The following is a 57671-nucleotide window of genomic DNA, read 5'->3' on the forward strand; positions in this document are numbered from 1 at the left end:
AATTATGGATTATGATTTTTGAGATGGGAGAGTTTTTATAATGAAAGGAAAAAAACCATTACAGGAGATCGCGGCAGAGTTGGGAATCTCACCGGCTGCAATTTCTTTTGTTCTGAATAATAAAAAAGGAGTCAGCGATGCAACCCGCGCAGAGGCTGCCGCGCTTCTGGAGCATTACGGCTACACTATAAAAAGGGGAACTGCGGAAGCCAATGAGGGAAAAGTCCTTCGTCAGGAACGGAGCATCCGTTTCCTGAAATATAAAAATTCTGCGATTCTTGTGGAGGAAAACGGGAATTTTGTTTCTTCGATCATTGATTCCCTGGAAGCAGAATGCCGCCGTCTGGGCTATAAGCTGGTGATTACTTCCTTTGGACCGGAAAACCGGGATGAAATTTATCCTATGGTCTTTACCGATCCCATGGACGGGATCATCGTTCTTGGCACGGAGCTGGAAAGCTGCGATCTGCCGTTTTTTGAAAATCTACCGGTCCCGGTGATCCTGGTGGACACCCCCGCCCACGGTCACTCTTTAAACTGTGTGACAATGAATAATGAAGAAATCGCCGAAAAGGCCGTCGATTATTTTTACCGCCTCGGTCATCGAAAAATCGGCTATCTCCACAGCTCCATGAATACCGGGAACTTCCGTGCCCGTATGCAGGGCTACTTAAATGCCTTAAACCGTCTGGGGCTGGAACAGCCGGAAAACGGAATCTACGAACTCACTCCCTCCATGGCCGGCTCCTATAAAGAAATGTCCAAGCTTCTGGAAGACGGAACGGAACTCCCCCCTGCCCTGTTGGCTGACAACGATATGATCGCGCTGGGCTGTAGCCGTGCCTTGAAGGACCAGGGATGCCAGCTTCCTGATGACTGCTCGATTGTCGGAATTGATGATATTTCATTCAGTTCCATCTGTTCCCCGCCATTAACTTCGGTTCGGATTCCATGTAAGGATCTCGGTGCTCAGGCCATCCAGCTTCTTCATTATAAGCTGGAACATCCGGACACCGCCCCTACCAAGATCCTTCTGGACGGTGAACTGATTGTCCGCGGAAGTGCCGCTGTTCCGGCCGCTTCCAATAACTAAATGCTGATGTCTTTCATGTAACAGGAATTCTTCGGAATCTCCTGTTGCATGAACAGATTCGTTGCAGTGTTTTTTCTAATATATTCTCAATACAGTTCTTACCGTCACAGTACCTCTGTTTTTCCCATTTCTGATCTCCTGCACACGCGCGAAATGCTTTTTTTCTGGTGTGAACCGTTCTTCCCGGTCATTGCAAAGAATTATGATCTATACTAAAATAAAAAGGATAACGATACTTTAATTCAAAAATCATGAAACAACGAGGAGGATTTTATGCTTCGGATTGCAATCTGTGATGACAGCCAGGACTTTTTACCGCAGACTGCCGGAATGGTCCGTCAATGGTCGGAACAGTGCCGGATTCCAATTCAGCTTTTTCTTTATAAAAATGGAGATGAATTGCTCTCTGCCGCTTTTTCATCCCCTATGGATATCGTATTTCTTGACATTATCATGCCACTTCTAAATGGCATGGACACAGCCAGAGAACTTCGCCAGCATGATACCTCTGTGAGGATCATCTTCCTGACCTCTTCCCCGGAATTTGCGCTGGAATCCTATGAGGTTCATGCTCAGGGCTATTTATTGAAGCCGGTTACTTATGAAAAGCTTCAGAAAGAGCTGGACGAGTGTGCCCACAGCTTTCAGCTTGAGCCTAAAAATATGGTCGTAAAAACACCGTTTGGCTATCAGAAACTGTACTTCCATGAAATTGAATATGCGGAAGCTCAGAATAAACGCGTATTTTTTTATCTTCGGAACGGAAGCTCCGTGGAGACTATGGATCCTCTGTATTCTTTTAAAGAAAGTCTTAACAATCAGAACGGTTTCTTCAAATGCCATAGAAGCTATCTGGTTTATCTCCCCAATGTGGATCACTTTAATACTACAGAAATCACCATGAAATCCGGGCGTCAGATTCCTATTGCAAGAGGTTTCTCAAAATCTCTCAAAGATGCCTATTTTTCGGTTATGTTTCAGGAATAAATTCGAGATCCACCATAAACCAGCCGCATAGAGAGGTATTTTGCCATGGCTGTTACCATTTTAAGTTATCTTCATAATGCAACTACACTGTTGTTCGGAATCTATATTTCTGCTGCCTTTTTAGGAATCCTGATGAACCGGAGAAACATTCTCACTCTCCTTGGATTTTCTGTTTCGATTGGAATCATCTATCTTGTTTCCTATTATTTTCTCGGTACATCTGGGACAAAAAAATATATCCGCTGATCATTCATCTTCCGCTGATACTTTTTCTTACTTTTTTTTATCATTACCGTCTGTCTCTTTCCAGCCTCTCGGTAGTTACCACGTATCTCTGCTGCCAGATCAGCAACTGGATCGGGATTGCGGTACTCGATCTTACCGGCCTGGAATGGACCTACTACAGTGCCCGGATATTCATAACGGTTCTGGTTTTTCTGATCCTGATCCATTTTGTTTCCAGTGCCACTGCCCAGCTTCTGTTAAAGCCTACCCGTGAAATCGTAATCCTGGGCTTTTTGCCTTTTATTTATTATTTGTTTGATTATCTCACTACGGTTTATACCACTCTCATGTATTCCGGCATGGATGTGGTCGTGGAATTTCTGGGCTTTATGATCTGTATTTTTTATCTGCTGTTTCTGCTTCTCTATTTTAAACAGTACGAGGAAAAACGGGAGGCTGAGCAGCGCAGCCAGCTTATGAATATGCAGCAGACACAATCCCAAAAAGAGATTGAGGCGATCCGCCGTTCCGAGTATACTATATCGCTGCTCCGTCATGATATGCGTCATTTTCTCTCCAATCTTTCAGTATTTATCGAGCAGGGAGAACTAGACCGGGCACAGGACTATATTCGTGAGATCATCCGAACTTCTGACCAGACTGCCAGACATCGTTACTGCAAAAATGAGCTGGTCAATATGATCCTTTCCGCCCATGAGCCACAGATCAAAAATTCCGGAATTGATTTTCAATATTCGATCCAGATACCAGAACAGCTTTCTGTTTCCGATGTGGATATGACCGCGATTCTCTCCAATGCATTGGAAAATGCGATTCATGCCACGGTTTCTCTGGCACCGGAAAATCGCCGGATCATACTGAATTTCTATCGGAACAACGATAAACTTCTTCTGTCCATAAAGAATACATTCGCGAAAGCTCCTGTATTTGTGGACGGCATGCCTCAGACAACCGCGACCGGACATGGACTGGGAGCAAAAAGTATTCATTACATAACAAAAAAGCTCCACGGAAACTGCCAGTTCTTCGTTTCCGGAGAATACTTTGTTTTGCAGATCATTTTATAATACCAGGGCAAAGGACTTTCTTAATCATCAAAAGCAGCCCCGCCGGGTCATCAGATCCGGACAGGGCTGTTTTCTCTCACTTCTTTTTTCAATTATAGTTCAATGTCAAAGCTCCGAAGTCCCTCTTCAATCGATTCATATCCGCGAACTTGAACGGTGTTGATTCCAAAGGTTTTTGCCGTCTCCAGATTTTTCGGAAGATCATCAAAAAACACCGCTTCCTCCGGACAGATCTGATACCTGGACAACAGAATCTGATAAATCTCCGGCTCCGGCTTGATATACTGCTCCTGATAGGAAATCACCTGGCCATCGCTGTAACGCAGAAACTCAAAATTAGATAACCGTTCTTCATAAAAGGTTTTCCCGTAATTGGAAAGGATATAGATCTGATATCCCAGCTCCTTCAGCCGCTTTAACAATCCAGGTGCATAGGTATTCTGGCTGACAGCCATTCCCGCCCCGGAATAAACCCGCCGAATCAGCATTTCCTGCTCCGGCGCGCTCTTACAGATCTGCGCAAGCAGCTCCTCATCCGAAAGTCTCCCCCGGTCGATTTCTGCCCAGAGCGGACTTAAAAATAACGTCCGCTCCACAATCCGGTCTTCCTGTTCCGGCAGCGCAAAACTGTCCAGGTAAGCGCGCCAGTTAAAGTCCGCCAGTACATTTCCGATATCAAAAATAATGGTACGAATCATAACCCTTTCTCCATCGGCAGCCTTTCAGCCGTTCTTCTTTCGCAGGTTTTCTGAGATTTCTTAAATTAAAGGCTTTCTCTCAATGATCTCATGTCTTTCGGGACCGTTGGATACCAGAGTGATCGGCACACCAATCTCCTTTTCGATCTCGTTGATATAATTCTTGCAGTTTTCAGGCAGCTCATCATAGTTCTGGATTCCACGAATATTGCACTTCCAGCCGGGCAGCTTCTTGAATACAGGCTTTGCCTTCTCCAGTTCGCTGGTTACAGGGAAATCTTTCTCGACTCTTCCGTCCTCATACTGATAGCCAACGCAAATCGGAATCTCATCCAGATAACCCAGAACATCGAGGACAGTCAGAGCAACCTCGGTTGCTCCCTGAACGCGGCAGCCATAACGGGTTGCCACTGCATCAAACCAGCCGACTCTTCTGGGCCGTCCGGTAGTTGCTCCATACTCGCCGCCGTCACCGCCACGGTCACGAAGCTCCTGCGCCTCATCACCAAAGATCTCGCTCACAAACGCGCCTGCACCGACTGCACTGGAATATGCCTTTACAACTGTGGTGATGTCCTTGATCTCATAGGGCGGAATTCCCGCACCGATGGCACCGTATGCAGCCAGAGTTGAAGAGGAGGTTACCATAGGATAAATACCATGATCCGGATCCTTTAAAGAACCAAGCTGTCCCTCCAGAAGGATCTTCTTTCCGTCTTTCAATGCCTGATGCAGATAAGCAGACACATCGCATACATAAGGTGCGATCATCTCCTTGTATTCCATCAGGGTCGCAAATACTTCTTCCGGAACAAGCGCAGGCTGATCATATAAATGAACCAACATCACATTTTTCAGTGTGCAGACATTCTTTACCTTATCCATAAGCTCATCGGGATCGCCGAACAGCTCGCTTACCTGGAAACCGATCTTTGCATATTTATCGGAATAGAACGGTGCAATTCCGGACTTTGTAGAACCAAAAGATTTTCCTGCAAGTCTTGCTTCCTCGCAGGCGTCCAGAAGCATGTGATACGGCATCATGATCTGTGCCCGGTTGGATACCAGGATCTTCGGTGCCGGAACACCCTTGGACTCCAGATCGTTCAGCTCCTTGATCAGATAGGGAATATTTAAAGCCACACCATTTCCGATGATGCTGGTTGTATGATCATAGAACACACCGGAGGGAAGCAGATGAAGCGCAAATTTTCCATAGTTGTTGATAATGGTATGACCTGCATTGCTTCCGCCCTGGAAACGGATAATAATATCCGATTTTTCTGCCAGCATATCTGTGATCTTACCTTTTCCTTCATCGCCCCAATTGGCGCCAACGATTGCTCTAACCATGATTTTTTCCTCCTGTTTATACATTGATCTCAGCTTTTACACCGAGGATTCCCTTATTTTCTTCCAGAATGGGGGCAATCACTTCTGCAAGGAATTCCTCCACCTGCTCTTTGGATCTTCCCACATAGCGGGACGGCTCCATGGTCTTCTGAAGCTCCTCCAGCGTCATATTGAATGCCGGATCTGCTGCAATCAGCTCCAGCAGGTTGTTATCCTGCCCGTTGACCTTGACATTTTTTCCAGCTTCCATGGAAAGCTCACGGATCCGCTCATGAAGCTCCTGGCGGTCTCCACCTGCTTTCACGGCATCCATCATAATGTTTTCCGTTGCCATGAACGGAAGCTCCGCCATCATGTGCTTTTCGATAACCTTGGGATATACCACCAGTCCGTCCACCACATTAAGATACAGATCCAGGATTCCATCGATTGCCAGGAATCCCTCCGGAATGCTGAGACGCTTGTTTGCCGAGTCATCCAGCGTTCGCTCAAACCACTGGGTCGAAGCCACCAGCATCGGATTCATGGCATCAGAAATCACATAATCTGCCAAAGATGCCATACGCTCGCTCCGCATGGGATTTCTCTTATATGCCATCGCAGAAGAACCGATCTGACTCTTTTCAAATGGCTCCTCCACCTCTTTCAGATGCTGAAGCAGGCGGATATCATTGGAGAACTTATGTGCACTCTGAGCGATTCCAGCCAGTACGTTCAATACCCGGCTGTCCACTTTTCTGGAATAAGTCTGTCCGGATACTGCATAACAGCCGGAGAATCCCATCTTTTCCGCGATCTTCTTATCTACCAGCTTTACCTTTTCCTGGTCGCCGTCAAACAGCTCCAGGAAGCTTGCCTGTGTTCCGGTCGTTCCCTTGGAGCCAAGAAGCTTCATGGTACTCAGCACATAGTCCACATCCTGAAGATCCAGAGTCAGATCCTGAAGCCAGAGCGTGGCACGCTTGCCAACGGTCGTCGGCTGTGCAGGCTGAAAATGAGTAAACGCCAGTGTCGGCTGCGCCTTATATTTATCAGCAAACCTTGCCAGTTCGTCAATAACATTGATCAGCTTCTTTCTTACCAGCTTCAAGGCCTCAGTCATGATAATAATATCGGTATTATCTCCCACATAACAGGAGGTTGCACCAAGATGGATGATTCCCTTTGCTCCAGGACACTGTACACCATAGGCATACACATGGGACATAACATCGTGGCGGACTTCTTTTTCCCGCTTCTTTGCCACCTCATAATTGATATCGTCCTGATGGGCCTTTAACTCATCAATCTGTTCCTGTGTGATCGGCAGGCCCAGCTCATGCTCTGTCTCTGCCAGCGCGATCCACAATCTTCTCCAGGTCCGGAACTTCTTATCCGGCGAGAAAATATACTGCATTTCCTTGCTGGCATAACGTTCCGACAACGGGCTCTGGTATCTATCGTACATAAATTTTTCCTTTCTGATGGTTCTCCGCCGCCTCGGCTTTGGAGTCTCAGGCTATTATGCCCATCATCATCTGTTATATTCTCCCCGGATGTCCTCCGTCGGAGGCTCGATGGGGTAGTTTCCACTGAAGCATGCTGTGCAGATGGGAAGCCCCTCTGCCATCTCAGAAAGCCGATCCAGTTCCAGATAGCCGAGACTGTCTGCACCGATCTCCTTCCGGATCTCATCTATGGTCCGCCCGTGGGCGATCAGCTGATCCTCGGACGGAATATCCGTTCCGAAGTAACAGGGATGTAAAAACGGCGGTGCTGAGATCCGTACATGAACCTCTTTTGCCCCGGCCTCCCGAAGCATCCGGACGATCCGTCCGCAGGTGGTTCCCCGGACAATTGAATCATCGACCATGATGATCCGCTTTCCGTCAACGGATTCCTTTAATACATTTAACTTGACCTGTACACTGGATTCCCGGCTCTTCTGCTTGGGCTTGATAAAGGTACGGCCCACATAACCGTTCTTCACAAATGCGGTTCCATAAGGAATCCCGGATTCCAGGGCATATCCCTGAGCCGCGGCATTTCCGGATTCGGGAACTCCCACGACCAGATCTGCCTCGACCGGATGATCCTTTGCCAGAAACCGGCCTGCGGCAAGCCTTGCATGATACACGCTGACTCCGTCAATCTTCGTATCCGGTCTTGCAAAATAAATATATTCAAAAATACATCTTGCTTCTTTTTCAGGCGGCAGACAGAGACTGGTATCCGAGTAAATCTCGCCCTTTGTGATTGTAACGATCTCTCCCGGTTTTACATCCCGCACAAACTCCGCTCCTACGGTATCAAGAGCACAGGTTTCGGAAGCCAGAATATAAGCATTATCCCGTTTTCCGATGCACAGTGGCTTGAAGCCAAAGGGATCTCTGGCTCCGATCAGCTTTCTCGGACTCATAAGCACCAGAGAATAGGCTCCGATGATCTTCTTCATGGCCTTTCCGACTGCTTCCTCGACGGTCTTTGACTTCACCCTAGCCCGGGCAATATGATAGGCAATCACCTCGGAGTCGATCGTCGTCTGAAAAATCGCACCATCATGGGCCAGCTCCCGCCGAAGCTCCGGTGCATTAACCAGATTGCCGTTATGAGCCAGTGCAAGGGTTCCTTTGATATAATTCAGAACCAGCGGCTGTGCGTTTTCTCTTGTGCTGGATCCGGCAGTCGAATATCTGACATGGCCTACGCCGATATCTCCAAACTGCAATTCCTCCAGGACCTCCGGTGTAAAGACCTCATTGGTCAATCCCATTCCTTTACGAAGCCGGACCACGCCTTTCGGTCCCTCTGTGTCGCTGACAGCGATTCCACAGCTTTCCTGCCCACGATGCTGTAATGCAAGAAGTCCATAGTAGATTGTTGGTGCCACATTATTTCTGTCAAAATCATAGATTCCGAACACACCGCATTCTTCATGCAGCCGATCGGAATCCCTGTATGTCTCATAAGGCTGCTCTGTCATGAAACCACCCTTTCTTTAAAGGCTGTGCATAAAACAACGCCTGTCCACATGCCAACTACCAAAGCAAATTATAATATAACGATATTGATAACGCAACCGCAAAATTGAACAAAACACTAGAAATCACGATTTCCCGGACATTTTTCGATAGGAAACCAAGCCTTTTCCAGAAATAAAGGAGCTTTCCCGCATCGTCATTCCTTCCGGTGACCTGCTGAAAAGCTCCTGCCATGACATTATTATATTTACTATTTTATTAAGGAAGCTTCTCCTTCACACCTACCCGATCACATCACTCATGTCATAAAAACCGGCCGGTTTTCCTGCAAGGAACTTCGCAGCTTCAATTGCACCCTTGGCAAAGATGCCTTTGGAATATGCTGTATGCTTGAACTCAATGACCTCATCGGCTCCGGCAAAAATCACTTCATGCTCGCCGACAATGCTTCCGCCCCGTACTGCACTGATTCCAATTTCGTTTTCGGAACGCTTTGCCCGCTCCTGAGAACGATCATATTTGTAGGTATATCGATGATCCATCGCTTCATTGATGGAATCAGCCAGTGCTAATGCAGTACCACTTGGAGCATCCAGCTTCTGATTGTGATGCTTCTCCACGATCTCAATGTCAAAGCCGGCCGGTGCCAGTGTCTGCGCCGCTTCCTTCAAAAGCTTCAGAAGCATATTGATTCCCAGAGACATATTGGCAGATTTCAGAACTGCCACAGATGCAGACGCCTCTTTCACCTGTTCTAATTGCTCCTCAGAAAGTCCTGTGGTACAAATCACAACCGGTGTCTTTGTTCTCACGCTGTAGGATAATAATCCGTCGATTGCTTTTGCCGAACAGAAATCAATGATCACATCGGCAGAAACTGTACACTCATCCAGTGACTTAAATACCGGATATGTATTCTGGATATGGTCGGAAAGATCAATTCCCGCCACAATCTCGATTCCTTCATCTGCAGCTGCCAGCCCGGTGATCACCTGGCCCATATGACCGTTGCAGCCATGCATAATCGCTTTTACCATCTTTTTTCCCTCTTTTTCTATACGCTGTATTTATGCCAGTGTCAATCCAAAATCAACCATTGCTTTCTTTAATACTTCTTCATGTGCCGGCTCCATGGGAGATAACGGTCCACGAAGCGGTCCGCAGCCCTTACCAAGCAAATTCATGGCAGTTTTTACCGGGATCGGATTTACTTCGCAAAACAGCGCATCGATCAGCGGAAGCGCCCGAAGCTGAATCTGGCGGCTTTCTGCCACATTTCCATCCAGGAAGCTCATAACCATATCATGGGTTTCCTTCGGTGCCACATTGGATAATACAGAGATCACGCCGATTCCTCCCAGCGCCAGGATCGGTACCACCTGATCATCATTTCCGGAGTAGATGTCCATACATCCGTCTGCCAGCTGTGCCAGCTTCGCGATCTGGGAAATGTTTCCGCTGGCCTCCTTAATTCCTATGATGTTGGGAACATTCTTTGCCAGATATACGGCTGTTTCCGGCTGGATATTACAGCCGGTACGACCGGGTACGTTATAAAGAATGATCGGCAGGTTCACTGCCTCTGCAACAGCAGTGAAATGATTAATCAGACCTTTCTGCGTTGCCTTGTTATAGTAAGGAGTTACCTGAAGCAGCGCGTCTGCGCCAAGCTTTTCTGCCTCAACGGACAGATAGACCGCAGTTTCGGTACTGTTGGAACCGGTTCCTGCAATGACCGGAATTCTCTTGTTTACAACCTTGACCGCGTGACCGATCACATCCAGATGCTCTTCATGGCTCAGCGTGGAAGCCTCGCCTGTGGTTCCGCAGATGATGACTGCATCCGTTCCTGCCGCCACCTGCTCCTCCAGGATTTCTGTCAGCTTGTCATAATTTACGCTTCCATCCGCAAAAAAGGGTGTTACAATTGCTACGCCTGCACCTTTAAATACTGCCATTTCCTTTTCCTCCTTATTTTTCATTTTCTTGAGCGCCTGCTGTGTCAGATCTTTTGTTCCGCTGCAGTGCGATCCCCGCGGAGCGTTCCTGTTATATCAATGGATTCTGATACCGGATTGCTCCGCACGATGTGCTCCCGCGATCCTCACGACCCGCGTCAAATGTTCCAGCGTTTGCCTCTGGTATCATTTCCTATAACAAAATAGAGCTGACCGAATGGTCAGCCCTTTCAATTTCAACAGCAGCATAAACATATATGCCGGAAACTTTTAAGTAGCGCTCCATCCGTCGGATGACAGTCATATAGTTCTTCACCATATGCCCAGGAACTTCTATTCAGGTTATCGGTTCCTTCGGCGTTTTTTCCTTTCCTCCGGTTTCTTTCATGCCTGACATGTCCGCCGTTCTACTGATAAAAAACGCAACCTCTACATTTAGTTATTCAATTTGTTACTTTGGTCATCATAACATCATTAACCGGCCTTGTCAACCGGGGATCTGAAAAATCTATCCTTCTTTCATATCCACGGAGTCAATTCTTGTGACCCGGTCCACTAATGGATACAATTCCTCCGGGAATACGATTCCTGTCATAATAATATCTACATCCTCATCCCGTGCCTCCAGAAGCTTTGCAATATCCTCGCTTTCGATGATCCCATGATCCACCAGGCCCAGGATCTCATCCAGGATCAGGACATCACAATCTCTTGTAGAAAGCACCTTTTTTGCGAAATTCACACCGTTCCGCATATTGGCTGCCTCCTCGGATTGTTCCTCCTTGGACAGCTCTGCATAAGGACGATCCAGTTTTTCAAAAGAAAACACCTTGATCTCCGGCTCCAGCCGTCTGCTTATCTCATTTTCTTCGCTTCGGCCCTTCAGGAACTGAATGATCACAATATTCTGGTTCCTCCCCGCAGCTTTTACAGCCAGGCCTATGGCACAGGCACTTTTTCCGCTTCCTTCTCCGCAAAGCACCTGAATCATTCCTTTTTTCATACTTTCCTCCAGGTCGTACTGTCATATTTCCCTACATTTTACCACCGTTCTTCTTAGAATGCAACTCTATTCCCCCCGTATTTTCCTTTGCTATTCAACCCATTCCAGTTTGCTGACCGACACCTCATAAGCAGTCCGTTTTTCACTCTCATTTTCCCCGATCCGCTTTACGTATTCACGGCTCTGGACCCTGCCCCAGACACAGATCCTGCTGCCGACTTCAAAGCCGGACGCATAACGGGCATTTCTGCCCCAGGCGATGCATGGAATGTAATCCGATTTTCCGTAGGGCCGGTTCACCGCCACCAAAAGATCGGCAATCTCCCTTCCCAGCGGTGTCTTCCGATAGACCGGAGCCTTGCATATGTATCCGTCCAGGAAGATCTGATTGGTTTTCGTACAGTCATGAAATTCCTCCAGAAATGCGATCTCCCGCACAAACACCGACAGGATCAGGCGGTTTTTTGTTCCTTCATGGCGGTTATAGGACCGGAACTGCCCGGAAGCCTCCACCAGCATCCCGGTATAATCACCGGTCACATCCAGAAGCCGCTCAGATATTAAAAGCGGGATCACATCGACCTGCTCACTGAGACGGCTGATGGAGATTTCTGTCAGGTAAAATCCCTCCCCAAAAACCTCATGACTGAACGTAAAACCGGAAATGATCTCTCCGATCACCGTAACCTTGTTGTTTTCCATAATTTTCTCTGACATTCGTATTTCTCCTTTCACACTGCTTCGTCTTTCTGACTGCTCAGGAATATCTGTTCCACGTTCCTGCAGAACAAAGATATCCGCTCATTCAGGCTAATATTATGTGTATTCGTTTCTTCCGTTTTTTATACATAAAATTTTCAATTTTTCTTCATTTACTTTTAGAGATGGGTATACTACAATAGAGGTTAGTGTCGGTTCAGAAACTGATGGTACAAAAGCCGCCGGTCCCGGCGGAAGAATCTGTTTAAGAATGAGGCCTTTATATGAAAACCGTTGATATTGTTGTGCCCTGCTATAACGAGGAAGAAGTACTTGAAACCTTTTACCAGGTGACGGACGGCATCGTTTCCGCCATGGCAGGCTATTCGTTTACTTATATATTGGTTGATGATGGAAGCCGCGATTCCACGCTCACTAAGATGAAAGAGCTGGCGGCCGCCCATGACAACGTCCGTTATATTTCCTTTTCCAGAAACTTTGGAAAAGAAGCAGCCATGTATGCCGGGCTTTCTCATACCACCGGCGATCTGGTCATTGTCATGGATGCTGATCTCCAGCACCCGCCTGCAATGATCCCGGAAATGATGAAGGGGATCGAAGAGGGGTATGACTGTGCTGCCGCAAGACGTACCACCCGCGCCGGGGAATCAAAAATCCGAAGTGCCTTTTCCAACCTGTTTTACAGGCTGAGCAACCACATGACCGATGTAAAAATGCCGCAGGCTGCGGTAGATTTCCGGATCATGACACGCCAGATGGTCGATTCCATTTTAAAGCTTTCGGAAGTGGAACGGTTTTCCAAGGGGATCTTCGCCTGGGTCGGCTTCGATACGAAGTGGTATCCCTACGAAAATGTGGAACGGACCATGGGCACCACCAAATGGAGCTTCCGCGGACTGTTCAAATACGCCATAGACGGAATCACCTCCTTTTCCATCGCTCCGCTGCGCCTGGTTTCTGGCGTCGGTTTCGTGATCTCCATCGTGGCATTTATCTATATTCTGATCACATTGATCCAGACACTGATCTTTGGAATTGATGTTCCGGGCTATGTCACGACCTTATGTGCCGTTCTGTTCCTCGGCGGAATTATTGAGCTTTCCATTGGAATCCTCGGCGAATACATCGCCCATATTTACATGGAAGCCAAGGATCGTCCCATCTACATTGTAAAACAGACCAATCTTGATCTGCACGAGTCCGAAAAGAAAGGGAAATGATTTTTTATGAAACAGCTTCGCACCCGTAAAAAAACAACACTCCTGGAGAAAGCTCCCTTTCTCCTTTCCTTTTTTATCCCGGTCCTTATTATGATCGGGATCTTTGTCCAGCGGGGGATCTTTCCCTTCGGCGACAACAGCTTTCTCCGGACGGATATGTACCACCAGTATGCACCGTTCATGAATGAATTCATGGAGAAGCTGAAGCATGGAGGCTCCCTGCTCTATTCCTGGAACATCGGAATGGGGTCCAACTTTGCTCCGCTCTATGCCTACTATCTGGCAAGTCCGGTAAACTGGCTGGTATTTCTGGTTCCCCAGAGCCTGCTGATCGAGTTTATGACTTACCTGATCGTCATAAAGATCGGCCTTTCCGGACTGGCATTTTCCTGGTATTTGAGCCGACGCTTCAAGACAAGAGATCTCGGGATCGCGTTCTTTGCCATCTTTTATGCCCTGTCTGCCTATATGGCAGCTTACAGCTGGAATATCATGTGGCTGGACTGCCTGATCCTGGCTCCCATCGTCATGCTGGGTCTGGAACAGCTTGTCAAGGAAGATAAATGTCTGCTTTACTGCCTGTCCCTGGCTCTTTCCATTATCACCAACTATTACATTTCCATTATGATGTGTATTTTCATGGTGATTTATTTTATCGCACTGATGGTCATGGAGCGGGATCACAGCGGTTTCTTTAAGAAATGTGTTAACTTTGCCATCTATTCGCTGTTATCCGGCGGTCTCGCCGCATTCCTGCTGATTCCGGTTCTGTTCGCCCTGAAGCTGACAGCCTCCGGCGACGTAAGTATCCCCAAGACGCTTACTTCCTATTTCTCCTGTTTTGAAATGCTGGCGCGTCACTTTGTCAATGTGGAAACAGAGACCGGGCTGGATCACTGGCCCAACATCTACTGCGGCGTGGCAGTTCTTCTGCTGTTTCCGCTCTATATGATGAACAGGGAAATCCCCAAACGGGAAAAGATCGTGAAGGGGATCCTGCTGTTCGTTATGCTTCTCGGATTTTCCCTGAACATTCCGAACTTTATCTGGCATGGATTCCATTTTCCCAACAGTCTTCCGGCCCGCCAGTCATTCCTTTATATCATTCTTCTGCTTACCATGTGTTATGAGGGATACCGGCATATCCGCGCCAACACTGCGGCACAGCTTACGGGAAGCTTCTGGGGCGTTGTGATCTTTATTTTCCTCTGTGAAGCCATCATCACGGTGGATACCTTTGACTTCAAGGTCTATTATGTGACTCTGGCTCTCGTTGGTCTTTACGCCCTGCTTCTGTATTATCATAAAAACCGAAAAGCCTGGGCCCCCACCCTGGCGATCCTTGCCTTTACCCTGGTAGCTGTGGAAGCCAGCATGGATACGGCTGTCACCAGTGTTTCAACAGTAAACCGTACTGCTTACCTGGAAAATCAGGATTCCTTCCGCCGGCTCTCTGAAGCAATCGACAAAGAAGATGCTTCCTTGTTCCGAATGGAAAAGGTCAGCCGAAAAACAAAGAACGACGCTGCACTGGCCGGTTACCGGTCTGCTTCCCTCTTTTCCTCCACCGCCAATGCGCATTTAAGTGATCTGTATAAGGCTCTGGGACTGGAGGGAAATACCAATGCCTACAGTTTTTCCGGTGCTACTCCGCTGACCTCTGCGATCCTTGGTGTAAAATACACCTTGTCCACCACGCCTCTTGCCAGCGGGCTTTACACGGAAAAGATGACTGACGGAGAGGTAACGCTCTATGAAAACAGGTATTCCCTGCCCATCGGTTTCATGGTTTCCTCTGATTTTGAAAGCCTCTGGGATTATAAGCTGCTGAATCCGGTGGATAACCAGAATTCTCTGGCACAGGCAGCGGGCGCCGATGATATTCTGATGCTTACCGGGGACGGAGCCTCCTCCACGGGGAAATATACCATCAGTATCTCCGGGAACGGCTTCTATTATGTGGATGTAACAAACACCTCGATCAAGGATGTGTCCGTATCCTCTGCCGGCAATACCAAAAGCTTTTCCAATGTAAACCGCGGATATCTGCTGGATCTCGGATACTATGAGGCCGGTTCTTCCATCACCCTGACCACTGAACAGTCGGAGGAAAACTTCACTGCCAATGTTTACCGGCTGGATCTGGATGCATTACAGACCTGTATCAAAAACCTGGGCAGTGAACCGTTCACCGTAGACAGCTATTCCGACACCACTGTAACCGGACGGGTAACCGCCTCCGAAAGCGGTCTGTTATACACCTCCATTCCCTATGAGACCGGCTGGACTGTCAAGGTAGACGGCATCGAAGTGGAGCCGCAGACCATTGCAGACACCATGCTTGCAATCCCTGTAAGCGCCGGCTCTCATTCCGTGGAACTGACCTACTGCCCCGATGGCATGGGACTTGGAATCCTGATTTCTGTGGTTTCCCTGATTCTTCTGATCCTTCTGGTCCTGAGCACAAGGGCTTACCACAAGCATCAGCTGGCGCTCTCTGCGCAGGATCAGGAACTGTCTGAAAATCAGCGCTCGGCAGAAGCAGAACGGCGGGCGGCCCTCCGGGGAACAAAGCGGGTACTGATAAAGCAGCCGGAAATCCCCGGTAAAAGCACAGCCTCTGACGGCTCCGGCTCTGAATCGACTTCTAATAAACAGCCTGATTCGGAAACGCAGTCCACAAACACAAACAATGTTATCACCACGGAACAGCCTTCTGAAACCATTACAGATAAAACAGAAACTCAGATAAATGAAACAGCAGAAAGTGAGGAACAGGAATCATGAAATTATGGGGAGGACGCTTCACAAAAGAAGAAAACGCACTGGTAGACCATTTTAACGCTTCGATCTCTTTTGACCAGAGATTTTATAAGCAGGACATCCGCGGCAGCATCGCCCATGTAACCATGCTGGCAAAACAGGGAATTTTAACAGAAGCGGAAATGACGGAGATCCGAAACGGCCTGGAAGGAATCCTGGCTGATGTGGAAGCCGGACGGCTGGAGATTGATCCCACCGCGGAAGATATCCACAGCTTTGTGGAAGCCACACTGATCGAGCGGGTCGGCGATGTGGGAAAGAAGCTGCATACCGGCAGAAGCCGAAACGATCAGGTTGCTCTGGACATGAAGCTTTATATCCGGGACGAAATCGGCGAGCTGGATGCACTCTTAAAGGATCTGCTTACCACGATCCTGCGGATCATTGATGAAAATCTGGAAACTTATATGCCTGGATTCACCCATTTACAGAAGGCTCAGCCTGTCACCGTCGCTCACCACTTTGGTGCTTACTTTGAAATGTTTCTCCGTGACCGGAGCCGTCTGGCAGATATCCGCAAGCGCATGAATACCTGTCCGCTTGGCGCCGGTGCACTCGCCGGAACTACCTATCCTCTGGATCGGGAATATACCGCATCTCTTCTGGATTTTGACTGTGCAACCAGAAACAGTATGGATTCTGTTTCCGACCGTGACTATCTGATCGAGCTCTGCAGTGCCATGGCAACCATCATGATGCATCTGAGCCGTTTCTCAGAAGAGATCATTCTCTGGAACTCCAACGAGTACCAGTTTGTAGAACTGGACGATGCTTACAGCACCGGAAGTTCTATTATGCCTCAGAAAAAGAATCCGGATATTGCCGAGCTGGTCCGCGGAAAGACCGGCCGTGTCTACGGCGCTCTGACCTCAATCCTGACAACCATGAAGGGCATCCCGCTGGCATACAATAAAGATATGCAGGAGGACAAGGAAATGGTATTTGACTCCATCGATACCACAAAGGGCTGCATCGCCCTGTTCACCGGCATGATCGATACCATGCGCTTCCATAAGGATATTATGAAAAAGAGTGCCATGAACGGCTTTACCAACGCCACCGATGCCGCAGATTACCTGGTAAACCATGGGGTTCCGTTCCGTGATGCTCATGGAATCGTCGGTCAGCTGGTTCTGTTCTGCCTGGATAAGGGAATTTCTCTGGATGATATGACTCTGGAAGAATACAAGGCCATCAGCCCCGTATTTGAATCTGATATTTATGACGCGATCAGCTTAAAGACCTGTGTAGAAAAACGGACGACCATCGGTGCTCCCGGCCCCTCGGTCATGAAGCAGGCCGCCGAGCAGTATCATAAACTGTTAGAAAATTAGAATTGTATACGAACGTTTATCATTTGGGGATTCCCGCAAACGGGAATCCCCTTTTTATTTCAGCAGAGAATCCTGCAGGCAGGATTCTTTTTAATCATCCATCCGACAATTACAGCTTTGCCAGTTCCTTGTACTGATCCTTCAGGCAGGTGTAAAGGTTCTTATAGATCTTATGATATTCCTCATACTTTGCGGTATGCTCCGGAATGGGATCACAGGACTTGTCCGTATGGATCATCTTCTCGCAGGCAGCCTCTACGCTGTCATAGATTCCGGCGCCCACACCGGCCAGGATTGCCACGCCAAGAGCCGGACCCTCCTTCGCCGCAACGGTCTTTACGGTACAGCCATACATATCTGCAAGCATCTGGCGCCACACGGCACTTCTTCCGCCGCCTCCGCAGGCCATCATGTCATCAACCTCCACGCCCATTTCTTTCAGAATGTCATTGCAGTCCTTCATGGAATAGGATACACCCTCCATCACGGCACGAAGCATATGCTTTCTGGTATGGATCGCGGAAAGGCCAAAGAACACACCTCTGCAGTCCGGATCCAGATGCGGAGTCCGCTCTCCCATCAGATACGGCAGATAGATCAGACGATCTGCTCCCAGCGATACGCTCTCCACATCGCGGTTGATATAATCGTAGGCGTCACAGCCCTCTTCTTTTGCCTTTTCCATGTAGTCCTGGCAGAAATTATTGCGGAACCACTGAAGAGAAAGGCCTGCCCCCTGGGTAACGCCCATAACATGCCAACAGCCGGGCACCGCGCAGCAGAAGGTATGAACTCTTCCCTTGGGATCAATGGTGACATTTTTGCTGTGGGCAAACACAACGCCGCTGGTTCCGATGGTCGTAAAGGCACGTCCGTCTTTCACAACACCGGTTCCTACCGCTGCCGCCGCATTATCTCCGGCACCTCCGACTACCACCGTTTTTTCGGAAAGTCCGGTCACTGCCGCGATCTCAGGCAGAATCGTTCCGGTCACCTCCGGGGACTCATAAACCTTTGCCAGCATACGCTTATCAATATCCAGCTTTTCCAGCACCTCGTCGGACCAGCAGCGGTTCGGCACATCCAGAAGCTGCATACCGGACGCATCAGACACCTCGGTTGCATACTCTCCCGTCAGGATCAGACGTACATAATCCTTGGGCAGCAGGATATGACGGCACTTCGCATAGTTTTCCGGCTCATGATTTCTCACCCAGAGAATCTTGGAGGCCGTAAAACCGGTCAGCGCCGGGTTCGCTGTAATCTCAATCAGACGCTCTTTTCCGACCTTTTCTGTAATTTCCTCACATTCCTTTGCGGTTCTCTGATCACACCAGATGATTGAAGGACGGATCACTTCGTTGTTTTCATCTAACATCACAAGGCCGTGCATCTGGCCGGAAATACCGATTCCCTTGATCTCATCCTTATCAACACCGGATTCCTTCACCACTCTGGTGATGGTTTCCAGCGCAGCCTCTCTCCAGTCTTCCGGCTTCTGCTCTGCCCAGCCGTTCTGAGGCTGATACATGGGATATTCCCTTGATGCGGAAGCGATCACTGTTCCGTTTTCATCAAACAGGACTGTCTTCGTTGCAGAGGTTCCAAGATCAATTCCGATTAAATAATTCATTCGTTTCCTCCCTATCTTTATCTTTCAGGCCCGCAGGCTCATTTGTTTTTTATTTTAACACACTTCCTTTCTTTTTTCTATCCCTCCGTATGTTTTGTTATCCTCCGGTATCTATACCAGCCTGCCCCGGTCAAGACTGTCAGCACTGCCAGCACTGCCATGCCTCGGTACGGAGACCGGAACAGCAGTACCAGTCCGTTCGGTGTCACCAGAAGTCTGAGCCGCCGGTATGCACCTGTTTCCGTCTCCGGCTCTTCTCCTGCCTCCTCCCCTGCTTCTCCGTTTGTTCCTGTGCCTTTGTCCGCCTCCGGCTTTCCGTTCCCTGCCCGGTCCCATACCCAGACCTGAACCGTCTGCCAGTCATCCTTCGCCTGAACCGTGATCTCGGTCTGTCCGTTGTTCTCCCGGATCAGCTTCTGGAGCGCCCCATCCTCCAGACATTGTTCCTCCTCGCCGATCCGGATCCGAATCCCGGCCAGCTCCATATTGTCCCAGGCAGACAGGCGCAGCTTTTTCTCCCGCTCCCGATAGCGTCCGCCATCCTTCGCGCCAGTGAGAATCACCGACGGCGGTGTTTTATCCACAGCAAACGAAAAACGGGCGCTTCTTTTCCACGTCTTCGGCGTTGTATTCCCCATTTGATTCCCGGCCCGGTCTCCCGAATAAAGAAAGATCTCATAATCGCCCTCCAAAGCAAACACATGGCTCAGAATCCGGATCCGGTAACATTTCCAGTCTTCCATCGTCTCCTCTGCTCCTCCTGTCTTCGTAAGCTCCTCCCGGAGATAATCCTCCTGATCCTTCAGTTCCTCCAGTACACCATCCCGGCTTACCGCCACCCGGTACTCCTCCACCTCATCCACATTATATTCCAGAACTGTAACCTCCCGTTCTTTCGAAAGATACGGATAGCTTCCGTCCTCCGGATAAAGCCAGACTGCCGTTTCTGTCTCCGGCAGATAGACCGATCCGAAACGATTTACGGAAAATGTTACGTTACGCTCCGCCCGGTTTCCGGCACGATCCATGGCAGAAACCGTCAGCCGGTAAAATCCGTCTGTTTCCTCCGTTTCCGGAAAGTTTTTTGATGAGAGCAGCCGCCAGACCTGTAAAATTTCCTGCTCATTCCCGCTTTTCAAGTCTGTTTCCAGACTTGCTTCTGTTTTCACTTCGTTTTCTGGTTTGTCTCCGTTCTCCATTTCCGCCCCCGTATCCTTCCAGACACCATTTCGAAATCGAAGTAATGAGGTCTGAACCGTTTCTTTCCGCAGATTCTGATCCTTCGCCGAAAGCCCGGCCTCCACCGTTCCGCGGTTGGCGGACCGGTCCGCCAGACCGTCCACCGTAAGCCGAGGTGCTTCTGTGTCAACCGTAAACAGCGGAGCTTCCCAGACCGTCTCATTTCCGGCCAGATCCGTACAGGAAAACCGAATATGATACATCCGGTTTTCTTCATATATGGTTTCTGCCAGATGCATTGGTCCGGAAGACTGAAATATCGGATTTTCGCTGTCCTCCGCCAAAAACAGTTCTTCAGAAAAGTTTTTTTCCTGTACCGCTACCATCGCTTTTCGAGCCGATGCAAAAAAGCCTTTCTGTGCCTGTTCCCCGCCATTTCCGCCATCTGCAAACTCCACCGTAAGCTCCGGCGGTGTCTGGTCAATGACAAAGGGCTCTGCCGACACTTCTGCTTCGTTTCCGGCCAGATCTGCTCCGTGAACGGAAACCGCATATTCCCCATCCGCGGAAAATACCATGGTCAGACGGTGTACTTCCCCGTCATGACTCCAGGCTCCGACCTGCGGTCCTTCCCCCTCTGTATTGGTAATGGACAAAGAGATCAGTTTTTCCGAGAAAAACGGTTCCCTTACTGTCAGGACAGCCGTCCGTTCCGCCGCATAATACTTTTCATTTTTCGGTTCCGCCTGATTAAATTCCAGCAAAAGCTCCGGCGGTCTGGAATCCAGAAGAAACCTTGTCTGTTCTTCGCTGCGGTTTCCCGCCTGATCCTCCGCCCAGACAACCAGCTCCAATTCCTGCTCCTCATAGCGGGAAAGAGGAAATTCCAATACCGTCTGAAAGGATTCTGCTCCGGCAAATGCCTCCGAAAAACTCCCCTGTTCCAATTCCTGCCCGCCATTTCCGTACAGACGATATCCTGCTGCCCGCAGGCCGGCCAGTGCTTCTCCTTCTCCCCGATCCTGAATTCCAATCACTGCTTTAACGCTGCTTCGATAACAAGGCTCCAGAACTCCGGCTTCTCCCTCCAATTCCACGAATATCTCCGGCCCCAGCGACTCCACCAGAATCCCCTCACTGGAAAAGTAACTCCACAATCCTGCATAATTCGTTACCTTTCCGTAAACTATGGTTTTCGTCCCGGTTTCCAGAAACAGGCTGTCTCCGGCTGTCCATGCTTTCTCCGGAAGTGCATCCAGCTCTGCTCTGGAAAGACCTTTTCCAGAGCAGTAATACTGAATCGGTTCCACCAGAGATAAGCTGTCAGAACCAGACAAACGTACAGGCACCCGTGTACCGGAAAGCAATCCGAAGCCCATTTGATCCCAAAAGCCTGTCCACTGGTGTCCCAGTGCCTCTGCCACACCCTGATCCGGCGGCGTCAGATCCACGGTAAACCGGTCCTCCGTCTTTGCTTCCGGTGCAATCGGATTTCCTGCCGGATCTGTATAAGAAATCTTTACCTCATATATCCCCTCTTCCGAAAATCGAAGCCTGCATTTATACCAGAAAAGCCCCCGTTCCGCTGCAGGCTCCCAGAAAACGTTTTCCGGTTCCGAAAAAGCGCCGTTTTTCCGGATCTCAATCACCGGAGGTTCTCCCTGTCTGAAATATTCCTCCTCCATATAGCACCACAGCTCTGCGGTCTGATTATAATAATCCGCATGACGGATCTTCTCCTGCTGCTCCCGTTCCAGAAGAAGCTTCGGAGCCTGCCGGTCGATCACCACGCTGCACTGCTGGTCCCAAACGGCCCGGTTCCCGGCCAGGTCATCGCAGGCGATCATTTCCAGCCGCCAGCTTCCCTCCTGTAAAAAGCGCAGCCGCACCGTATAAACTCCAGGTGCCTCCTCCGTCCATTCTCCGGCCTCCAGAGTTCCTTTTTCTGCCCCCTCCAGGCCTCTCCAGCCACCTGTCCCATAAGAAAGCAAAAGCTCCGATCCCCGTTTATCGCTAAGCTGTATTCTCAACGTTTCCGGATCCGGGTTCTTTTCCCGAACTGTCACGACTGCCTCTGCCGTTTCCCGGAAAAACACATATGTTCCGAAGCCCGTTGTTCCGTTTTCCGTCTCCCCGCTTTTTGAATAAAACTGAACAGAAATGGACGGCTCCTCTGCCAGTGAAATAAAGCCGGGAATCAAAAATAACACGGCCACCGCCAGGGACAGGACCGCCAGCGATATGACAGACACGGTCACCCGCAGTAAAATCCTTCGATTCCGAAACAGCTTCATCCGTACCCCAAGTATTCCCACCGTCACAAGTCCCAGAAGCGCCAGGACCGCCAGCGTCCATGACAGACTATAATACCAGCTTATCATTCCCCGTTCCATCCCTATTCTCCCTTCTCTTTTTGTTTCAATACCTTCAATGTTTGTTCCGCCAGTGATTCCGCCGTCTTTACTTCCTCGAACAGCTGTCCTTCGTAGGTGCTTTCAATCTGACCCTCCCAGACCGCTGCCTGTGTCTCAACCTGCTTCAATGCCTGTTCCATCTGTCCCGTTCCAATTCCGTCCCGATAAAACAGGGATCCGCAGTCCGCCAGACGCCCGGCCAGTTCTCTTGCTGCCACCAGCGCAGTAATCCGGTTGTCCTTCTGTTCCAGCTCCAGCCTTGAAAGCTCCTCCAGGTCTTTCCAGTAATCTGCATAAGAAACCTGCGGATCTCCCGATTTTTTTTCTTTCCCCAGACCGTCCCAGTAGGAAGCAATCCTTCCCAGAAGCCTTGTCCGAAGTGTTTCCCCCTCTGTCAGATGTGCATTGTTTTCCTCCGCCAGACGAAACCAGACTGCCGATGCGCCCCGTCCTCCGGCCCCCTCATATTCATAAAAGTATGCCAGACCGATCCGATAAGCCGCCCTTCCGCAGGCAGCTCCGCCTCGCTGCAGTCTGGACCGGACAGTTCCAAGCCCACTCTCCGACCGGAGAAGCTCCTGAAACTGCCGTTCCTCCGAAACGGAAAAGCTCCCATCGGTTTCCACATAAATTTCCAGCAGCTGCTCATATGCCTCCGGCCGCTGCGGCTCCAGAAGGATTGCCTGTTCACACAACGCTTCTGCTTCCTCTTCGGAAACACTGCCCTCTGCCTCCAATAGCAATGATTCATAAAACACTCCCTGCCGGCTCCGTCCGGCCAATGCCAGCCCCAGACTGCTTCCCGCCAGGAGCAGCGATACAACTGCCAGAATCAGACAGCCGCTTCGAAGACGCATACTCCACATCCTCTGATGCCCGGTCTGTGTCCGAAACGCCAGAAGCTCCTCCTCCAGAATCCGACAGGAAGAAAACCTTCGTTTCGGCTCCACTCTGGTACAGGTTTGAAGGATCCGTTCCATACCGGCAGACAGTTCTCTTCCTTCTTTTCCCTGCCTCTTCATGCCGCCCAGCGCATCATACAAAACCATTCCGAGACCGTAAATATCCGTTTCCGGCCCGGTCTGTCCACGCCCTCCGTACTGCTCCGGCGCAGCATAGCCTCTGGTTCCCAGCCAGACTGTATCCCCCGTCTGATCCTCCTTCCGTTCTCTGGCTGTTCCGAAATCGATCAGAACCAGCCTCCCGTCCGGGCGCAGGATCAGATTTGACGGCTTCAGATCCCGGTGGATCACCGGCGGACGCCGCTCATGCAGATAAGAAAGGACCCGGCAGAGCTGGATTCCCCAGTCTGCTGCCTGCTCCTCCGATACCGGCCCATGACTGCCCAGATAGGCACTCAGAGTTTCCCCCTCCACATATTCCATGACCAGATATCGCCGTCCGTCTTCCTCCAGAATATCCATGATGGCAGAAAGCCCCGGATGGGACAGCTTTTTTAACAGGTCCGTCTCCATGATCAGCGCCTGCCCCTGAAGCTCCTTCACCGCCGCCGGACGGTCTGTTCGGATCTGCCTTGCCAGCCAGACCGTTCCATGTCCGCCCCGGCCCAGCAGACCTTCCAGACGGTATAGTCCGCCCAGCACCACGCCGGAAGCGCAGTCCATGCTCCCACCTCCTGTCTCTTTTACAGCTTCCATATTTGTTTTCATTTCGTTCTAGTTCTATTGGAATTATCCGGGAGAATCCCCGATCATAAAGAAAAAGATATGTACGCGGAACACCTCTGTTTCATATTCCGCTTTTTTGATACTGCCTATTCTATCCTGAATCAGCTGCGGTTTCAAGAACTTTATCCAGATAAATACAGACATTTCCACCATGTCGGCGCCAAACAGAGCAGTTTCCCACAATTTACCGACAAATATCACCATGTTCAGCAGTGCTCTAAAATCACTCCATGCGCGATCCCCGGAACGCTGTTTCCTTCATTGAAGCTTACACTGGAAAGCAATGCACCGGTCGGCAGGAACAGCACCCGCTGCCACTGGCCGGTCATCAGCTTCGGAAGGATTTCCGCTGCCAGCACAAGGGCCGAACAGCCGCAGCCGCTTCCGCCGGAGTGGGTATCCTGCGTTTCGGCGTCAAAGATCATGGTTCCGCAGTCCCGGTGCTGCCGCCGGATATCATGCCCCCGGCTCTTCATAAAATCCAGAAGGATCGTTGTTCCGACCTGCCCCAGATCTCCGGTGATGATCCGGTCATAATCCTCCGGCTCCCGCTCAAAATCCTCCAGGCTGCGGCAGATGGTATCACAGGCCGCCGGTGCCATGCAGGCCCCCATATTCATGGAATCCTTTAATCCCATGTCCACGATCCGCCCCGGCGTGATCCCGCTGATCCGCACCGATCCGCCCTTCTTTCCCAGAATAAATGCCCCGCTGCCGGTCACCGTCCATGTGGTCGAAAGCGGACGCTGATTCCCGTATTCCAACGGAAAACGGAACTGCTTTTCCGCGCTGGCAAAATGGCTGGAGGACAAGGCCATCACATAATCCGCATACCCGGCCTCTACTGTCATGGCCCCGAGACAGAGAGCCTCCCCGATGGTGGAGCATGCCCCGTATAATCCAAACAGCGGCAGTTCCAGATCCACGGTTCCAAAGGATGTTGCAATGAGCTGCCCCAGAAGATCCCCGGCGAAAAGATAGCGTACCTCGCTGCGCACCAGTCCGGCCCGTTCAATGACCAGATCGGCCGCCTCTTTCTGGAGTGCACTCTCCGCCTCCTCCCAGTTTTCACAGCCAAGAAGCGGATCCGGCTCAATGATATCAAATTGTTCCCCTAACGGCCCTTCCCCCTCCTTTTTTCCGGCGACCGACGCCTTTCCAAGGATCTGCGGCCCGTTTTCAAAGGCCAGACTTGCCTTTCCTCTCTGATAACGCTTTCGTTCCATGTCCGATTCCTCCGTTATGCCCAGTAAATGCCGATCCAGTCCAGAATACAGTAAAGAATGCCCAGAATCCAGCTTGAAAAGATCCCATAGAGGATTACCGGCCCGGCAATGGTAAAGATTTTACAGCCGATACCAAATACCTGTCCCTCTTTTTTGTATTCGATGGCCGGAGAGACAACCGAATTGGCAAAGCCGGTGATGGGAACCAGTGCGCCCGCTCCGCCGAAGGTCACAATCTTCGGGAACAGGTTCAGCCCGGTCAGGATCACTGCGGCCCCGATGAGGATCAGAAGCGTCCAGGCACCGGCCGCCTCCCGCTCCACACCGTTTTCCTGAAACAGGTACAGCAGTCCCTGGCCGATGGTACAGATGATGCCGCCGGTTACGAACGCCCGCAGGACATTCCAGACCGGATTATGCGTGGGCGTTACCTGCTTTACATAAGCCTCATATTCCTCCGGACTCATGGCGCTTCCCACCCGGCTGTCCGGTGCCTTCTGTTTTTCCTGATCCATAAATCCTCCTTTAAATGCCTCCTTTAAAAGAAGTGATATAACGCCCCGCAGAGTTTTCCGGCCGCAATCCCCAGGATCACATACTGGAGCCCTGTGGACAGGCGGATCCGGCGGCTGAGCACCGGAACAGAATCCAGCGTCTCCGCCAGCGACATGATCAGACACCCGACAAAGATACCGGAGCCAAGTCCCATGAGCACCAGCAGCGGAAAGCCTCCGGGCAGGGACGGCCGATACAGATACACCACATTTCCCGCTGTCCCGCCGAAAACGATCATATCCTCAAAGAGCCGTACATGCTTCGCCGTATGAGTCTTCCCGATGAGCCGCACCACCACGCCTATGGTAACAATAAAGGCAAAAACGCCCGCCGCAATGATCCCGCCGGCACTCAGTCCGATCAGTGCAAGCAGTCCTTCTTTAAGTAACATCAACTCCGGATTCCTCCCTCCCGGCATTTTTGATCAGCGTCTGGTTCACATCCGTCTCATAGGTCCGCATCTGAACCTCAATGGGCGTCGGATCCTTAGACAGTGCCACTCTGGAAAAATGATTAAAAAACACCAGGATCCCGATGGGAAGCCCAATGGAATAGGTCAGCTCCAGCACCGTCGCTCCCTGCGGCTTCTGCCCCATGACTCCCTCATAGATCATGGCAAACAGCTCGCCCACATTTCCGTCATTATTAAAGGTCATGATAGCAAAGGCTGCGCCGAAAAACGTGATCAGGCAGACTGCCGCCGTTTTTATCCATTCCCAGACCTGTCCGGCACGGGGCTTCGGCTGATAATCAATGATGCAGTCCGTCTCACCGATACTGTTTACCTCGATCTGATCGGAGATCTTCTCCAGCTTTTCAATGAGCTCCATAACCGACAGCACATAGCGCTCCGGCTTTTCCGAAGGCACATGAAGGACCTTGAGTGCCAGACAGCGGTTCTCGATGGACTTATTGCGGCACCACAGCTCCCCCAGCTGGGACAGAAACACCTCCCGCTCATGGACCTCCGTATTCTGAGACAGCTTTAAATAAACGACCTCACTCATGACAGCCCATGGCCTTTCCGACAGAGTCAATCGTTTTCTCTGCACAGTTTTTCGCCTCTTTCATGAACCGGTCTGTGGTTTTCCCCACCTTTTCTCCCGCATGTTGCATAACCTCCACAAGCATTCCGCGGCTCTGTCCGTCCTGTCCCATCCGGTAAATCGCATACAGTGCGATCACCGTTACTGCCGCCAGGATCAAAAGCCCAAAAAGCCATTTTTTCGTACTCATAGAACCACTCCTTCCTGAGAGTAGTATGGTCCCGGCCACCGTCCTTTATACATCCGAAACACATTTTCAGAATTTCTTTCTCATGGTACCCAGGATCTTTTTCTCCATGCGGGAAACCTGCACCTGAGATACCCCCAGCTCTTTCGCCACCTGCGTCTGGGTCTTGTCCATATAATAGCGCATGATAATGAGCCTGGCGTCCTGAGGCGGAAGCTCCCGCAGAAGCCGCCGGATCGTCAGCTTGTCCAGGACCTCCTCATCCTCCCGATTTTTATCCTCCAGCTTGTCGATAAGGCTGATGGCACTCCCGTCCCCGTGGTAAATGGTCTTATAAAGGGATTCCACCTCTGCCCCGGCTTCCAGCGCAGCCGCCAGCTCCATCGGTTCCACCTCCATGGAACCGGCCAGCTCCGACAGGGTCGGTTCCCGCCCCAGCTTTGTTCCAAGCCGCTCCCGTTCCCTTCTTGCCTTTACTGCCAGCTCCTTCACCGAGCGGCTGATCTTGATCATCCCGTCATCCCGCAGGAACCGCTTGATCTCGCCGGTAATCATAGGTACTGCATAGGTGGAAAACCGCACCTCGAAGCCCAGATCAAACTTGTCAATGGCCTTTAAAAGCCCGATGCTTCCGATCTGAAACAGATCCTCCGACTCCGCCCCTCTTCCCAGAAAGCGGCGCACCACGCTCCAGATCAGCCCTGTATTTTCCGATACCAGTCTGTCCCTTGCCTCTTTATCCCCCTCGTGTGCCCGTCGGATCAGCTCCATGGTCTCGTCCATTACTTCCTCCGCCCCAGCTCCTTTTCCATGGTCACGACAGTTCCCGCTCCCGGCGCCGATTCCACTTCCACCTTGTCCATAAACGCCTCCATAAAGGAAAATCCCATGCCAGACCGTTCTCTGGAGGGCTTCGAGGTATAAAGCGGCTCCATGGCACGCTTCACATCCTCGATCCCCACGCCATCGTCCCGTACCTCCACCGACAGGATCCGGTCACGGATCGTCAGCTTCATATGTACAATCCCCTTCCGATTTTCATATCCGTGGATAATTGCATTTGTCACAGCCTCCGATACGGCTGTTTTAATATCGTCCAGCTCCTCCACCGTCGGATCCAGCCGGGCCGCAAATACAGCCGTCACCACTCTGGCAAACTGCTCGTTTCTTGACCGGCTCTCAAAGGAAATTTCCACCGTTTCCTGCTCGTTCCTGCTCCATTCCGTTTCCTGCTCCGTTTCACCAAATACTTTCTTTTCCTCCATGTCACTCTCCTCCCTCTATGGTCCGCTCATCCCAGTCCCCGATGATCTGATAGATCCCGGACATTTCCAGGATCCTGGAAAGCCTCGGCGGAACATGACGTACATAAACACTTCCGCCGGCCGCCCGCAGTTCCTTGTACCGCCCAAGCAGCATACCGATCCCCGCACTGTCCATGAACTGCGTATCCTTAAAATCAAATACCAGACTGCGGATCCGCTGGATCTCCCGCGCCCTTCGGATCTGTTCCTTGATCTCGTCGCTGCTGTGATGATCCACCTCTCCGGGCATCTGTACATACAGCACATTCCCCCTCATTTTCCAGCATGTCCCCTGTTCCAATTTTTATACCTCCTGTTCCAATATAGTTATGGTTCACATCCGTTTTTCATAAAATATAAGAAGACCCCATACGTTTCCGTACACGGTCTTCTCTTTCGTTTCTCTGTTCTTTTTTCGTTTGTCTTTAATAGCCTCTCTGAGCCGCCGCCTGCTGTCCCCAGACAGTGGACGAATAGGCTGGATTATTGATCAGCTGATTATAATACTCCACGGCTGTCGGCCAGTCGCTCTTGTTCTGGTAGCAGACCCCCGTATAGAAGATCACCTCCGGATAATCCGGCTGCTTCTCCAGGCATTTCGCAAAGTAGGCAAGTGCCTTATCCCAGTCTCTTGCATCATAAGCCGCCTTGCCGATGGCAAAGAGGTTCTGAACAGCACTGTCGTTGAACTCGGTACTCAGGGACTGGTACACACTCTGGAAGGTCTCATTGGTCACCAAACTGGAATCAATGGACTCCAGCGAATCCATGGCGCCGATATAATCGCCGTCCGCCTTCAGCTTCAGCACATTGAGCAGCTTGTTGTATTCGTTGATGATGCCGCCCTCTCCGGTGTAGGCAGACAGCTCGCCCTCCAGACTGGACTTCTCATTATTCAGGGAATCGATCTGCCCCTGAAGGCTGGTGATCGTCGTATCACGCTCGGAAATCTTCTCATTGTACGATAAGATCCCGCTGTTGAAATCGGCATTCAGCTTCCGCTCCTTCACCGGCAGAAGCAGGAAATAGGTAAACAGAACACCGACAACCAGCCCCACTGCCAGCAGAAGCACCGTAGCCCAGCTCCCTGTTCCCTCGTGGTAGGTGGGCACAATGGCCTCGTCCCGCATGGTCTGGTCAAACAGCTCCTTCTCCTGGATCTTCTTCGCCTGCCGTCGGCTCTTTTCCTTCGCGATATCCTTCCGGTTTCTCGCGATCTCCCTTAACTCCTCCAGATATTCCAGTGCCACCGTGTTGTTCACATCAATGGCGAGGACCGCCTTCAGCGTTTTCTCCGCCTTGGCATACTCCTCCTTTTTCAGGTAAAGAAGCCCCAGCAGCTGATACGCCTTCACAAACTTCGGGTTCATGCTGATAACCTTTTTCGCCTGAAGAAGCGCCAGATCCTCACTGTCATGACGCGCATAATAAAGCGCCTGATTGAACTTCTTTAAGGTCTGGTCCATCTGGTTTAACTTGGACTGTCTCGACTGCAGCTTTTTCAGATAATCAGCCGCCAGATTTTCATCCGGCTGGAGATTCTTGCTGATGACCCACTCCGCCAGGGCGTCCACCGTCTCTCCCATCTCAAAATAGACAAGACCGAGAAGATTTCTGGCATCGGTATTCTTCTTATAGAGATCCAGACTTTTTTTCAGATATACGGCGGCGCCGGAAAGATCCCGGACCTTCGCCTTTTCCAGACCGATGTTATAATAGGTGTTGGAAAGGCGCACCACCTTTTTATACAGGGTTACATCATGCCCGCAGAAATTACAGAAATTCCCGTTTCCGAGCTGATGATGACAATATAAACACTCCATACTGCTTCCTACTCTCTGTGGTCCTCTTCCTCATACTGACCGTACTGTTCTTTCATAAACTCCACCATGATATCCGTCACATCAGTGATATCCCGGTTTACAATGGTATCACCCACATGGTCAATGTCACGGCTGGGCTTGAACTTTGCCAGTTCTTCCTCAAAATTCAACATCCTGTTTCTTCCTTTCTGAACCGTTTCACTGTCTGCAGTACCTCCGAAGAAGCTCCCGCATCTGCAGAGCTTCTCCACCGGATTGTTGCAGAACCTTAAAGAATAAGTATACCATATCCTGCCCGGTTTTCACACCGGAAATTTCCTACAATCCGTAAGAACAAATTCTTAAGATTTTCATAAGCCCTTATTCTCCGGCACTGAAACTATACTACTATACTTCCGTCCATTTGACAATGAAAAAAGGACGACAAAAACTGTCACCCTTTTTCCGTACTCCTGTATTTCAGGCTGTATTTATGCCTCTTCCTTCTTTAAAACAGCCTTGACGCTCCCTGCCAGATACAGTGATCCGACGATAAATACCAGATCCTCCGCTGTCTTTTTCTCTCTGGCAAAGGCAAAGGCCTCCTCGATCTTTCCGAAACTCCAGACAGGCTTGTCTGTCTTTTTCTGAAAGGTTTCCAGAATGTTCTTTAACGGCAAAGCCCGATAGCTGTCCAGCTCCGTTAAGATAAACCCGTCAAAATCGGCCTGGGTACAGATCTCATCGATCATGGTCTCATAATCCTTCTCCACAACCGCGGAAAAGAGAAGATACTTCTTCCCCCGGCAGGGCATCTTTACCACCGTTTCGATAAAGACGCGGATCCCGTCATCATTGTGGGCGCCGTCCATGAAGATTCCCGGCAGCACCGGCTCCATGCGGCCCGGCCAGGAGGTATGGGCAAGCGCATTCTTTAACATATCCTGCGAAACCGATTCTCCGAACAGCACCTGACACGCCATCAGCGCCAGCGATGCATTCATGGCCTGATAATCCGCCACAAAGGGAACATGGAACTGTGCCCCGTCATAAGGAGCTTTGTTCAGGCTGAACGCAATCCCCGAAAGGCTTCGCTCCGTGATCACAAAATCTTCCGGCCTTACGCAGACCGCAGGGGCATGAAGCGCTTCGGCCTGCTCCCGGATCACCCTCTCCGCCTCCGGGCTGGAGCCGTCATAAACCACCGGACAGCCGGGCTTTATGATACCGGCCTTCTCCGCCGCGATCTTAGGGATCGTATCACCCAGGATCTCGGTATGATCCAGACTGATGGAAGCAATGATGCAGACTGCCGGATGTTCGATCACATTGGTCGCATCCAGCCTGCCTCCCAGTCCCACCTCCAGAACCGTCGTGTCCACCTGTTTTTCCCGGAAGATCACCATTCCGATCAGGAACAGGAACTCAAAGTAGGAGGGATGGACAATCTCCTCTTTTTTCGTCTCACAAAGATCATAGATCCGGTGGAAGGCCGCCAGAAAGGTCTCGTCATCGACCTGTTTTCCGTCGATGAGAAACCGTTCGGTGATATCCACCAGATGGGGGGAGGTAAACGTTCCCACATGATGGCCGCTCTCTAAAAGGGCACTGGTCATAAAAGCACAGACCGAACCCTTTCCATTCGTACCGGCCACATGGACAAACCGCTGTCCCTCCTCCGGATGCCCCAGAAGGGCAAGGATCTTCCGCTCATTTTCCATGGTAGTCTTCTTGGAAAAACGCGGGATCCCATTGAGATACTCTTCTGCCTCTTTGATATTCATACGATGCCTCAGTTCTGTTTCTCAAGCTGGCAAAGGCGCTCCTTCACCTGCTCCATCATCTGTTCATACTTGGCAAGCTTTGCTTTTTCTTCATTGATCTTTGCTTCCGGCGCACGCTTTACAAAGTTCTCGTTGCCCAGCATGCCTCTGGAACGGGCAAGCTCCTTATTTAAGTTTGCCTCCTCCTTCTTTAACCGCTCGATCTCCTTTTCCACATCAACCAGCTCGGCGAAGGGCATGTAGATCACAGCCTTTGCGGTCACTGCTGAAACAGCATCCTCAGAGATTCCGGTCTTATCGGCCTGAACATCCACCTGATTTGCATAGCCCAGGGTTCCGAAGAATACCTTGCTGTTCTCAAAGATCTCACGGACACCGGCATCCTCGGACACTACAAATACATGAGCCTTTCTGCTGGGCGGAACGTTCATGGAGGTACGGACATTCCGGATCGCACGGACTGCTTCCTTGATGATCTCAACTGCCTCCTCTTCCTTCTCAAAGCTCCACTCTGCCCTGTACTCCGGCCATCTGGAGATCATGATGGACGCTTCCTCATCCTGAAGGGTACAGAAAATTTCCTCGGTGATGAACGGCATGTACGGATGCAGAAGCTTTAAGGACTGGATCAGGACCGTCTTCAGAGTCCAGAGTGCTGCCGCCTTGGTCTGATCCTCATCGTTGTACAGACGGGGCTTCACCATCTCAATGTACCAGTCGCAGAAGCTCTCCCAGATAAAGTCATAGATCTTCTGAAGTGCAATGCCCAGCTCATACTTATCCAGATTCTCGGTCACATCCTTTGCCAGGGTATTGACCTTGGACAGGATCCATCTGTCTGCCATGGTAAGCTCCGAAAGAGCCACTTCACGAACAGGAGCCTTCTCCATGTTCATCATAATGAAACGGGAGGCGTTCCATACCTTATTGGCAAAATTCCGGCTTGCTTCTACACGCTCCCAGTAGAAACGCATATCATTTCCAGGGGCATTTCCGGTGATCAGTGTCATACGCAGCGCATCTGCGCCGTACTTGTCAACCACCTCCAGCGGATCGATTCCGTTTCCGAGGGACTTGCTCATCTTCCGTCCCTGGGAATCGCGGACAAGGCCATGGATCAGAACCGTGTGGAACGGCTCCTTTCCAGTCTGCTCAAGGCCGGAGAATACCATTCGGATCACCCAGAAGAAGATAATGTCATAGCCGGTTACCAGCACATCGGTGGGATAGAAGTACTCAAACTCCGGTGTCTTTTCCGGCCAGCCAAGGGTCGAGAACGGCCACAGCGCCGAGCTGAACCAGGTATCCAGCGTGTCCTCATCCTGTACCATATGGGTGCCGCCGCACTTCGGGCACTTTTCCGGAGCGTCCTTCGCTACTACCATTTCCCCGCAGTCACTGCAGTAATAAGCCGGAATCCGATGGCCCCACCAAAGCTGTCTGGAAATACACCAGTCGCGGATATTTTCCAGCCAGTGGAGATAGGTCTTTCCGAAGCTCTCGGGAACGAACTTTAACCGGCCGCTCTTCAATGCCTCGATGGCGGGCTTTGCCATCTCGTCCATGCGGACAAACCACTGCTGCTTCACCATGGGCTCGATGGTCGTCTTGCACCGGTCATGAGTTCCGACATTATGGGAATGGGGAACGATCTTCACTAAGAGCCCCTGCTCCTCCAGATCCTTCACCATGGCTTTTCTTGCTTCATAGCGGTCCATACCGGCGTACTTTCCGCCCTTTTCATTGATGGTCGCATCATCGTTCAGGATATTGATCTCTTCCAGGTTATGACGCTTTCCCACCTCAAAGTCGTTGGGGTCATGAGCCGGTGTGATCTTTACGCAGCCGGTTCCGAATTCCTTATCGACATACTCATCGGCAACTACAGGGATCTCCCGTCCTACCAGCGGCAGGATCAGCATTTTGCCGACCAGATCCTTATACCGCTCATCATCGGGATGAACCGCCACAGCAGTATCACCGATCAGTGTCTCCGGTCTGGTGGTCGCAATTTCCACATATCGTCCCGGCTCATCCTTTACCGGGTAGTTGATATGCCAGAAGAATCCATCCTGTTCCTCATGCACAACCTCAGCATCCGAAATCGAGGTCTTGCACTCCGGACACCAGTTGATGATTCTGGAGCCTTTATAAATATATCCTTTTTCATACAGACGGATAAATACTTCCTTCACGGCATTGGAGCAGCCCTCGTCCATGGTGAACCGCTCTCTGTCCCAGTCTGCCGAGGATCCCAGCTTCTTTAACTGCTTTACGATCCGTCCGCCGTACTCCTTCTTCCAGTCCCAGGCATACTTTAAGAATTCCTCTCTGGTGAGATCCTCTTTGTTGATGCCCTCGCTTCTCAGCTTGTCGATGACCTTTACCTCGGTCGCGATGGCGGCATGGTCGGTGCCCGGCTGCCACAGTGCGGAATAGCCCTGCATCCGCTTATACCGGATCAGGATATCCTGCATGGTATTGTCCAGCGCATGTCCCATGTGAAGCTGGCCGGTGATGTTCGGCGGCGGCATTACGATGGTAAAGGGTTTTTTGCTTCTGTCCACTTCGGCATGGAAATATTTCTTTTCCATCCACTTGTCATAGAGGCGCTCTTCGATCGCCCCCGGATTATAGGTTTTCTCCAGTTCCTTGCTCATAAAATTCCTCCTGAATTTCATTTTATTCCACAGGCGGCAGTTTCCTGTGAAATAAAAATGCCCTCTGCCTTACGGCAAAGGGCGAATGTCTCGCGGTACCACCTTTATTCGGCTGTTTCCAGCCATCTCACAGCCCGGTAACGGGGGCGAATCGGAGCCGCTTACTAGTTTGGTTAACGTTCAGCCGCCCGGCTCGGAAGCTACCTTCCACTGGTGCTTTCTCGGACCGTCTCTCAGCCGGTGAACCGTCCTCTCTTTCAGCGCCGCCAATGTACTCCTCTTCTTCACAGCCTGTTGCATGGATAAATTCAAGTCTAACGGTGATTATACTATATCCGGAGAGTTTTGTAAAGTAGGGGATTTGCCCTGCGATCAACAAACTGATACCGGTCCATTTATGCCATGGTTCAGGCGAGAAGCGCCTTCCTTCGGGCTTTGTAGTAGAACAAACCGGCGATATCCGCCAGGGCCCAGCCAATTGGAACCGACCACCAGATACCGGTCACTCCGAATACAGGCAGCGCAGACAGCAGGTAAGCCAGTGCAACACGAGTACCTAAGGAGATGACCGTAAGGACAACGCTCATCCCCGGCTTCCCCAGCGCACGGTACAGGCCATAGAGCAGAAACAGGCAGCCTATGCCACAGTAAAATACACCTTCTATACGCAGATAGCGCACGCCCTCCATAATAACCCCGGTTTCTCCGGCATCCACAAAAATCGTCATAAGCGGTCTGGCAAACAGGAAGACGAGTGTGGATATGACCAGACAGAACGACATGGAAATGCATATCGCACTTTTCAGACCGGAACGGATTCGTTCATTCTCCTTTGCTCCGTAATTCTGTGCGATAAATGTAGAAAAGGCATTTCCGAAATCCTGTACCGGCATATAGGCAAACGCATCGATTTTCACAGCGGCAGCAAAGGCAGCCATTACGACCGGCCCGAAGCTGTTGACAAGTCCCTGTACCATAAGAATACCGAGGTTCATGACCGATTGCTGAACACAGGTCAGTGTGGAAAAGGAAATGATTCCGCGGATGCGTTCTCTCCGCAGACATCGAATGTTCCCGATTGAGCGCACCTGCGGGAAACGCATAAAGGTGTACACAGTGATGCCGATGCCTGAAAGATACTGGGCAATTACCGTTGCCTCTGCGGCTCCGGCAACCCCTCTGTTTAATCCGATCACAAACCAGAGATCAAGGACAATATTCAGCCCGGCTGAAACTGCCAGAAAAACCAGCGGTATGACAGAATTGCCGATTGCCCTCAGATAAGAGGCAAAATAGTTGTACAGGAAAATGGCAGGGATCCCCATGAAAATCACAGCCAGATATTCCCGCATGTCACCCCAGACCTCGGCGGGAACCCGCAGAAACGTCCGAAGCCCGTCCAGGCAGATCACTATCAGGCCATTCAGAAGCACTGTAACGAATGCAATGAAAAAAAAGGATGCACAGAGATTTTCGCGCAGAGCCGTTTCATTCCGCTGTCCGAAGCATATGGAAAACAGAGCACCGCTCCCCATACACAGTCCAAGGATAATTGAAGTCAAAAATGTCATCAGCGTAAAGGATGATCCAACTGCTGCCAGGGCATCCCGCCCAAGGAACTGTCCGACAATCAAAGTGTCAGCAATGTTATAGCACTGCTGAAGCAGATCACCTAAAATCATGGGAATGGCAAACAACAGCATCGACTTGATAACAGAGCCCTTTGTTAAATCCCGGTTCATAATGTGCCTCTGAAACGTAAGTTTATAATTACAATCCGAAACAATTATAGCGTACTGCAACTATCATGTCAATATCCGGTTTACTTTTGGAAAGAAGCGTGTTATTCTAATCCCAGAAATCATGTTATCGGAGGATTGCTTATGTATTTAGACGGACTGGATGGATTAGATCAGAAAATCGTACGGCTGCTGATAGAGAATGCACGCATTTCCTATTCCGATATTGGAGAGAATATCGGCATATCAAGAGTCGCGGTAAAGGCCCGGATTCAGGCGCTGGAGCAGAAAGGCATTATCGAGGAATATACTACCGTCATCAATCCCCAGAAAATCAGCGGAGCGGTGTCATGCTATTTTGAAATCGAAACAACACCGAGCTGCCTTTCAAAGGTCACAGAAATATTGAAGCTGCATGATACGGTTACGCAGATCTACCGTGTGACAGGGCAGGACAAGCTACATGTTCACGCTGTCGCCTCTTCCTCCGAAGAAATGGAGACCTTTCTGCACACGGTCATTGACACATTGCCCGGTGTGGTCAGCTGCAGCTGCAATATGATCCTGTCACGCATTAAGGACATAAAGGGGCTGCGCTTATAGGTTTTTCGGCATCCTCTGGCGGCATCGTGTCCACTTCCGTTCCTTCATCAACTTCCTTGATCCTGGTTTTGGGGTCAGCCATTCTTTCTTTTAATCCGTTTTCTGATGTTCTCTGCACTCACAATAATAAACAGCGGCAGCAGCAGCATACCGAACACAACCGATGAACTGTTTTTGCCGCTTACGTTTGTCACTTCACCGACGTGAATCCCGGCTTCATCCCAGAACACCTGATAATATTCTTTCCGGCTGTTTACATCCAGACGTTGTTTCCCGGTAACCTCGTATTTCCGGTAACGGTTCGGAAACCACAGGTTTTCCACTAATACCACCATCTGTTTTCCGTCTCCAGCCTCACACAGATAGATCAGAGAGCCATCCGTCTCTGCCTTTTCACAGATTGTTCCGATCTTCTCTGCACAGGCGTCCGCTCTGCTTTCTTTTACGGGATAGAGGAACCACTGTACAATTCCATAAATCAATATGATCACCAGAAAACAAGCTATGTACTTCAATAGATAAAGACCTGATCTTTTCATGATTTTTCATTCCTTTCGCTTCGCTCAAGGCACAAAATATATGCTTAGTCTACTAGATTATTAGACGTTTGACAAGTCATTTTCTCTTTGTTTTATCTGATTCACATATATCTGTTATCCTGATAACTTTCATGATCCACACTACAAAACGGAGGCTGTATATCAGCCTCCGCTCTTCCTTCTTCGGTAAGGATCCCATCGCACGTTTTCCGACGTTCTTCCTTTATTCTGCATTCTTTAATGCTTCGTCCAGCGGTACCTTCCGGATCTTCCGGTATTCCAGCGCCGCCACAGCTGCATAGGTCACCAGACCGATGACCATCATCTTCACAAAGATCACCGGTGACACCGTGTAGGGCAGCCAGCCGGATATGCTCTGCATCATGTAGTTTTCAAACAGCCACCGCATCACAGCCGACTCAATGGGCAGGCTGATGAGCAGCGACAGCACAACTACCACTGCCATGGAGACAAGATACAGACGGCTGATCTCCCCTCCGGTATAGCCCAGGATCTTCACCATGGAAATAGACTGGGCATTCTTCTCGATGACAATCTTGGAAAGAAGATACAGAAGCACCACATAAATCATGATTGCAAATCCGTCAACCAGATACATCATCTGACCCATGGAAACATCAAGCTGGCGGGACAGCTTTGTAAGAGCCTCCTCGTCAATCACAGCTGCCACATATTTCTCGTCCAGATCGGTCAGCTTTTCATTGGAGAAATAACCGTTGAAATAGTCCGCATCACGCTCGAAGGTATCGCAAAATGTTTCTCTGCTCATGAATACCGACAGGGCGCCCGGATAATCATACGTTCCATCTACCGTAAACTCATACTCCCTGTCCCCATACCGTTCCTTCAGCGTAATACTATCACCCGGTCTGACCTTAAATTTTTCCGCATACCCATCGCTTACATAAACATGGCCGCCGGAAAAATCCAGGGCCAGATAAGCACTGTCATCCTCTACTCCGAAAATGGAAATATCCTCGATTTTATAAGTTCCCTCCAGCGTTTCCAGCGACACGGCAGCAAACTTCTCCGCCTGATCATTCTCCGTCTCCATCGGTGTCTTCAGCAGATACTGATATTCACAGATCATATGGTCCGTGATGGAATTCTGAAAATCCTTCAGTACCGCCGGAAGAAGCAGGCCGAACAACAGAAGCAGGTTTGCGAACAGGATTCCGATGAACAGCAGCGCATAGCTGCTCATATTCTGGAAAATCACCCGAAGACGGAACCGTCCCAGAAACGGAAGCTTTTCATTGAGCGGAAATGCCTTTTTCTTACTTTTTTTCCGCAGCTCCCTCCGCAGAAACTGGAGCGGAGAGAGGGAAAGCTTCTTTACCAGCACCAGGAAATTGATCAGGAGCATCAGAACCAGAGGAACTACGGTGGTCATGATAAACGCATCGGCATTCCATACCGTTTTATAGGTTGTCAGGCTGTAGCTTCCGTAATACATACCCGCGCAGACGTCCTTCAGGCAGGTATAGCCTAAGATATTTCCGATTACAGCCCCGATCACCGTGACAAGGGCCGGCATGATCATATAATGACGCACCAGCTCTCCCTTTTTATAGCCGGAAGCACGGAGTGTTCCGATCACCGCTGCTTCCCTGGCGATGGTATTGCTGGTGGTAACACCGAATACAAAGGCCATGATGACAATAACCACATACAGCAGCGTTGTGATCATGGCGCGGTCGCCGCCCATGTCCTCACCGGTGAAGTTAATGGCCTGATTCAGATACCGCGGCACATAGTTTTCCAGCACAGCCGTTCCGGCGATCACCTTCATCAGGTCATCTGACATCTCCTTTTCTTCTATGTCATCCCCGGGTGCATTTTTATACAGCCAGGAATAATTATAGGAAAGATGGATGCCTCCAAAGGACGCAAAGCCCTCCGGTGTCATAATGGCAACCCCGAATTTTACCGCATCAAACATGGTATCGCTGTTGTCGGAAAACAGACAGCTGTAATCGGGAAGAGCCACCAGACCGGTAATGGTCAGCCTCCTTCCGCCGGCCTCTATGATATCACCCACGGAAAATCCGTTATTGTCCGCATACATCCGGTCAATGGCAATCTCGTTGTCCGATCCCGGAAGCTCTCCTTTCATCAGGCAGACAAGATCCACCTCCTCACGGTTCTGATAGATCCGCAGTGTGCTCCCGTTGTCCACCTCTTCTTCTACATAAAAATTTTCATACAATGTGACATCTTCCGCCTCGATGGCAGCTTTCTGCTCCCCGGTAAGCTCTTCTGTCGTCCGGAAGTTCCCGTTCTCCACATGGTATTTCTCAAAGCTTTCATTATAAGCCTTGATCATACTGTTGTCTGCTACCAGAAACCCGGAAACAAAGCCGATGGTTGCGGTCATAAGAATAAAGATCACCAGATATTTTCCGAATTCTCCGCGGAGTTCCCGGAGAAACCGCTTATTCAATGGATTTTTCATGATGACCTCCTACCACTCTAACTGCGCCGCCGGCAGCTTCGCTTCATTGAGGCAGTTGCTCCGTACCATGCCGTCCCGCAGCTTTACCACACGGTCCGCCATATTCCGGATCGCATCGTTGTGAGTTACAATGAGGATCGTATTCCCGTACCTTTTATTGACCCGCTCAATGAGCTGAAGGATTTCCTTTGAGGTATTATAATCCAGCGCGCCGGTGGGCTCGTCGCAGAGTAAAAGATCCGGATTCTTCACGATAGCGCGGCCGATAGCCGTCCGCTGCTGCTGTCCGCCGGAAAGCTGGCTGGGCAGCTTATGACGGTGCTCGTACAGCCCCAGTGTCTTTAACAGGCCGTCCACCTCCAGTGGATGGTCACTTAAATACGCCCCGACCTCGATATTTTCCCGTACATTTAAGTTGGGGATCAGATTATACATCTGAAACACATAGCCCAGATGCTTTCTCCGATACATCGTCAGTTTCTTTTCATTCATCTCTGCGGTCTTTTCTCCGCCGATAGAGATCGTTCCGCCATCCGCACTGTCAATACCGCCGATGATATTTAACAACGTTGATTTTCCGGAGCCGGAGGGACCAAGGAGCACACAGATTTCCCCCTTATCGAGACTCAGATCCACGCCCTTTAATACCTCGGTCCGACTGTCTCCCTGTCCGAAGCTTTTCTTCACATGGCTGATTTCCAGAAACATATCCTTCCTCCTGTTTTTCTTCCGGTCCTGTTTATACCGGTTGTGATTGATTATTGTTCTCGATTAGTCTGCACTAATTAGTATTCGCTAACCATTATAGGAAGAAGAACCCGGAAAGTCAAGATACTTCCCGGGGTTCTTCACAATCCATATCAAATTCATCGCGGACCGGCTTCGTTACATATCATCCTCTTTCTCACTGCTTACCCGCCCGACATCTCCCATGGTCGGTTCTTCCCGGTCCTCATAATCTTCATCCGAAAGGCCGCCGGACTGATCGTCTACATCTCCGATGGTTCTCTCCTCCCGGTCCTCATAATCATCTGTTTCCTGTCCGTTTTTTTCTTCCGCCCGCAGACGGATCTGCTTTTTCCTTCTGGAGATCAAAACCATGTACATGACAAAGACCACCGCCAGAAGCACCAGATCTCCATAAAAAAGAAGGTTTCCGAGGCTTGCCTGAACCGCCGCACTGCTCCAGATGATCTCATCGAACAGAAGGATCACCAGGGCATCTGTCCAGGCCAGATAAGCCTCTGTGAGCATGATCCCGTACTCGTGATCCTCCTCCGTTACATAGGGAGCCAGCTTTCTGGAGTATTGCTTCTCCGGCGGAGACATATAACGGACCACCCGCATACAGATCAGATGAGTTCCGTAGATCATAAACTGAAATATGACCAGCATGATGATGCTGCCCTTTCCGCCCCACCTTGTGACCTCACCGGCGGCATCATAATGCACCGGGATCTGGCTCGGTATTTGTTTCCAGAAGATGATCAGAAGCAGGACCGGCAGCCAGGTACCCAGATGAACCAGGAGGTTTGCAATCCGTTTCCCCATTCTACCCATCACTCTTCCTCCTTTTTTGTCCCCTTTTTCCGTTTCTTCACTGCCTCAGTGAGCAGATATTCGATCTGGCCATTGATAGACCGGAAATCATCCTCCGCCCACTGTGCCAGGTCATTCCACAGCGCGGGATTCAGGCGGAGAAGCACCTGCTTTTTGCTTTTCTCTTTTTCTTTCTTTGTATCAGCCATTGTCCCACCGCCCTTTTGCCTGCTAAACTTCTATCTGCCCGACCCGGCGCACGCCATAAGCCATGACGCCACGATAGATCAGTGCTGCCAGCGCTGCCAGAACTGCCGTCACTATAAGGCTGTAAACCGGCAGTGACAGCTTACATGCTCCATACAGCTTAAAGATCAGGAAACCGAGGCCGACGCCGACCGCCATACATAAGAACATGCCAAGCATCAGTGTCATGTTCTGCTTTACTGCCTGCTGCTCATTCTCCCAGGAAAGCTTCGGCCGCAGCAGATCAATAAACAGCTGAAGACAGTTTTCGATCACATTGACTGCGAGCCCGGCTGCCAGAAGCACCGGAAGCATCCAGACGGGAAGCCCGAATACAGCGGCAAAGATGATGCCGAGGATCAGACTGAAGCCGGTGGAGCCGGCCGTACTGAATATCATAGCCGATAACAGCTTCGCCTTTAACTGCGTCCGTACCGGAACCGGGATCACTTTCATGAAATAGAAGTTCTTTCCCTCACGGGAGATTGCCGTTCCGGCCACATAGCAGAACATTCCGGACATCAGAGACAGACAGAACAGGACAAACAAGGCAATGGCCGATGCGCCTCCTCTGCCAAGATCCAGCATTGACAAAAGCTCTCCAAAGCTTTCTCCGTTCCGAACCATCTGAAACGCAAACACTGCGATAAAAATCACAGGCCAGAGAAAAGCCATCAGGACGCAGTTCATAAAATAGCTGGGCGTCCGCACCAGCTCACGGACCTCCTGTCTCGTGCATGCCGACAGGACACTTCTTTTCCGACTTAATGTCTTTGCCTCCGCCGATGTCACCTTCCGGCGCTTTGCACTGGTTTCCTGCATGCCCATGGCTCCGGCAAAATAAAGCTTTCCGGCAATCAGGCCGAATACCGCCACGCCGGCCGCCGTAATAAGAAGAAAGATCAGAAAGGACAGTACCGAAGGACCTGTCATGGCTTTCGTCAAAAACGTAAGCTGCGGGAAGATTCCGCTCATCATGCCTACCAGGGAATCATGCCCCTTCATCAGAAGCGGGATCACAGCTTCTCCCTCCAGATCCCCCATGCTGGAGCTCATCATGCTGATTCCCACTGCCAGGATCAACGTGACCGCAACGCTTAATACCGAAAGGAAATCCTTATTTTTCGCTTTCTTGAATACCCGCATAAGCACCAGGGAAATAATACTGCTGTAAACAAGCGACAGCACCGGCACCAGGAAAATCGACAGTACCGCAAAGATCCAGAACAGAATTCCTGCCCCGGCCCGGATTCCGTAGCCCAAAAGGAACGGTGCCAGCAGATACAGAGAGCTTACACAGGTATAAAGAAGCGATACCGTAAACTTTGCCCCGACGATCTGCCAGGGACGAAGCGGCAGATATAAGAGCTGCTCCAGGTCATTGCTCATATAAAATACCGAAAGCACCATGGGAAATGCCAGCACCAGGTCCAGAATCGCACTGGCAAAAAAGATCATCTCGATGGCTGCCCCGGTCTGTCCCAGAGGCTCCAGCATACGGTATGCCGAACCGCCCAGCCGGAAGATCATTCCCATCAGGGGAAGCAGACATACCAGCAGGATCAGCCAGACGGCACTCTGTCCCAGCTTTCCCGTTCTTATTTTTCCGTTTTTCTGTTTTTTTCTTTTTCCGGAAGCTTCCATGCCGTCCAGGCCGGTCTTTAAAAGCTTTCCTGTTAAAATCAGATATTTACGCATGCTCGGTCACCGCCAGGAAGATATCCTCCAGGCTTTCCTCCTCCGGATAATCTGCGCGAAGCTGGTCCAGCGTACCCTGGAATACGATCTGTCCCTTATTGATGATCACGACCTGGTCGCAGAGCTTCTCTGCCACCTCCAGCACATGGGTGGAAAACAGCACCGCATGGCCGCTCTGTGCATGCTCCCGCATCATCTCCTTCAGCTCGAAGGCCGCCCTTGGATCCAGTCCCGTCATGGGCTCGTCAAGGATCCACAGAGACGGATCATGGATCAGCGCCCCCATGACCATCACCTTCTGGCGCATACCATGGGAATAGCTTAAAATCTTATCCCCCAGAACATCCTCGATCTCAAACCGTTTTGCCATGGCCTGGATCTTTTCCATCCGCCCCGCCTGGGGCACATCATAAATATCCGCCATGAAATTCAGATATTCCAGTCCCTTCAGGCGCAGGAAATTGTCCGGATTATCGGACACAAATCCGATTTTTTTCTTTGCCTCCAGCGGATTTATCTGAATATCCGTTCCATCCAGAAGAATCTGTCCCTCCGTCGGTTCCAGAATCCCCGTGATCATTTTTAACGTCGTGGTCTTTCCGGCGCCGTTAGGTCCGATAAAGCCGGTGATCTTTCCGTCTTCCACCTGGAAGGAGCAGTTGTTCACCGCCGTATGTGTTCCCCCATAAACCTTTGTCACATGAGATAATTCGATCATTCTGTTTCTCCTTCTTAATAAATGCTTCCGCTGTTGACAATGGGCTGCGCCTCTTTATTTCCGCAGAGCACCACCAGCAGATTGCTTACCATGGCTGCCTTCCGTTCTTCATCCAGCTCCACGACCGCCTGCTCACTGAGCTTGTCCAGTGCCATCTCTACCATGCCGACTGCGCCCTCCACGATCTTCTGCCGCGCCGCGATGATGGCAACCGCCTGCTGCCGCTGGAGCATGGCCGATGCGATCTCCGGGGCATAAGACAGATGGGTGATCTGCACATCGCTCACCTCAAGCCCGGCCTCCGCCACTCTTGCCTGAAGCTCTGCCCGCATTTTTTCCGCTACCTCTCTTGTGCTTCCGCGCAGGGTCTTTTCGTCGGTATCTCCGCCGTTTTCCTCGTCTCCGGCATCATAAGGATACAGTCTCGCCACATTTCGGATCACCGAATCGCACTGGATTGACAAAAAGGTCTTGTAATTATTCACCTGGAACACGGCCTTCGTGGGATCCACCACCCGCCAGATCACCACCGCCCCGATGATCACCGGATTCCCCAGCTGGTCATTGACCTTCTGCTTTTCATTGTTCAGTGTCATGGTCTTTAAAGACACCTTGCGGCTTCCGCCTCCGCTTACGGAAAGACCACTCCCCGCCGTAGACGCCTGCAGCCCCTTCACGGTAGGATTCACCGCCGTACAGAAGGGATTCACAAAATAAAACCCCTCTTTCCGGATCGTTCCGTAATAATTTCCGAACAGCACTAAAACCAGCGCTTCCTTCGGCGCCACGGCCCGAAGCCCCGGAAGCATGATACCGCCGGCAATCACCAGCAGAATTCCTGCCGCCAGACCGATCCCGAACGCGGTCTCATTTAAAAACACCGCACTGAGAACCGCCGCCGCAGTCCCTCCGACGATAAACAGCAGTGCCAGAAATAACGCCGCCATTCCGTTAAACGGCCGGATCTCCTTTTCCTTTGAACTGTCAATCTTCATCGTATCCTCCAATCTGCGCCTTTCCGCGCCCGATCACCAGATAGGTGATATCATTTTAATATTATGTTGATACTAGCACCATGGAGGAGGTTTGTCAATCAATATTTACTTTTCCGGCTGATTGCCAACAGGTCGATTTCTGTTTCCGCAATCCGAAAGCCCCCTGCCGCCTTTTCGTCCCGAACCATCATTTTCCCCATCCATCGTCCCATTTTGGCATAGCGAAACGACAGTTCCTGCTTTTCCCTTACAGAACTCCCTAGGCGTCTCCGTTTTTTCCACACGCCGCCGGCCATACAGAACGATCAGCTGTCCGCATTCTTCCTTGTATTTATCATTCAGAAATTTTAATTCCGCTTCCCTTCCAATAAACATAAGAGCCTCCAATAATATCTAATCGTGATTTAGTAAATCGTGATTTGATATTATTACACCCGTTTTTTCAGAAAAAATCAAGTGATTTCTCCTAAATCCCGGCTACACTTTCGCCCCAACGAGATCAGTTACTATGACACAACTCGTAGCATATTCCAAAATCATGAATCATTTTAGCTTATTATTTTCTGTTTACTTTTATATTTAAATTCTTTATTTTATCTTTATTGTATTTATCTTATTTTTGTATTTATTTTTTTCTTAATCTATGATATTGTTAATTTATAAAGAAAACAATCCTTTTTTATCTTTATTTATTTTGATTCAAGCTTTCATTATATATCAATATATGTTTTTGTATTAAGTTCGTTAAATATCCAAATATGTCATCTTTTTCAAGCCATCCTAACAGTTACCCAAATTACTATCACTCTTACCTCCCACCTTTAAGCTATATACCTTTTTTATTAATATAGGATAGTCTTTTTGTATCCTTATTCTTAATAATTATTTATCTCTTTGATAAAAAAGCTCTTTGTACTTTTCATTTATGAGAAAATAGAGAAGAGTAGAGAGCCACAAGACCTGTAAAACAAAAATCTTCAGTAAAAATATTTGATTATATGGGGAGATGATTCCAATGAAAAGAAATTGAGATGGTAATTATCGCGCATCCTTTAAGCGTCATTTTAATTAAGGAGTCTTCAATGAAAAAAAGACTTACTATTATTCTTCTACTATTCATTATTATTATCATTGCTGCGGTTAATTTTTACAGAAAAAATGATTTTCGTACTCTCAAAAAACCGGACAAAATTCAACTAGATATACCTAAATCAACTTCTGTTCTTCATTATGAATTCGAACCAGGCGACCCAGAATACAATGAAATTTACCGTCTGGTAAAAAAAGACTGGGATCGTACCATAAAACAAGACCATGGGGAAATGATTTACCTTCAGCTGGACTACCTGGATGAAAAACGGGATTATACGGGAACAACTATTCATTTCTATTATGAAAAAGCGCAGGACTGGGGAAAGCGAAACCTTGTTGAATATGCACATTACTATAGCTTTTTCCCGTATACCCTTGACTATGCTGCTATCACTCAAAATAAAGATTACTATAAAAAAGCGAATCTTCCTCACTTTCAATCCGACAACGAATTGAAACATTACATAGATTTATTTAAATAGTAAATCTCGTTTTCTGGCACTGCTCATTGATACTTCTGATACTGTCCTGCTACGGTCGTTTTTTACCAAAAAGGACCAGCCTCCGGTTCCCCAAAGCCGGTCGGGCTGATCCTTTTCTTTTTAATTATTCGATTATTTTATTCTGCCTTCTTTGCTTTCCCGAAGCACTCCAGCACCGGTACTAACAGGAATGCGGCAATGCCTGCGGTGAAGCCGCCGTTATAGAGACAGAAGCCGCCATGGAGCAGGGGAACGCTGGTGACAAGCAGTGCATGGATCGCGCCTGCCACGGCTCCGGCGAAGAATCCGAACCGCCCGCTGATGGGTGCAAGGCCGCTGGCAAAGCAAAGACCTACCAGAATCCCCTGAGTTGCCAGCGTCCAGCTCTGCTCCGGAACGATGCCTGCCATGGTCATAAAGAACGGAAGCAGAGACGCTGCCGCATAGCCGATCATGATCGGGAACACGGTTCTCGGCTGTGCGCCCTGGGCACAGAACGCCAGCATACACATGATCGCGCCCATGGTTGCACCGGTAAACTTTGCTCCGGTAAATACCACCTGTCCGTCCACATAGGACATTCCACGAACCAGCGTATAATAAATCAGAATAAACAGACCGTATATACCAATATTTACCATAGTCGCCGGAATTCCAAAGGCCGCAGTATAATCCGTTTTATAACCGTCACTCTTCCAGAGCTTTTTATATCCCTTAAAACAGTCCTTATCCATGATATACGCCGCAAGGATAAACAGAAGAAATACGACAGCAAAGAAGACCGTCACAAAAATCTGCTCGCCCTCACCCAGTCTGGTATTGGTGGGAACCTCCACGCCAGGAGAGCGGTACAGCACAGAGCAGACCAGAAATGCCAGGAATCCGGCAGCCGGACCGGCACTGTAAAGGTCGTAGCCCTTATGGAAGTTCACCACATGCGCACATAAGGACGGCATCACACAGCCGACAACAATTCCAAGAACGATGGCTCCGATCAGGCCGGGAACCGAAAAATCAATCACCTCTGTCTCCGGATAACGGAACATCAGCTCACTGGCAAAGGGCGCCAGCGCCGTGGAAAACATTGCCATATTGGCGACACTGCCAAAGCGTACCTTCTTGATCCTGGAATATACATAGACGCCCAGGAAGAACGGCCACATATTGACCGGATTCATGCCGAAGGTTCCGAATCCCACATTCAGCCAGAACGCCGCAACGGTAAGACCGGTACACTCCGCCTTTGTGAAATACAGAAGCGCACAGCAGAACAGTCCTACAAGACCGGTGTTCACAAAGGCACTTCCAAGGCTTCCAAGGACGAAATAATCCATGGTAAACTGAGCCGGATTCGTCCAGATCCGTACCAGTCCCGGAATCAGCTCTCCCCAGTTTCCGGCGCAGATCCCACCTATGAGAAATGCGACGGAAAAGACGAGAAGAATCCGAAAAATCTTCTGGCTGTTTGTTGCTTGTGCTGTTTTCTCCATACAAAATACCTTCTTTCTCCCATAAATAAGCATTCAGAGGCTTCCATGCTCACCGGCTGTCTTTGCCTGCCCAGGCAGATTCTGAAACCCGAACCCTTCCGCAGTACAATCCACCTGTTTCTGATAACGATGTGCAAAAAGGGCAGCACCTGATTTTCTCAAATGCTGCCCAGACGGTCGGCTTTTATGGACTCCAGCGACACCGTGTACTCACGCTTTCCGTCAGCCCCTGAAGTCTTTTGATTATGTTAATAATATAACATACCTTTCTCTGTTCGTCAATCTCTTTTGATATGATTTTCTCATAATGTTTTTTCTTCCTATAGCAAAAGAGGACTCCGCAAACCTGCGGTGCCCTCTCTTTTATTCATCAGGAAGCTTCCTGATAAGATTTATGCGTTGTTCTCTTCTGCCTTTTCCACTCTTGTAATGGCGGTCTTTACCATGGGGATCCGGCAGTTCTTGTTTCCGCCGAACTCAACGATCACCATATCATCGGTGATGTCGATGATCACGCCGTAGAATCCGCTGGTGGTCTCCACGCTGTCACCGATCTCCATGCTGTTGATCAGCTGCTGAAGCTGCTTCTGCTGCTTCTTCTGGGGACGAATCGCGATAAAGTACATGAATGCGATGATTACGACAATATAGATCACCCAAAAGCCGACACCGCCCATACCGCTGGCTGCTAATAAATTCATAGTCATTCTCCTTTTTCTTCCTGTCCGTGTTCCATACCGGCCAGTTTTTCTTTTTTATATTCGGCATACCGATGTTCTTCAATCGCATTCCGAATCTCACTCATCATTGTATTATAAAAATACAGATTATGCAAGACGCAAAGCCGCATTCCAAGCATTTCTTTGGCTTTCAAAAGATGTCGGATGTAAGCTCTGCTGTACCGCCTGCACGCCGGACAGCCGCAGCCCTCCTCAATGGGCCGGTCATCCAGCTCATACCTTGCATTGAACAGATTCCGCTTTCCATGATTGGTATACACATGACCGTGACGGCCGTTCCTCGACGGATACACACAGTCAAAGAAATCCACACCGCGCTCCACCGCTTCCAGAATGTTTGCCGGTGTTCCGACGCCCATCAGATAGGTGGGTTTATTCTCCGGAAGATGAGGAACGGTTACATCAAGAATCCGATACATCTCCTCATGGCTCTCGCCGACGGCAAGCCCACCGACTGCATACCCGTCCAGATCCATCTCCGAAATTTCATCCGCGTGGCGGATCCGCACATCCTCCAGAATGCCGCCCTGGTTAATGCCGAAAAGAAGCTGTTCTTTATTGATGGTATCAGGAAGACTGTTGAGCCGTGTCATCTCTGCCTTGCACCGGGCCAGCCATCTGGTTGTCCGGGCAACGGAATTCTCGATATAATCCCGCTCCGCCTTTGCAGGCGCACACTCATCAAACGCCATGGCAATAGTGGAAGCCAGATTTGACTGGATCCGCATGCTTTCCTCCGGTCCCATAAAGATCTTTCTTCCGTCAATATGAGAATTGAAGTACACGCCCTCTTCCTTGATACGGCGCAGCCCTGCCAGGGAAAACACCTGGAAGCCGCCGGAATCCGTCAGGATCGGCTTGTCCCAGGACATGAACTTATGAAGCCCGCCCAGCTTCTTCACGATCTCATCACCGGGGCGCACATGAAGATGATAGGTATTGGAAAGCTCCACCTGGGTTCCGATCTGCTCCAGATCCGAGGTGGCAACGGCGCCCTTGATAGCCGCCGCTGTTCCCACGTTCATAAATACCGGGGTCTCAATGACTCCGTGGACGGTGGTGACTCTGGCACGCTTCGCCCGCCCGTCCTTTGCTAAAATCTCATATTTCATACATTAATCCTGATTCCTGGATTTGATTTTCGTTTTCATCAGATACCAGATCGGGCCGGTCAGGAATACGGAGGAGTATGCACCGCATAAAATTCCGACCATCAGAGGCAGAGCGAACTCCCGGATAGAGGAAACGCCCATGATGTAAAGAACAAATACCATGATAAAGGTCGTCAAAGAGGTATAGATGCTTCTTGTCAGGGTCTGATTGATGCTCAGGTTCACCACATCGGCAAGAGTCGCCTTCTTGTCCATGGACTTGAGGTTCTCACGGATCCGGTCAAAGATAACAATCGTGGCATTGATGGAATAGCCGACGATCGTCAGCATGCAGGCGATAAAGGTATTGCCCACGCTCCATTTTGTAATGGCATAAAATGCCAGAACCACTAATACGTCATGGACCAGAGCCAGAACGGCGCTGGTTGCAAACCGGATATCCTTGAACCGGAACCAGATATAGAGCAGCATAAAGATCGTAGCCACGATCACGGAGATAACGGCATTACGCTTCATCTCACCGCTTACGGTTCCGCTGATGCTGTCGGCTGTGATATTTTCCTCAGTCACGCCATACTTCTCTTCCAGCTTGCTGTTCAGCTCCTGACGCTCCTCCACGGACAGCGTTCTTGTCTTGATGATGACCTGGCTGGAGCCGGTAACCTTCTGAGTCTCCACATTGGCATCCCCGGTCACCTTTTCCACGATCGGAACCACTTCGTTATGAATCGTCTCCATGGAAAGATCCTCATTGAAGGTTACGCTGGTGGACGTACCGCCCTTAAATTCCAGGCTGTAATTCAGAACACTTCCCTGGCTGCCGTTTGCATAGACACCCATGAAAACGAAACCGGCCACGATCACAACGAGAGAGCAGATGATACAAATGGTTTTCTTCTTAACATAATCCACCTTAAACGGTGCTTTTGCTTTTCCGTAGAACTTCTCAGACTGGAAGCCCAGGTTGTAAAGTGCATTCAGGGCAAGCTTTGTGATCACAAGAGCTGTGAACATGGAAAGTACAATACCGAGCGCCAGAGTCTGAGCAAAGCCCTTGATCGTTCCGGTTCCTCTCCACATCAGAACCGCTGCGGCGATCAGGGTTGTCACGTTACCGTCAATGATGGCGGAGAGAGCCTTATTGAAGCCCTCCTTAATGGCACCCTTTACGGTCTTTCCTGCTGCCAGCTCCTCCCGGATACGGGCGAAGATGATGACGTTTGCATCAACAGCCATACCAATGGAAAGGATAATGCCGGCGATACCGGGCAGTGTCAGGGTGATATCAAATGCACTTAAAAATACAATGGTCAGAGCCACATAGAAGGTCAGTGCAATGGCAGAAGCCAGACCGGGAATCCAGTAAACAGCAATCATCAGGGCTGCCACGATGAGAAAACCGATCACACCAGCCTTCAGGCTTGTGGAGATGGCATCCTGTCCCAGCTTCGCTCCGACTACATTGGAACGGATTTCCTTTAATTCCAGCGGCAGAGAACCGATCCGAATGGTAGATGCCAGGTTATTGGCCTCCTCATAATCGCTCATGCCGTCGATGCTGCAGTTTCCGCCAGTGATCTTCTGTCTTACGGTCGGATTGGAAACGGTTTTTCCATCATAAACAATGGCGATCCGCTTGCCCACGTTCTCCTCGGTGATCTGGGCAAATTTCTCTGCCGCCTCATCCGTGAACTGGAGAGCTACCGAATACTCCGTTGCACCGGTGGTCTGGTTCTTCTGACCTGCAGGCTGTGCGCCCTTGACATCATCGCCGGTCAGAAGCACGTTTCCGCTCTCATCCTGGAAGGAAAGACTTCCGGGCTGTCCCAGCTCCTCCAGGATCGCATTGGCATCGGACACACCGGGAATATCCACGTTGATCCGGTCGCTGCCCTCCTGGTAAACCTCGGCCTCATTGCTGTAATTCTCCACACGGAGCTTTAACTTGTAGATCGTATCTGCCATGTCGGTCGCAGAAGGATCCTCATCAACCGTCTGGTAGGTAATGCTCACACCGCCAGCCAGGTCAAGACCCAGCTTGATGTCACTCATGCTGCCGGACGCATCACTGCCGATTCCCGCAATCGCGGTATAGATAAAACCGGCGATCACGACCAGCAGAATCAGCAGACAGGCGATTCCTTTCCCCCTCTGGGGCTTGGTTCCGTTACTTTTCATCTTTGCTTTTCTCCTTTTAATCCTCGTTGGCAAGCGCGGCCTTGATCATGATGGCGCACTCGATCCGCTTTTTCTGCATCTCACAGCCGATGTCATAAGCTCCGGTAATGGAACCGTCATAATTCCAGGAATTTGCCGCACAGCCGCCGCTGCAATAGAACCGTGCAAAACAGTTCCGGCATTTTTCCTTGGCATAAACATTACAGAGCTTGAACTCATCACGCACCTCGGTGTTGGTGATTCCTGTGTCCACGGTTCCGAGAAGGAACTGCTCCTGTCCCACGAACTGATGGCAGGGATAAAGATCACCCCAGGGCGTCACGGCAAGATACTCGGTTCCTGATCCGCAGCCGGAAAGGCGCTTCGCTACGCAGGGGCCCTGGGTCAGATCGATATTAAAATGGAAGAAATTGAAGCCGTTTCCGGCCTTCTTCCGCTTAATATATTCCTTTGCCAGGCGGTCATACTCCTCGAGGATCTGAGGAAGATGCTCCTCATGGATCGCATAATCCTCCTCCGGTGCTGCCACCACCGGCTCCACAGAGATCTCCTTAAAGCCTTCGTCCGCAAAATGGAGTACATCGTTTGCGAAATCCAGATTGTATTTTGTAAACGTTCCGCGGATATAATAGCTCTTATCCCCACGGGACTTTGCAAACTTTTTAAACTTTGGCATGATAATGTCATAGCTGGAGCCTTTTCCATTTCTGGTCGGACGCATCTTATCATTGATCTCTTTCCGGCCATCGATGCTGAGCACCACATTTGCCATTTCTTTATTTAAGAAGTCAACCACTTCATCGGTCATGAGCATGCCGTTTGTGGTCATGGTAAAGCGGAAATTCTTATTGAACTCCTTTTCCTTGGAACGGCCGTATGCCACAAGCTGCTTGACTACCTCCCAGTTCATTAACGGCTCTCCGCCGAAAAAGTCCACTTCCAGGTTTCGTCTGTTTCCGGAGTTGGCAATAAGGAAATCCAGAGCTTTCCGGCCAACCTCATAGCTCATGATGGCACGGCGACCATGATACTCGCCTTCCTCGGCGAAGCAGTATTTGCAGCCCAGATTACAGTCATGGGCCACATGAAGACACAGCGCCTTTACCACAGTCTTCCTGCTCTTGAAATCCTTCACATACTGCTCATATACATCCTCGGTAAACAGTACACCGTCCTGCTTCAGCTCCTCGATCTCCTCCAGGGCTTCTCTGATATCCTCTGCAGGATACGTTCCCTCCAGAGCAGGAACGACTGCGTCTGCACCGTCCTTGTCATACACGGCAATGGCATCATATACCACATCGTCAACCACATGGACTGCGCCGCTGCACACATCCATTACGATGTTGTAGCCATTATTTTTATACTGGTGAATCAACTTTTTACTCCTCTCTGCTGCCTGATTGTCTGTTTGATCCGCGTAATGTCTGCGGCCGCTGTTTCTGCGCCGCTGTACGCAATTTACCCGGCCGGAATTTCTTTTCCCCAAACCGAATGAAAGACACTCCGCATCCGCGAAGTGCCCCTCTTACATGCCTGATCGACAATTGTGTATTGCCGCGCCGCACAATCCTGCGCACGCGCTGTCACAGCAATCTCACTTATTTATGATTCTCGCAGGACTGGTTTCCTACTGTACAGGAAGTCTTGCATGCAGACTGGCAGGAAGTCTGGCATTCGCCGCATCCGCCCTTCTTCATGGACTCCTTTAACGTACTGGAAGTTAAAGTCTTTACTCTCTTCATATCTTCTCCTCCTATCTGAATGAATCCATTTGGCTTAGTATACCACAGTTTATGGCAGTTGGAAAGAGTTTTTTAGCCTTGACCGAAAGAAAATCTGCCCCGAAAACTCCTGCCGTAACTCCTTTCCTGGAATTGTCCGACCGTTCTTTTCTCCTCCATCCCTTCATATACTGTGATAGTAATTCCACGGTTTATTATATGCTCCTGATCTCTGAACCTGATCTGTAAAAGAAAGAAGGGATTCTATGTCACAGACTCTCCGCCACAAGCTTTCCACTCTGCTTCTCTCCCTCCTGCTGGCTGCGCTGTCATCCGCACTTCTTCTGTTTATTCTCTCATTTCTCCTTTACAAGCTCCGTCTCAATAACGGAACGCTCCGTCTGTTTGTCTGTCTGATCTATGTGCTCTCCTGCTTCTCCGGAGGCTTTCTCGCCGGAAAACGGATCAAAACCAGACGCTTCCTCTGGGGCGCTGTCTCCGGACTGCTTTATGTACTGGTACTGCTTCTGCTGTCCGCACTGTCACAAGGCGGACTCCAGGCAGACACCTCCGGAATTTTGACAGCAGCAGGACTGTGTATCGGAGGCGGGACAGCCGGAGGAATGCTCAGTTGAATCCCGGATAGAACTCGGCCCCGTCCTGTTCCGCAGTCGGCACATATTAGAGTTGCCTCCCTGCGGAACAGGACGGGGCCTCGCGTTCTCTCCGGAATTCTGGTTAGAAGTCAGCTTATCCTGGTACTGGTTATCAACCTTTATTTTGAAAATATTGAATCATTTCTGGAAAGAAGATATACACAATACTGATTCATGCTGATTCCTTCTCTCCTGGAATGTTCTGCGAGGGACCTGTGCAGACTCCTGGGGATTCTTAATTTAAACTGTCCGGAATAATCTTCCAGGCTATCCGGCTCATAAATCTCCACGCCTTCTTCCAGTGCTGCCTCTAACCATGCTTTTTTCGCATCCAGTGCATTCTTCACTGCGCATTCCACAGTTTCTCCACAGGTAATACAGCCCGGCAGGTCCGGATAAGAAACTACAAATCCGCCTTCATCTTTATCTTCTACAATTTCCATACGATAGGACATTGCCATATAATCATTTAGCGTCTTCATTATTCTTCTCCTCACTCTCCACAATCTGTCTCACCATGTGAACATATACTTTCTTGATTGGTTCATGCTTTGGTATTGTAATCGGCATACAGCCTTTTTTTCTAAACGTATAATGACTGCTTCCATTTCTCGGCGCGTTCATTTCATATCCATAACTTTCCAATACTTTCCGCAGTTCATCAAACCGGAGATCCTTTGATAAAGTACAGATACGTGCTATCAGTTTATCCCACTTCGACACTCTTTATGCCCTCCTTTTTGCATTATATATGATATCATATATGGTGTCAATCTTCCATTTTAACCATACTGTCTGCTCATTGTAACATTCTCTCAACATGAAGATCTCCCTGTGAAGCAGCGATATGCCGGGCCGCAAAAGGCAAATCTTGACAGTCACTCTGAGATATTGTAAGATACTCCTTAATATAATCTTTTAAAGGAGTGTGATTTTTTTTGGACCCAAGTGACGTCATACAGTTGCTTTCTCTGATCCTGCTTTTATGCCTTTCCGCGTTCTTTTCGTCGTCGGAAACAGCCCTGCTTTCCATCTCCCAGATGCGGATCCGTACCCTGGTGGACGAAGGAAATAAACGGGCGATGACTCTGGAACGGGTCGTTTCCAACAAGAGCAAAATGCTCAGCGCGATTCTGATCGGCAATAACGTGGTGAATCTGAGTGCTTCCTCCCTGATTACTTCCCTGGTAATCAACCATTTCGGAAATGCTTATGTCGGGATTGCCACCGGAATCATTACCCTGCTGATCCTGATCTTCGGGGAGATCTCGCCAAAGACCATGGCAACGCTCCAGGCCGAAAAGGTAGCGTTAAAGGTAGCCGGGATCATTTCTGTATTGATGAAAATACTGACTCCTGTGATCTTCATTGTTAACCTGCTGGCCGGCGGTGTGCTCCGACTGATGGGTGTAGATCCAAACGCCAAGACCGATACGATTACCGAAAGTGAGCTGCGTACCATCGTAGATGTGAGCCATGAGGAGGGTGTTATCGAAAGCGAGGAGCGCCGTATGATCAACAATGTGGTGGATTTCGGCGACACCCAGGCCAAGGATGTCATGGTGCCGCGGATCGACATGGTCTTTGTGGAGGAGAATACCACCTACGATGAGCTTATGGAAGTTTACCGGGAGAATATGTTTACCCGGATTCCTGTCTATCGCGATACCACCGACAATGTGATCGGCATTATCAATATGAAGGATCTGCTTTTTTATGAAAAGAGCACTGACTTCCGGCTGAAGAATTATCTGCGGGAAGCCTACTTCACCTATGAGTTCAAAAAAACCTCCGAGCTGTTCATGGAAATGCGTCAGAATTCGGTGAGTCTCGCCATCGTGCTGGACGAATACGGCGCAACAGCCGGACTCATCACGCTGGAGGATCTTCTGGAGGAGCTGGTCGGCGAAATCCGTGACGAGTACGATGCCGATGAGTTAAAGAGCTTCCAGAAGCTTTCCGACCGGGAATACCGGGTAGAGGGTTCCATGAAGCTGGATGACATCAACGATGCCCTGGAGCTTTCCCTCTCCTCTGAGGATTATGATTCCGTGGGCGGCCTGATCATCGGCGCACTGGATCATGTTCCCGTTGCCGGAGAAGGCGTTACGGTGGACAACATCCGTTTCGTTGTGGAAAAAATGGACAAAAACCGGATCGAGTGGGTACGGATGACCTTGCCCCCGCCGGATAAAACAGAAGCAGAATAAACATCAGTCACTTTGTCTGACAACATAGAAAAGCGTTTTTTGTTTCACTGGACGCACTTGCCTGTGAAATAAACAAACAGACCATTCAGAGGCAGCTCTCGATCAGAGCCGGATGAATGGTCTGTTTTTGTTTTATATCATTGTTTCTTCTTATATCACTGTTTTTTCAGAACCGACCAGGCCGATCCTTCTTTGCTTCGTCTTACTTCACCGACAAGATCCCGTCTTTATCCAGTCCCTCGTTATTCTTCGCCTTTGCCACGCAGTATGCAAAGTCTGCAATATAGTACACAGCGGCGGCGATGACCAGGATCTTTCCGAATGTCATGCTGTAGCTGTCGGCCAGCGCAGAAATCCACTTATGAACGAACAGGAACAGGCAGACCGCATAAAGCCCCCAGGCAAGGGTGCTTTCCAGGCAAAGGATCCCCTTGTAGTTAAAGGGTTTGTCCTTGTAATCCCACCAGACAGCCCCCAGAGTCCGGATCATGACC

At 49.9% G+C, this 57671-nt stretch carries 53 protein-coding genes and 1 riboswitch (1 of these 54 only partly in view); of the genes, 10 read left to right on the forward strand and 43 right to left on the reverse strand.

What is annotated here, in order from left to right; translation table 11 throughout:
- Nucleotides 1-40 precede the first annotated feature (40 nt).
- Complete coding sequence (locus tag ACTQ3K_RS05935; protein WP_441566360.1) at nt 41-1093, forward strand: LacI family DNA-binding transcriptional regulator; 1053 nt, start codon at nt 41-43, stop codon at nt 1091-1093.
- A 273-nt stretch (nt 1094-1366) separates the two neighbouring features.
- Nucleotides 1367-2080 (forward strand): LytR/AlgR family response regulator transcription factor, encoded by a 714-nt coding sequence (locus ACTQ3K_RS05940; RefSeq protein ID WP_441566358.1) that lies wholly within the window; start codon nt 1367-1369, stop codon nt 2078-2080.
- A gap of 203 nt (nt 2081-2283) precedes the next feature.
- Here ACTQ3K_RS05940 and ACTQ3K_RS05945 read toward each other — a convergent pair whose 3' ends face one another.
- Nucleotides 2284-2532, reverse strand: a complete 249-nt coding sequence (locus tag ACTQ3K_RS05945) for a hypothetical protein (RefSeq protein WP_441566356.1) — start codon at nt 2530-2532, stop codon at nt 2284-2286.
- 66 nt (nt 2533-2598) lie between these two features.
- Between ACTQ3K_RS05945 and ACTQ3K_RS05950 the strand changes: the two genes are divergently transcribed.
- The gene (locus ACTQ3K_RS05950) at nt 2599-3393 is read left to right on the forward strand and encodes a sensor histidine kinase (protein WP_441566354.1); all 795 of its coding nucleotides are present in this window, start codon (nt 2599-2601) and stop codon (nt 3391-3393) included.
- 92 nt (nt 3394-3485) lie between these two features.
- On the opposite strand, the gene ACTQ3K_RS05955 is transcribed toward ACTQ3K_RS05950, so the two are convergent.
- The 8 genes from ACTQ3K_RS05955 to ACTQ3K_RS05990 all read right to left on the reverse strand — a co-directional run bounded on the left by ACTQ3K_RS05955 (nt 3486) and on the right by ACTQ3K_RS05990 (nt 12082).
- Entirely contained in the window at nt 3486-4091 is a 606-nt protein-coding gene (locus ACTQ3K_RS05955; protein ID WP_441566352.1) for an HAD family hydrolase, read from the reverse strand.
- 60 nt (nt 4092-4151) lie between these two features.
- Entirely contained in the window at nt 4152-5444 is a 1293-nt protein-coding gene (locus tag ACTQ3K_RS05960; RefSeq protein WP_441566350.1) for an adenylosuccinate synthase, read from the reverse strand.
- Nucleotides 5445-5460: 16 nt separating this feature from the next.
- A complete protein-coding gene (purB, locus tag ACTQ3K_RS05965) occupies nt 5461-6891 on the reverse strand; it encodes an adenylosuccinate lyase (protein ID WP_441566348.1) in 1431 nt (476 codons plus the stop codon).
- A 66-nt stretch (nt 6892-6957) separates the two neighbouring features.
- The gene (gene purF / locus ACTQ3K_RS05970) at nt 6958-8406 is read right to left on the reverse strand and encodes an amidophosphoribosyltransferase (RefSeq protein WP_441566346.1); all 1449 of its coding nucleotides are present in this window, start codon (nt 8404-8406) and stop codon (nt 6958-6960) included.
- Between the two features lie 279 nt (nt 8407-8685).
- Entirely contained in the window at nt 8686-9441 is a 756-nt protein-coding gene (gene dapB / locus ACTQ3K_RS05975; RefSeq protein WP_441566344.1) for a 4-hydroxy-tetrahydrodipicolinate reductase, read from the reverse strand.
- Between the two features lie 30 nt (nt 9442-9471).
- Nucleotides 9472-10362, reverse strand: coding sequence for a 4-hydroxy-tetrahydrodipicolinate synthase (gene dapA, locus ACTQ3K_RS05980; RefSeq protein WP_441566342.1), 891 nt, complete (start codon nt 10360-10362; stop codon nt 9472-9474).
- A gap of 267 nt (nt 10363-10629) precedes the next feature.
- Nucleotides 10630-10802, reverse strand: a riboswitch (Lysine riboswitch).
- 68 nt (nt 10803-10870) lie between these two features.
- A complete protein-coding gene (locus ACTQ3K_RS05985) occupies nt 10871-11365 on the reverse strand; it encodes a cob(I)yrinic acid a,c-diamide adenosyltransferase (RefSeq protein ID WP_441566340.1) in 495 nt (164 codons plus the stop codon).
- A gap of 90 nt (nt 11366-11455) precedes the next feature.
- Nucleotides 11456-12082, reverse strand: a complete 627-nt coding sequence (locus tag ACTQ3K_RS05990; protein ID WP_441566338.1) for a single-stranded DNA-binding protein — start codon at nt 12080-12082, stop codon at nt 11456-11458.
- Nucleotides 12083-12348: 266 nt separating this feature from the next.
- On the opposite strand from ACTQ3K_RS05990, the gene ACTQ3K_RS05995 reads away from it, so the two are divergent.
- Genes ACTQ3K_RS05995 through argH form a run of 3 tightly spaced genes read left to right on the forward strand, consistent with a single transcriptional unit; the run spans nt 12349 to nt 17462 of the window.
- Nucleotides 12349-13305 carry a glycosyltransferase family 2 protein gene (locus tag ACTQ3K_RS05995; RefSeq protein ID WP_441566336.1) on the forward strand — a complete coding sequence of 319 codons (957 nt, stop codon included), beginning with the start codon at nt 12349-12351 and terminating at the stop codon, nt 13303-13305.
- A 6-nt stretch (nt 13306-13311) separates the two neighbouring features.
- Nucleotides 13312-16092, forward strand: a complete 2781-nt coding sequence (locus tag ACTQ3K_RS06000; RefSeq protein WP_441566334.1) for a YfhO family protein — start codon at nt 13312-13314, stop codon at nt 16090-16092.
- Entirely contained in the window at nt 16086-17462 is a 1377-nt protein-coding gene (argH, locus tag ACTQ3K_RS06005) for an argininosuccinate lyase (protein ID WP_441566458.1), read from the forward strand. The genes ACTQ3K_RS06000 and argH overlap by 7 nt, the downstream gene beginning before the upstream one ends.
- Before the next feature lie 109 nt (nt 17463-17571).
- Here the strand turns inward: argH and xylB are convergent, their stop codons facing one another.
- The 16 genes from xylB to ACTQ3K_RS06085 all read right to left on the reverse strand — a co-directional run bounded on the left by xylB (nt 17572) and on the right by ACTQ3K_RS06085 (nt 36682).
- A complete protein-coding gene (xylB, locus tag ACTQ3K_RS06010) occupies nt 17572-19095 on the reverse strand; it encodes a xylulokinase (RefSeq protein WP_441566332.1) in 1524 nt (507 codons plus the stop codon).
- A gap of 77 nt (nt 19096-19172) precedes the next feature.
- Nucleotides 19173-22667 (reverse strand): hypothetical protein, encoded by a 3495-nt coding sequence (locus ACTQ3K_RS06015; RefSeq protein WP_441566330.1) that lies wholly within the window; start codon nt 22665-22667, stop codon nt 19173-19175.
- 2 nt (nt 22668-22669) lie between these two features.
- Complete coding sequence (locus tag ACTQ3K_RS06020) at nt 22670-24313, reverse strand: serine/threonine protein kinase (protein ID WP_441566328.1); 1644 nt, start codon at nt 24311-24313, stop codon at nt 22670-22672.
- Nucleotides 24314-24582: 269 nt separating this feature from the next.
- On the reverse strand, nt 24583-25602 hold the full coding sequence (locus ACTQ3K_RS06025; protein ID WP_441566326.1) for a stage V sporulation protein AD: 1020 nt from the start codon (nt 25600-25602) through the stop codon (nt 24583-24585).
- A 14-nt stretch (nt 25603-25616) separates the two neighbouring features.
- A complete protein-coding gene (locus tag ACTQ3K_RS06030) occupies nt 25617-26117 on the reverse strand; it encodes a SpoVA/SpoVAEb family sporulation membrane protein (RefSeq protein ID WP_441566324.1) in 501 nt (166 codons plus the stop codon).
- Nucleotides 26118-26140: 23 nt separating this feature from the next.
- Complete coding sequence (locus ACTQ3K_RS06035; protein ID WP_441566322.1) at nt 26141-26548, reverse strand: stage V sporulation protein AB; 408 nt, start codon at nt 26546-26548, stop codon at nt 26141-26143.
- Nucleotides 26538-27209, reverse strand: a complete 672-nt coding sequence (locus ACTQ3K_RS06040; RefSeq protein ID WP_441566320.1) for a stage V sporulation protein AA — start codon at nt 27207-27209, stop codon at nt 26538-26540. The genes ACTQ3K_RS06035 and ACTQ3K_RS06040 overlap by 11 nt, the downstream gene beginning before the upstream one ends.
- A complete protein-coding gene (locus ACTQ3K_RS06045; protein WP_441566318.1) occupies nt 27157-27393 on the reverse strand; it encodes a hypothetical protein in 237 nt (78 codons plus the stop codon). The genes ACTQ3K_RS06040 and ACTQ3K_RS06045 overlap by 53 nt, the downstream gene beginning before the upstream one ends.
- Before the next feature lie 66 nt (nt 27394-27459).
- On the reverse strand, nt 27460-28173 hold the full coding sequence (gene sigF, locus ACTQ3K_RS06050; RefSeq protein WP_441566316.1) for an RNA polymerase sporulation sigma factor SigF: 714 nt from the start codon (nt 28171-28173) through the stop codon (nt 27460-27462).
- Nucleotides 28173-28655 carry an anti-sigma F factor gene (spoIIAB, locus tag ACTQ3K_RS06055; RefSeq protein ID WP_441566315.1) on the reverse strand — a complete coding sequence of 161 codons (483 nt, stop codon included), beginning with the start codon at nt 28653-28655 and terminating at the stop codon, nt 28173-28175. Before spoIIAB ends, sigF begins: the two co-directional genes overlap by 1 nt.
- 1 nt (nt 28656) lies before the next feature.
- The gene (locus ACTQ3K_RS06060) at nt 28657-28995 is read right to left on the reverse strand and encodes an STAS domain-containing protein (protein ID WP_441566314.1); all 339 of its coding nucleotides are present in this window, start codon (nt 28993-28995) and stop codon (nt 28657-28659) included.
- Between the two features lie 124 nt (nt 28996-29119).
- A complete protein-coding gene (locus ACTQ3K_RS06065) occupies nt 29120-30517 on the reverse strand; it encodes a tetratricopeptide repeat protein (protein ID WP_441566313.1) in 1398 nt (465 codons plus the stop codon).
- An 8-nt stretch (nt 30518-30525) separates the two neighbouring features.
- Complete coding sequence (locus tag ACTQ3K_RS06070) at nt 30526-30690, reverse strand: hypothetical protein (protein WP_441566312.1); 165 nt, start codon at nt 30688-30690, stop codon at nt 30526-30528.
- Nucleotides 30691-30987: 297 nt separating this feature from the next.
- Nucleotides 30988-32280: a bifunctional folylpolyglutamate synthase/dihydrofolate synthase gene (locus ACTQ3K_RS06075; RefSeq protein ID WP_441566311.1), complete on the reverse strand. Its 1293-nt coding sequence runs from the start codon at nt 32278-32280 to the stop codon at nt 30988-30990.
- Nucleotides 32281-32288: 8 nt separating this feature from the next.
- Nucleotides 32289-34940, reverse strand: coding sequence for a valine--tRNA ligase (locus tag ACTQ3K_RS06080; RefSeq protein WP_441566310.1), 2652 nt, complete (start codon nt 34938-34940; stop codon nt 32289-32291).
- Between the two features lie 407 nt (nt 34941-35347).
- A complete protein-coding gene (locus ACTQ3K_RS06085; RefSeq protein WP_441566309.1) occupies nt 35348-36682 on the reverse strand; it encodes an MATE family efflux transporter in 1335 nt (444 codons plus the stop codon).
- A gap of 141 nt (nt 36683-36823) precedes the next feature.
- On the opposite strand from ACTQ3K_RS06085, the gene ACTQ3K_RS06090 reads away from it, so the two are divergent.
- Complete coding sequence (locus ACTQ3K_RS06090) at nt 36824-37282, forward strand: Lrp/AsnC family transcriptional regulator (RefSeq protein ID WP_441566308.1); 459 nt, start codon at nt 36824-36826, stop codon at nt 37280-37282.
- A 74-nt stretch (nt 37283-37356) separates the two neighbouring features.
- Here the strand turns inward: ACTQ3K_RS06090 and ACTQ3K_RS06095 are convergent, their stop codons facing one another.
- The 9 genes from ACTQ3K_RS06095 to ACTQ3K_RS06135 all read right to left on the reverse strand — a co-directional run bounded on the left by ACTQ3K_RS06095 (nt 37357) and on the right by ACTQ3K_RS06135 (nt 45868).
- Entirely contained in the window at nt 37357-37821 is a 465-nt protein-coding gene (locus ACTQ3K_RS06095) for a hypothetical protein (RefSeq protein WP_441566307.1), read from the reverse strand.
- Between the two features lie 223 nt (nt 37822-38044).
- On the reverse strand, nt 38045-40297 hold the full coding sequence (locus ACTQ3K_RS06100) for an ABC transporter permease (RefSeq protein ID WP_441566306.1): 2253 nt from the start codon (nt 40295-40297) through the stop codon (nt 38045-38047).
- Between the two features lie 9 nt (nt 40298-40306).
- Nucleotides 40307-41005 carry an ABC transporter ATP-binding protein gene (locus ACTQ3K_RS06105; RefSeq protein ID WP_441566305.1) on the reverse strand — a complete coding sequence of 233 codons (699 nt, stop codon included), beginning with the start codon at nt 41003-41005 and terminating at the stop codon, nt 40307-40309.
- A gap of 177 nt (nt 41006-41182) precedes the next feature.
- Nucleotides 41183-41857: a DUF1648 domain-containing protein gene (locus ACTQ3K_RS06110; protein WP_441566304.1), complete on the reverse strand. Its 675-nt coding sequence runs from the start codon at nt 41855-41857 to the stop codon at nt 41183-41185.
- Nucleotides 41857-42045: an Arc family DNA-binding protein gene (locus ACTQ3K_RS06115; RefSeq protein WP_441566303.1), complete on the reverse strand. Its 189-nt coding sequence runs from the start codon at nt 42043-42045 to the stop codon at nt 41857-41859. Before ACTQ3K_RS06115 ends, ACTQ3K_RS06110 begins: the two co-directional genes overlap by 1 nt.
- A gap of 22 nt (nt 42046-42067) precedes the next feature.
- Nucleotides 42068-43780 carry a putative ABC transporter permease subunit gene (locus tag ACTQ3K_RS06120; RefSeq protein WP_441566302.1) on the reverse strand — a complete coding sequence of 571 codons (1713 nt, stop codon included), beginning with the start codon at nt 43778-43780 and terminating at the stop codon, nt 42068-42070.
- The gene (locus tag ACTQ3K_RS06125) at nt 43773-44498 is read right to left on the reverse strand and encodes an ABC transporter ATP-binding protein (RefSeq protein ID WP_441566301.1); all 726 of its coding nucleotides are present in this window, start codon (nt 44496-44498) and stop codon (nt 43773-43775) included. Before ACTQ3K_RS06125 ends, ACTQ3K_RS06120 begins: the two co-directional genes overlap by 8 nt.
- Before the next feature lie 14 nt (nt 44499-44512).
- Entirely contained in the window at nt 44513-45493 is a 981-nt protein-coding gene (locus ACTQ3K_RS06130) for an SPFH domain-containing protein (protein WP_441566300.1), read from the reverse strand.
- 105 nt (nt 45494-45598) lie between these two features.
- Nucleotides 45599-45868, reverse strand: coding sequence for a hypothetical protein (locus ACTQ3K_RS06135; protein ID WP_441566299.1), 270 nt, complete (start codon nt 45866-45868; stop codon nt 45599-45601).
- Between the two features lie 707 nt (nt 45869-46575).
- On the opposite strand from ACTQ3K_RS06135, the gene ACTQ3K_RS06140 reads away from it, so the two are divergent.
- On the forward strand, nt 46576-47067 hold the full coding sequence (locus tag ACTQ3K_RS06140) for a hypothetical protein (protein WP_441566298.1): 492 nt from the start codon (nt 46576-46578) through the stop codon (nt 47065-47067).
- A gap of 137 nt (nt 47068-47204) precedes the next feature.
- On the opposite strand, the gene ACTQ3K_RS06145 is transcribed toward ACTQ3K_RS06140, so the two are convergent.
- The 6 genes from ACTQ3K_RS06145 to scfA all read right to left on the reverse strand — a co-directional run bounded on the left by ACTQ3K_RS06145 (nt 47205) and on the right by scfA (nt 54332).
- Entirely contained in the window at nt 47205-48557 is a 1353-nt protein-coding gene (locus ACTQ3K_RS06145) for a DUF1576 domain-containing protein (RefSeq protein ID WP_441566297.1), read from the reverse strand.
- A gap of 392 nt (nt 48558-48949) precedes the next feature.
- Nucleotides 48950-49258: a preprotein translocase subunit YajC gene (yajC, locus tag ACTQ3K_RS06150; RefSeq protein WP_441566296.1), complete on the reverse strand. Its 309-nt coding sequence runs from the start codon at nt 49256-49258 to the stop codon at nt 48950-48952.
- 2 nt (nt 49259-49260) lie between these two features.
- Nucleotides 49261-50409 (reverse strand): tRNA guanosine(34) transglycosylase Tgt, encoded by a 1149-nt coding sequence (tgt, locus tag ACTQ3K_RS06155; RefSeq protein ID WP_441566295.1) that lies wholly within the window; start codon nt 50407-50409, stop codon nt 49261-49263.
- Between the two features lie 3 nt (nt 50410-50412).
- The gene (secD, locus tag ACTQ3K_RS06160) at nt 50413-52587 is read right to left on the reverse strand and encodes a protein translocase subunit SecD (protein WP_441566294.1); all 2175 of its coding nucleotides are present in this window, start codon (nt 52585-52587) and stop codon (nt 50413-50415) included.
- A 16-nt stretch (nt 52588-52603) separates the two neighbouring features.
- Nucleotides 52604-53965, reverse strand: coding sequence for a thioether cross-link-forming SCIFF peptide maturase (scfB, locus tag ACTQ3K_RS06165; RefSeq protein WP_441566293.1), 1362 nt, complete (start codon nt 53963-53965; stop codon nt 52604-52606).
- A gap of 223 nt (nt 53966-54188) precedes the next feature.
- Nucleotides 54189-54332 (reverse strand): six-cysteine ranthipeptide SCIFF, encoded by a 144-nt coding sequence (scfA, locus tag ACTQ3K_RS06170; RefSeq protein WP_283230093.1) that lies wholly within the window; start codon nt 54330-54332, stop codon nt 54189-54191.
- 245 nt (nt 54333-54577) lie between these two features.
- Here scfA and ACTQ3K_RS06175 point away from each other — a divergent pair, with 245 nt between their 5' ends.
- On the forward strand, nt 54578-54946 hold the full coding sequence (locus ACTQ3K_RS06175; RefSeq protein ID WP_441566292.1) for a TIGR04086 family membrane protein: 369 nt from the start codon (nt 54578-54580) through the stop codon (nt 54944-54946).
- A 140-nt stretch (nt 54947-55086) separates the two neighbouring features.
- Here ACTQ3K_RS06175 and ACTQ3K_RS06180 read toward each other — a convergent pair whose 3' ends face one another.
- Nucleotides 55087-55449, reverse strand: a complete 363-nt coding sequence (locus ACTQ3K_RS06180) for a type II toxin-antitoxin system HicB family antitoxin (protein ID WP_441566291.1) — start codon at nt 55447-55449, stop codon at nt 55087-55089.
- Entirely contained in the window at nt 55433-55690 is a 258-nt protein-coding gene (locus tag ACTQ3K_RS06185) for a toxin HicA (protein ID WP_441566290.1), read from the reverse strand. Before ACTQ3K_RS06185 ends, ACTQ3K_RS06180 begins: the two co-directional genes overlap by 17 nt.
- A gap of 215 nt (nt 55691-55905) precedes the next feature.
- On the opposite strand from ACTQ3K_RS06185, the gene ACTQ3K_RS06190 reads away from it, so the two are divergent.
- A complete protein-coding gene (locus tag ACTQ3K_RS06190; RefSeq protein ID WP_441566289.1) occupies nt 55906-57177 on the forward strand; it encodes an HlyC/CorC family transporter in 1272 nt (423 codons plus the stop codon).
- A 202-nt stretch (nt 57178-57379) separates the two neighbouring features.
- On the opposite strand, the gene ACTQ3K_RS06195 is transcribed toward ACTQ3K_RS06190, so the two are convergent.
- Nucleotides 57380-57671: the 3' portion of a putative ABC transporter permease gene (locus ACTQ3K_RS06195; protein WP_441566288.1), read on the reverse strand. 275 nt of this gene lie beyond the right edge of the window; 292 of the gene's 567 nt are visible here — the last part of the coding sequence; the start codon falls outside the window, past its right edge; the stop codon is at nt 57380-57382.

This window comes from Candidatus Paralachnospira sp. LCP21S3_A2 (assembly GCF_052118925.1).
Taxonomy (GTDB): Bacteria; Bacillota; Clostridia; order Lachnospirales; family Lachnospiraceae; genus Lientehia.

Coding starts and splice junctions, on each gene's coding strand:
- ACTQ3K_RS06110 (WP_441566304.1), bottom strand. CDS start 41,857: ATGGGTAGAATGGGGAAACGGATTGCAAACCTCCTGGTTCATCTGGGT.
- ACTQ3K_RS06070 (WP_441566312.1), bottom strand. CDS start 30,690: ATGTTGAATTTTGAGGAAGAACTGGCAAAGTTCAAGCCCAGCCGTGAC.
- ACTQ3K_RS06020 (WP_441566328.1), bottom strand. CDS start 24,313: ATGGACTGCGCTTCCGGCGTGGTGCTGGGCGGACTATACCGTCTGGAA.
- sigF (WP_441566316.1), bottom strand. CDS start 28,173: ATGGACGAGACCATGGAGCTGATCCGACGGGCACACGAGGGGGATAAA.
- purF (WP_441566346.1), bottom strand. CDS start 8,406: ATGACAGAGCAGCCTTATGAGACATACAGGGATTCCGATCGGCTGCAT.
- ACTQ3K_RS06015 (WP_441566330.1), bottom strand. CDS start 22,667: ATGGAACGGGGAATGATAAGCTGGTATTATAGTCTGTCATGGACGCTG.
- ACTQ3K_RS06175 (WP_441566292.1), top strand. CDS start 54,578: ATGTCACAGACTCTCCGCCACAAGCTTTCCACTCTGCTTCTCTCCCTC.
- ACTQ3K_RS06085 (WP_441566309.1), bottom strand. CDS start 36,682: ATGAACCGGGATTTAACAAAGGGCTCTGTTATCAAGTCGATGCTGTTG.
- ACTQ3K_RS06080 (WP_441566310.1), bottom strand. CDS start 34,940: ATGAGCAAGGAACTGGAGAAAACCTATAATCCGGGGGCGATCGAAGAG.
- ACTQ3K_RS06120 (WP_441566302.1), bottom strand. CDS start 43,780: ATGCGTAAATATCTGATTTTAACAGGAAAGCTTTTAAAGACCGGCCTG.
- ACTQ3K_RS06025 (WP_441566326.1), bottom strand. CDS start 25,602: ATGGAACGAAAGCGTTATCAGAGAGGAAAGGCAAGTCTGGCCTTTGAA.
- ACTQ3K_RS06135 (WP_441566299.1), bottom strand. CDS start 45,868: ATGTTTATTGGAAGGGAAGCGGAATTAAAATTTCTGAATGATAAATAC.
- ACTQ3K_RS05960 (WP_441566350.1), bottom strand. CDS start 5,444: ATGGTTAGAGCAATCGTTGGCGCCAATTGGGGCGATGAAGGAAAAGGT.
- ACTQ3K_RS06115 (WP_441566303.1), bottom strand. CDS start 42,045: ATGGCTGATACAAAGAAAGAAAAAGAGAAAAGCAAAAAGCAGGTGCTT.
- ACTQ3K_RS06105 (WP_441566305.1), bottom strand. CDS start 41,005: ATGTTTCTGGAAATCAGCCATGTGAAGAAAAGCTTCGGACAGGGAGAC.
- ACTQ3K_RS05990 (WP_441566338.1), bottom strand. CDS start 12,082: ATGTCAGAGAAAATTATGGAAAACAACAAGGTTACGGTGATCGGAGAG.
- dapB (WP_441566344.1), bottom strand. CDS start 9,441: ATGGTAAAAGCGATTATGCATGGCTGCAACGGTCATATGGGCCAGGTG.
- xylB (WP_441566332.1), bottom strand. CDS start 19,095: ATGAATTATTTAATCGGAATTGATCTTGGAACCTCTGCAACGAAGACA.
- ACTQ3K_RS05985 (WP_441566340.1), bottom strand. CDS start 11,365: ATGAAAAAAGGAATGATTCAGGTGCTTTGCGGAGAAGGAAGCGGAAAA.
- ACTQ3K_RS06095 (WP_441566307.1), bottom strand. CDS start 37,821: ATGAAAAGATCAGGTCTTTATCTATTGAAGTACATAGCTTGTTTTCTG.
- purB (WP_441566348.1), bottom strand. CDS start 6,891: ATGTACGATAGATACCAGAGCCCGTTGTCGGAACGTTATGCCAGCAAG.
- ACTQ3K_RS06030 (WP_441566324.1), bottom strand. CDS start 26,117: ATGGATCAGGAAAAACAGAAGGCACCGGACAGCCGGGTGGGAAGCGCC.
- tgt (WP_441566295.1), bottom strand. CDS start 50,409: ATGAAATATGAGATTTTAGCAAAGGACGGGCGGGCGAAGCGTGCCAGA.
- ACTQ3K_RS05995 (WP_441566336.1), top strand. CDS start 12,349: ATGAAAACCGTTGATATTGTTGTGCCCTGCTATAACGAGGAAGAAGTA.
- ACTQ3K_RS06065 (WP_441566313.1), bottom strand. CDS start 30,517: ATGGAGTGTTTATATTGTCATCATCAGCTCGGAAACGGGAATTTCTGT.
- scfA (WP_283230093.1), bottom strand. CDS start 54,332: ATGAAGAGAGTAAAGACTTTAACTTCCAGTACGTTAAAGGAGTCCATG.
- dapA (WP_441566342.1), bottom strand. CDS start 10,362: ATGGCAGTATTTAAAGGTGCAGGCGTAGCAATTGTAACACCCTTTTTT.
- ACTQ3K_RS06075 (WP_441566311.1), bottom strand. CDS start 32,280: ATGAATATCAAAGAGGCAGAAGAGTATCTCAATGGGATCCCGCGTTTT.
- ACTQ3K_RS05935 (WP_441566360.1), top strand. CDS start 41: ATGAAAGGAAAAAAACCATTACAGGAGATCGCGGCAGAGTTGGGAATC.
- ACTQ3K_RS06035 (WP_441566322.1), bottom strand. CDS start 26,548: ATGTTACTTAAAGAAGGACTGCTTGCACTGATCGGACTGAGTGCCGGC.
- ACTQ3K_RS05940 (WP_441566358.1), top strand. CDS start 1,367: ATGCTTCGGATTGCAATCTGTGATGACAGCCAGGACTTTTTACCGCAG.
- ACTQ3K_RS05955 (WP_441566352.1), bottom strand. CDS start 4,091: ATGATTCGTACCATTATTTTTGATATCGGAAATGTACTGGCGGACTTT.
- ACTQ3K_RS06090 (WP_441566308.1), top strand. CDS start 36,824: ATGTATTTAGACGGACTGGATGGATTAGATCAGAAAATCGTACGGCTG.
- ACTQ3K_RS06125 (WP_441566301.1), bottom strand. CDS start 44,498: ATGATCGAATTATCTCATGTGACAAAGGTTTATGGGGGAACACATACG.
- ACTQ3K_RS06140 (WP_441566298.1), top strand. CDS start 46,576: ATGAAAAAAAGACTTACTATTATTCTTCTACTATTCATTATTATTATC.
- secD (WP_441566294.1), bottom strand. CDS start 52,587: ATGAAAAGTAACGGAACCAAGCCCCAGAGGGGGAAAGGAATCGCCTGT.
- ACTQ3K_RS05945 (WP_441566356.1), bottom strand. CDS start 2,532: ATGGATCAGGATCAGAAAAACCAGAACCGTTATGAATATCCGGGCACT.
- yajC (WP_441566296.1), bottom strand. CDS start 49,258: ATGAATTTATTAGCAGCCAGCGGTATGGGCGGTGTCGGCTTTTGGGTG.
- ACTQ3K_RS06045 (WP_441566318.1), bottom strand. CDS start 27,393: ATGAGTACGAAAAAATGGCTTTTTGGGCTTTTGATCCTGGCGGCAGTA.
- ACTQ3K_RS06000 (WP_441566334.1), top strand. CDS start 13,312: ATGAAACAGCTTCGCACCCGTAAAAAAACAACACTCCTGGAGAAAGCT.
- ACTQ3K_RS06100 (WP_441566306.1), bottom strand. CDS start 40,297: ATGAAAAATCCATTGAATAAGCGGTTTCTCCGGGAACTCCGCGGAGAA.
- ACTQ3K_RS06180 (WP_441566291.1), bottom strand. CDS start 55,449: ATGAAGACGCTAAATGATTATATGGCAATGTCCTATCGTATGGAAATT.
- ACTQ3K_RS06145 (WP_441566297.1), bottom strand. CDS start 48,557: ATGGAGAAAACAGCACAAGCAACAAACAGCCAGAAGATTTTTCGGATT.
- spoIIAB (WP_441566315.1), bottom strand. CDS start 28,655: ATGGAGGAAAAGAAAGTATTTGGTGAAACGGAGCAGGAAACGGAATGG.
- ACTQ3K_RS06130 (WP_441566300.1), bottom strand. CDS start 45,493: ATGAAGATTGACAGTTCAAAGGAAAAGGAGATCCGGCCGTTTAACGGA.